The following is a 57,671-nucleotide window of genomic DNA, read 5'->3' as shown; positions in this document are numbered from 1 at the left end:
TCGATCAGGATGTACTGGCCAATAGGGTCGGTATGCTCGCCGAACAGTTTCTGGCGAACTTTGTAACCAATCACTGCCACGGCGGCAGCACTTTGCTCATCCGCTTCGCTGAAATAACTGCCTTCCACTACCGGCCAGTTGAAGATCGCCGGAAAGTGCGTGTCGTTGCCGCCGACATAACTGGAATGATCGACGTTGCCGTAGCGCACGCCGGCCTGTCCGCCGTTGACCGGCATGATCATTTTTACCTCGGGCAGCTCGCCCAGCGCCGCGACCTCTTCAAGCGTGATGATGCCCTTGGGTGCACGCGGGTTGGGGGCCTTGCCGTTGAGGTAAATGATGTTGGAGCCGAACGAGGACATCTGTGCCATGACCTGGCGCTTGCTGCCTTCACCGACCGCCAGCATGACCACCACGGATGCAACGCCGATGACGATACCCAGCAGCGTCAGCGCGGTACGAAAGCGGTTGATCCACATCACCCGCCACGCGGCCTGAACCGCGTCGAGCAGTTCGCCTTTCCACGCCCCGCGACTGCCGCTGCCGTCGCTCAGACGCTTGCGCAGGTCGACGGCCTGTAGCGCAGCGGGGTTGGCTGAACGTGGCGCAGACAGATCGCATGCGGTATCGCTGACCACCAGGCCGTCGCTGATCTCGATGACCCGTTTGGCGCGGGCTGCGACTTCCCGGTCATGGGTGATCAGGATCACCACATGGCCCTGGCTGGCCAGTTCGTCCAGCAGCGCCATGACCTCGGCACCGCTGTGGCTGTCCAGCGCACCTGTGGGTTCGTCGGCGAGGATGATATGCCCGCCATTCATCAAGGCGCGGGCAATGGACACCCGTTGCTGCTGACCGCCAGACAGCTGGTGTGGCCGGTTGCCGGTGCGCGACCCCAGGCCCAGCCGGTCGAGCAGTGCGGCAGCTCGGGCGTGGCGCTCTGCGGCGGGTGTGCCAGCGTAGATGGCTGGCATTTCAACGTTTTCCTGTGCCGAGCCGGAAGGGATCAGGTGGTAGCCCTGAAACACAAAACCGAATGCCTCGCGGCGCAGCCAGGCGAGTTCGTCGCTGCCCAGATCGGCGACGTTTTCCCCGGCGAACAGGTATTCACCCGAGGTCGGGCGATCGAGGCAGCCGAGGATGTTCATCAGTGTCGACTTGCCGGAACCGGAGGCGCCGACAATCGCTACGAATTCCCCGGCATGGATCGATAAATCGATGCCACGCAGAACGTTGACCAGCGGGCTGTCGCCACCGCCGTAGGATTTGCGGATGGCGCGCAGGTCGATCAGCGGCGTTTGCATTCAGCCCCCGCTGCCGACAGAAGCCGGCACCAACAGGCGATCACCTTCATTCAAACCGTCGAGCACCTGCACGCGCAGGCGGTCGCTGATGCCGGTGCGTACCTGACGGTTTTGCACTTCGCCATTGGCGGACAGCACCTGCGCGATCTGCACATCGGCCTGAGGACCGTTCTGCAAGGCTGCGAGCGGGGCGGTCAGGGTGTTCTGCGCGCTGCCGGCGACGAAGAATATCTGTGCGGTCATTTCTGCCATCAGTGCCTGGTCGCTGTTATCAACGTCCAGCAGCACGGTGTACAGCACAACCCGACCGCCGCCGCTCTTGCGCGCACTGCTCGGACTGCCGCCGCCCTGATTGGCTTGATCCAGCGGTCTGGGCGGCACTGGCAGAATTTGCCGCACCGTGCTGCTCCAGCGCCGATTGCCACCGCTGAGAGTGGTGAAGTAGGCCGTCATGCCGGGTTTGACATGGCCAATATCAGCTTCCGAGACTTCGGCCCAGACTGTCATGGGCGACAAGCGGGCGATGCGCAGAATCAGCGGCGTCTGCTGTTGCGCGTTCAGGGTCTGACCTTCTCGCGCATCCAGTGCGACCACCGTGCCGCTCATGGGGGCGTAGATGCGCGTGTAGCCCAGCGCCGCCTCGTCACTGCGCAGCGCCGCCTGAGCTTCCAGGATCTGTGCCTTGAACATGTCGACCCGTGCCTGTGTGGCACGAAATTCCGATTCCGCAGCCTGCACGTCTTCGGCACGCGTGGCACCGCCCGCCGCAAGGCGTTTCTGACGTTGTTGCTTCTGTTCGGCCAGCTCGTGCAGCGCCCGCTGCTCCTGAAGCTGGGCCTTGAGGTTTTCGATGGCGTAACGCGCGGCGTCCAGCCTGGCTTTTTGTGTCGACGGATCGATTTCGACCAGCAAGTCGCCTTCCTTGACCTGATCGCCGACCTGCGCGTGGATTTTCATGATCTGCCCGGTGGCCTGCGAGCCAACGTCCACATAGCTGCGTGGCTGCAAAGTGCCCAGTGCGGTCACGCTGTTTTCGATGTTGCTGCGGGTCACCGTCACGGTCGCTGCATGACCTTTGCTGTCGGGCATGATCTGCCAGGCACACACGGCGATGACCGGGAACAGGCACAGCGCCACGAGAAGGGCGCGTCGAGGAGGGCGAGAGCGTTTCATGCAGGTTCCTGGGGTGGGAAAAATCAACCGATCGACGGACGCCGGCTGCAGAGCGAGCCTTTATATAGAGCTGCCCTTTAAACGAGGGATGAGGACGGGAATTTAGCGTCGGCTGCAGGTTGCATTGCGCGAGTAAATTTTGCGTCTGCGCTTCGTTTAAGGGGAGCGGCTAATTCGGGTCGTCTTGTCGAGTTGGAGTCAGCGTGATTATTTCCAGACCCCTGTGCGGTTTTGTGTTTGCAGGTCTTTCTTTCGCGGTGATATTGCCTGCCCAGGCCCTGGTTGCCGCGGATCATCAGGCCGCCCGTGCCGAAATCCGGCGTACCGGTTTTGGCGTGCCGCATATCGTCGCCGCCAATGAGCGCGGTCTGGGTTACGGCATCGGTTATGCGTATGCGCAGGACAACCTGTGCCTGCTGGCCAACGAAATCGTCACCGTAAACGGCGAGCGCTCACGCTATTTCGGGCCGGACAAGGCGACCCTTGAGCAACGCAGCAACATGGCCAGCGACCTGCTGTTCAAGTGGCTCAACACGCCTGAGGCACTGGCTGATTTCTGGAAAGCCCAGCCGCCCGAGATTCGCCAGTTGATGCAGGGCTATGTCGCCGGCTACAACCGCTCGCTGGGTGAGCAGAAGGCCAAGGGGCTGCCGCAGCCTTGCGCAGCCGATTGGGTTCGACCGATCAGTACCGATGATTTGCTGCGCCTGACTCGCCGCTTGCTGGTCGAGGGCGGCGTAGGGCAGTTCACTGAGGCCTTTGCCGGTGCCAAACCGCCTTCTGCGCAAAAGCCATTGCAGGTTGATAGCCAGCAGGTTCAGGCGCTGCAATTGGCCGCTGTGCGCAACCAGCGCTTTGCCCTGGAGCGTGGCAGCAATGCCGTTGCAGTAGGGCACGAGCTGTCCGCCAATGGGCGCGGCATGCTGTTGGCCAACCCGCATTTTCCATGGGGCGGCGGCATGCGTTTCTATCAAATGCACCTGACCATTCCTGGCAAGCTCGACGTGATGGGCGCCGCATTGCCGGGCCTGCCGCTGATCAATATCGGTTTCAACCGGCATCTGGCCTGGAGCCATACCGTCGACACGTCGAAACACTTCACCTTGCATCGCTTGCAGCTCGACCCGAAAGACTCGACCCGTTACCTGCTGGATGGAAAATCCATCGCTATGGGCCAGCAGCAAGTCAGCGTCGAGGTGAAGCAGCCGGACGGTAGCCTCAAGGCTGTGCCACGCATCATTTATTCCTCGAAGTTCGGCCCGGTGGTGCAGTGGCCGGGCAAGCTGGACTGGGATGACAAGTTCGCCTTCAGCCTGCGTGACGCCAACCTGGAAAACGACCGTGTGTTACAGCAGTGGTATTCGATGGACAAGGCTGACAGCCTCAAGGCGTTTCAGGATTCGGTGCACAAGATTCAGGGCATTCCGTGGGTCAATACCCTGGCGGTCGATGCCAAAGGGCAGGCGCTGTACATGAACCTCTCGGTAGTACCGAACGTGGACGCCGCCAAGCTCGCCAAGTGCAGTGACCCGCGTATCGGCACCGAGCTGATCGTGCTCGACGGCTCGCGCAGTGAATGTAACTGGGACATATCCGCGGAGGCGGCTCAGGCGGGTATTTATCCGTCCTCACGCCAGCCGCAACTGTTGCGTAGCGACTTTGTGCAGCATTCCAATGACTCTGCCTGGATGGTCAATCCCGCGGCACCACTGAAGGGATTTTCGCCGTTGATCAGCCAGGACGGTCAGCCACTCGGTCAGCGTGCGCGCTTCGCGCTGGATCGGCTGGGCAGCCTGCAACAGGCTGGCAAGGTCAGCGCCGAGAATCTGCAAGCGATGGTCATGGACAACGAGGTGTATCAGGCCGGGCAAGTGCTGCCGGATCTGTTGAAGTTCTGTGCTTCGGAGCTGGGTGATGATGTAACGCGTCTGACGCCGTTGTGCGCCGCCTTGAAAGCCTGGGACGGACGCGCTGATCTGAACAGTGGCATCGGGTTCGTGTACTTCCAGCGGATCATGACATCCATGCAAGGCGTTGCCTCGCGCTGGCGTGTGGTGTTCGACCCGCAGAACCCGATCCATACGCCAACCGGGCTGGCCATTGAAAACCCTCAGGTTGCCAGCGCACTGCGCGCCGCCATGCTTGCGGCGGTTGATGAGGTGGCCAAGGCCGGTCTTTCGCCCGAGAGTAAATGGGGCGACATTCAGGTCTCCAGCCTCAGCGGCAAACCCATTCCGATTCATGGTGGCCCGGCCGGGCTCGGCGTCTACAACGCCATGCAGACCATCGCTGGCAAGGACGGCAAGCGTGAGGTGGTGAGCGGCACCAGCTATCTGCAGGTGGTGACGTTTGATGAGCAGGGGCCCAAAGCGCAAGGCCTGCTGGCGTTCTCTGAATCGAGCAACCCGCAGTCGGCCCACTCGAGGGACCAGACCGAGGCGTTTTCGAAAAAACAGTGGAGTGAGTTGCCGTTCACCGAACAGCAAATCAAGGCTGATCCAGCGTATCAGGTGCAGGCGATCAGCGAGGAGGGCAGCCGCTGAACATGGCAGGAGAAGCGTTTGGGCCGGGCGGCCCAAATGCGCTTGCCTGTCGGGATTAGCCGCCGGGCGTATCGATATCGGCGTCAACACCTTGGGTAGGCTGATGATTGCGCAGATCCTCGGTTTTTTCCTCAGGCTCATGGTCAGGCACGTAAGCGCTGTCGCCGGATGACTGGCTTTGGCTTTGGCTTTGGCCTTGAGACTGAGACTGGCTGGGAGCAGGGCTTTTGCCCTGATTCTGGCATCCACCTTTTTCCGTTTCTGGTTCTACGTCCGCAACCTGTGGCTCGATGGCCGGGTCGTTGCGGTCTGCGCCCTGGTCAGCGGGCGTATGCTGGCCCGGTGGCTGTTCTTTCTGACGTTGCGGTTCGATGGACATGAGTACCTCGATATCTGTTTCAGAAAATGGTCTGACAGGGTTTCGAAAGGTAGCCATATGGATCGTTCGATTCAGTTGCCGAACGGTGCTGAAGGAGGGTGATGCAGGATTGGGTGTTGTGTGAGGCTACGGGAGGTACGATGTTCGCGAAGGGGGCCGTACAGTTGCATGAGATGCATTGAACGGAATATAGCCTTCGCGAACAGGTTCGCTACAGAAGATATAGGCAGCGCGGTTAGAGCACTTTTTTGATTGCGTCGCACACGGCATCAATATTCTTCTGGTTCAGCGCCGCCACGCAGATACGCCCGGTATCCAGCGCGTAGATGCCGAATTCGCTGCGCAGGCGTTGTGCCTGTGCGGCGGTCAGGCCGGAATAGGAGAACATGCCGCACTGACGGCCGACAAAGCTGAAGTCCTGACCGGCCGGGTTATCCGCCAGGCGCTCGACCATGGCTTTGCGCATGCCTTGAATGCGCACGCGCATCTCGCCGAGTTCTTCTTCCCACAGGGCGCGCAGTGCCGGGTCATTGAGGACGGCAGCGGAAATGATTGCGCCGTGGGTCGGCGGGTTGGAGTAGTTGGTGCGGATCACGCGCTTGACCTGCGACAGAACGCGGGCAGTTTCTTCTTTCGATTCGGTAATGATCGACAGCGCGCCCACACGTTCGCCATACAGCGACAGCGACTTGGAAAACGAGCTGGAGGCGAAGAAGGTCAGGCCCGACTCGGCGAACAGGCGCACAGCCAGTGCATCTTCCTGAATGCCTTGACCGAAGCCCTGGTACGCCATGTCCAGAAACGGTACATGGCCCTTGGCCTTGACCACTTCCAGCACTTTTTTCCAGTCATCCAGGCTCAGATCGACGCCAGTCGGGTTGTGGCAGCAGGCGTGCAGCACAACCACAGAGTTGTCTGGCAGGTTCTGCAGGTCTTCAAGCATGCCGGCGCGGTTCACGTCGTGGGTGGCTGCGTCGTAATAACGGTAGTTCTGCACCGGGAAACCTGCGGTTTCGAACAGTGCGCGGTGGTTTTCCCAGCTTGGGTCGCTGATCGCTACCACTGCGTTGGGCAGCAGTTGCTTGAGGAAGTCGGCACCGATCTTCAAGGCACCTGTGCCGCCGACCGATTGAGTGGTCAGCACACGGCCTGAAGCGATCAGCGGTGAATCAGCTCCCAGCAGCAGTTTTTGCACGGCCTGGTCATAAGCGGCAATGCCGTCGATCGGCAGGTAACCGCGCGGCGCGTGCTGGGCGACACGGATCTTTTCAGCTTCAGCCACGGCACGCAGCAGAGGAATGCGCCCCTCTTCATCACAGTAGACGCCTACGCCAAGGTTGACCTTGGTGGTGCGGGTGTCGGCGTTGAAGGCTTCGTTGATACCCAGGATCGGATCGCGGGGTGCCATTTCGACAGCGGAGAACAGGCTCATTGTGCGGCGGCTCTTGATGAAGAGTGGGTAGGGATGCACGCTGCGGCTGAATGCGCCAAAGCGGTGCACAAACAGGGCTTAGTATAGAGAGCATCCCCTCGCCGGGCGACAGGTCGGGGCGGCTTTTTTCGAGGTTATGTGCATATTTTCAGAACGTTCGTCCCGTTCGAGCCTCAATGCTTTAAGTGCGTGACTTGAAAGGCCAGCATGTGGCTCCATCTAGTAAGCATCATTTCAAGACATCGCAGCACGCCCTTTCCCGGCGGGACCTGGCGTTGGCGATGATTTCGTCATGGCCTGTCAGTCCATTCAGGTGAGGCGAGCCCTTTGCGCGATCCCGTCGCGTACGAATCAAGTCGCGTATGAACCAAGAGGTAGGATATGTCCGAGTTCCAGCTCGTTACCCGTTTTGAGCCAGCCGGCGATCAGCCCGAGGCCATTCGCCAACTGGTCGAAGGGATCGACGCAGGGCTCGCGCACCAGACCTTGCTGGGGGTGACCGGCTCGGGCAAGACGTTCAGCATCGCCAACGTGATCTCTCAGGTGAAGCGCCCGACGCTGGTCCTGGCACCGAACAAGACCCTGGCCGCGCAGTTGTATGGCGAATTCAAGGCGTTCTTCCCGAACAACGCCGTGGAATATTTCGTTTCCTATTACGACTACTACCAGCCCGAGGCCTATGTGCCGTCGTCTGACACCTTCATCGAGAAGGATGCGTCGATCAACGACCACATCGAGCAGATGCGCCTGTCTGCAACCAAGGCGCTGCTGGAGCGCAAGGACGCGATCATCGTCACCACGGTGTCGTGCATCTACGGCCTGGGCAGCCCGGAAACCTATCTGCGCATGGTCATGCACATCGACCGTGGCGACAAACTGGACCAGCGCGCCCTGTTGCGACGACTGGCCGACCTGCAATACACCCGCAACGACATGGACTTCGCCCGTGCGACGTTCAGGGTGCGTGGCGATGTCATCGACATCTACCCGGCCGAATCCGATCTGGAAGCGATCCGCGTCGAGCTGTTCGATGATGAGGTCGAAAGCCTGTCGGCGTTCGATCCGCTGACCGGTGAGGTGATCCGCAAGCTGCCGCGCTTCACGTTCTACCCCAAGAGCCATTACGTTACCCCGCGCGAGACGCTGATCGAGGCAATGGAAGGGATCAAGGTCGAGTTGCAGGAGCGTCTTGAATACCTGCGCACTCAGAACAAGCTCGTGGAAGCCCAGCGTCTGGAACAACGGACCCGCTTCGATTTGGAGATGATGCTGGAGCTGGGCTACTGCAACGGTATCGAAAACTACTCGCGCTACCTGTCGGGCCGTCCGTCCGGTGCGCCGCCTCCGACCCTGTTCGACTACCTGCCTGCCGATGCCTTGCTGGTGATCGACGAGTCTCACGTCAGCGTGCCGCAGGTCGGCGCGATGTACAAAGGCGACCGCTCACGCAAGGAAACCCTGGTTGAGTACGGGTTTCGTTTGCCATCGGCGCTGGATAACCGGCCCATGCGCTTTGACGAGTGGGAAGCGATCAGCCCGCAGACCATTTTTGTCTCGGCGACGCCGGGCAACTATGAAGCGGAACACGCGGGACGTGTCGTCGAGCAGGTAGTACGCCCGACTGGTCTGGTGGACCCACAGATCGAGATTCGCCCTGCGCTGACCCAGGTCGACGACCTGTTGTCGGAAATCCACAAACGTACGGCGCTGGAAGAGCGGGTACTGGTCACCACGCTGACCAAGCGCATGTCAGAGGATTTGACCGATTACCTCAGCGACCACGGGGTGCGAGTGCGTTACCTGCACTCGGACATCGATACAGTTGAACGTGTCGAGATCATCCGCGACCTGCGTCTGGGTACCTTCGATGTATTGGTGGGGATCAACCTGCTGCGCGAGGGCCTGGACATGCCGGAAGTGTCGCTGGTGGCGATTCTCGATGCCGACAAGGAAGGTTTCCTGCGTTCCGACCGTTCGCTGATTCAAACCATCGGTCGGGCTGCGCGTAACCTCAATGGCCGGGCGATCCTGTACGCCGACCGCATCACCGGTTCCATGGAGCGCGCCATTGGCGAAACCGAACGGCGCCGCGATAAACAGCTCGCCTTCAACCTTGAGCACGGCATTACCCCAAAAGGCGTGTTCAAGGACGTTGCCGACATCATGGAAGGTGCCACGGTGCCAGGCTCGCGCAGCAAGAAGCGCAAGGGCATGGCCAAGGCCGCCGAAGAAAACGCTCGCTACGAAAACGAACTGCGCTCGCCGAGCGAGATCAACAAGCGCATTCGCCAGCTGGAAGAAAAAATGTACCAGTTGGCCCGCGACCTGGAATTCGAAGCTGCGGCGCAGATGCGCGACGAGATTGGCAAATTGCGCGAGCGGTTGCTGGCGGTTTGAGAGAGGGGTGATGCTCTGTCTCACAAGCCTGCGTCGCGCCATGCGCTCAAGATCGGACGCAGAGCGTCCAGAGCGGCGTTACCACGCTGGAGCGTGGTAACGATAGGTAAACTATCGTGCGACGCTCCGCGTCGTCATGCCATTCTGCGCCGCACCGCACATTCAAGATCGGCGCTCGTAGTCGCTGCACATAGAAAAAGCGCTTTTTGATCACGGTGGTACTGACGACGCAGAGTGCGACCTTAGTGACGGCTGAGTCCTGGCGCTGATCCGGGGCTAGCTTGGCAGGACGCCAGGCTAGCCGCACCGGACCATGGATGGTCCGGTGCGGCGACCCCCGGATCAGTGCCAGGGCGAAGGAACCCGACGAAGTCGGGCCGGAAACAGGAGCGAAGGACTTTGCTCACTTTGGTCCCTCACAGTGAGTCGCCGAGGGGCGAAAAAGTGACCTGAGTCGAACCCTAATCTACCTGAAACCACAGAACCGCCGTGTGACGCGGAGCGTCACGAACTGCATTCCCACGCGGAGCGTGCGGAACGATAGGTGTTCCGGCGATTACCTTTCACGCTGGAGCCGCATGCCCCCAGCCTGTTAACATTCCGCGCTTGATTGACCTATTTCGGGATTTTCCATGACCACCGTTCGTACCCGCATCGCGCCATCGCCCACGGGCGACCCTCACGTCGGCACGGCCTACATTGCGCTGTTCAACTATTGCTTTGCCAAACAGCATGGCGGCGAGTTCATTCTGCGCATTGAAGACACCGATCAACTGCGCTCGACCCGCGAGTCCGAACAGCAGATCTTCGACGCACTGCGCTGGCTGGGTATCGAATGGAGCGAAGGGCCGGATGTCGGTGGTCCACACGGCCCGTATCGTCAAAGCGAGCGGGGCGATATCTACCAGAAATACGCGCAGCAACTGGTCGAGCTGGGTCACGCCTTCCCGTGTTTCTGCACCGCCGAAGAGCTGGACGAGATGCGCGCCGAGCAACAGGCCAAGGGTGAAACCCCGCGCTATGACGGTCGCGCCTTGCTGCTCTCCAAGGAAGAAGTACAACGCCGTCTGGACGCTGGCGAGCCCCACGTGATTCGCATGAAAGTGCCGACCGAAGGCGTCTGCGTCGTGCCGGACATGCTGCGCGGCGAAGTCGAAATCCCGTGGGACCGCATGGACATGCAGGTCCTGATGAAGACCGACGGTCTGCCGACCTACTTTCTCGCCAACGTGGTCGATGACCACCTGATGGGCATCACCCACGTACTGCGCGGCGAAGAATGGCTGCCATCGGCACCCAAACTGATCCTGCTTTACGAGTACTTTGGCTGGGACAAGCCACAGCTGTGCTACATGCCGCTGCTGCGTAACCCGGACAAGAGCAAGCTGTCCAAGCGCAAGAACCCGACGTCGGTGACCTTCTACGAGCGCATGGGCTTCATGCCTGAAGCCATGCTCAATTACCTGGGGCGCATGGGCTGGTCGATGCCGGACGAGCGCGAGAAGTTCTCGTTGCAGGAAATGGTCGACAACTTCGACCTGTCGCGTGTCTCGCTGGGCGGGCCGATCTTCGATATCGAAAAACTGTCCTGGCTCAATGGTCAGTGGCTGCGTGATCTGCCGGTCGAGGAGTTTGCCAGCCGATTGAAAACGTGGGCACTGAACCCAGACTACATGATGAAGATCGCACCGCACGTGCAGGGCAGAGTAGAGACCTTCAGTCAGGTCGCTCCGCTGGCCGGGTTCTTCTTCGCCGGTGGCGTTACGCCCGATGTGAAGCTGTTTGAGCACAAGAAGCTGTCCCCGGAGCAGGTCCGTCAGGTGATGCAGTTGATCCTGTGGAAACTGGAGTCGCTGCGTCAGTGGGAGAAAGACCGGATCATGGGTTGCATCCAGGCCGTCGTTGAGCACCTCGAGCTCAAACTGCGTGACGCCATGCCCCTGATGTTTGCGGCGATTACCGGCCAGGCCAATTCGGTCTCGGTGACCGATGCGATGGAGATCCTCGGTCCGGACCTGACCCGCTTCCGCCTGCGTCAGGCCCTGGATTTGCTGGGTGGCGTTTCGAAGAAAGAAAACAAGGAATGGGAAAAGCTGCTGGGCTCCATTGCCTGAGGCGTTCCCTGTTCCTGTCAGTCGCCCCCGGTTTTCCGGGGGTTTAAAGGTAAGTGGTTGTATTACCGACAAAAAAGTTTGGAAAATGTAAAAAATAAATTTGACAGCCCTGTCACTCACGCTTAATATGCGCCCCGTCCACTGATGTGGGGCTTTAGCTCAGCTGGGAGAGCGCCTGCATGGCATGCAGGAGGTCAGCGGTTCGATCCCGCTAAGCTCCACCAAATTTAGCGTTTCAGAGCGCTGCTACACTGCTCTGAAACGATGTGAAACAAGCGGATCCAGCAATCGTTTGTTTTGTAAGAAGGTTTTGTCCCCTTCGTCTAGTGGCCTAGGACACCGCCCTTTCACGGCGGTAACAGGGGTTCGAGTCCCCTAGGGGACGCCAGTTTCACCGAGTGATACTTCAACGTTGATCTCCGCCGCGAGGCGATAAATCCGGGGCTTTAGCTCAGCTGGGAGAGCGCCTGCATGGCATGCAGGAGGTCAGCGGTTCGATCCCGCTAAGCTCCACCAAATTCGCCAGGGTTCATCGTTCGATGAACCTGACTGAAGGTTTTGCGTCCCCTTCGTCTAGTGGCCTAGGACACCGCCCTTTCACGGCGGTAACAGGGGTTCGAGTCCCCTAGGGGACGCCACGATTTCCCGCTCTGCGGGACCAAGGGTCATTCGATTATTGAATGGCCCTTTTGTTTTTTCAGGGTTTGAAAAATCGCCCTTCCTGCTTCTATTTATTCCCACAGGTATGTGTTCAGCCTGCAATTGCGGTTTCAGCCCTTTTATCCGGGCTTATTCAGACTTGTGTATGACTTTGAGCGCTGGAGCGTGAGGAATGTACAGGTCCTTTCGCGAACAAGTTCGCTCCCACGGCCTTCGGCCAGAATCAAAAGCAGACGCGCCACTATCCTGACTTCGCTACACTCCCGCCAATCACATTCACTCAAGCAGGAGCACGCATGGTCTGGGATCGGGCAACGCCTTTCGTCATTGATCTGAACGTCGGCGCTGAAGACATCGACGGGCTGGGGCATGCCAATAATGCCGTGTACGTCTCCTGGCTGGAGCGCTGTGCCTGGCGGCATTCGCAGTATCTGGGCCTGGACCTGACCGAATACCGGCGTCTGGACCGGGCCATGGCGGTGGTCAGACACGAGATCGACTATCTGGCCAGTGCCTATGAGAACGATGAACTGCAACTGGCGACCTGGATCGTCGATTGGGATCGCCGCCTGAAAATGACCCGTTGCTTTCAGCTCAAGCGACCCGCCGACAACCTGACGTTGCTGCGCGCGCAAACCACCTTTGTCTGCATCGAACTGTCCAGCGGTCGGCCCAAGCGCATGCCCGCCGAGTTCATCGAGGGCTATGGCGCAGCCATCCCTGACGGCACCGTTCCCAATCCGCACGCCGGGCAGTAAACTGCCGGACTTTTTTTCGAGTGTGACCCATGCAAATTGCTCTGGCGCCCATGGAGGGGTTGGTCGACGACATCCTGCGCGATGCCCTGACGAAAGTAGGTGGTATCGACTGGTGCGTGACCGAATTCATCCGGGTGTCCGAGCGCTTGATGCCTGCGCACTACTTTTACAAATACGCTTCGGAATTCCACAAAGGCGCGAAGACCGACGCAGGTACGCCTTTGCGGCTCCAGCTGTTGGGCTCCGACCCAGTGTGTCTGGCCGAGAACGCCGCGTTCGCCTGTGAGTTGGGCGCACCGGTACTGGACCTGAACTTCGGTTGTCCGGCCAAGACTGTCAATCGCTCCCGTGGTGGCGCAATCCTGCTCAAAGAGCCGGAACTGCTGCATTCCATCGTCAGCCAGGTACGCCGTGCCGTGCCCAGGCATATTCCAGTGACCGCCAAGATGCGTCTGGGTTACGAAAACACCGATGGCACGCTGGACTGTGCCCGGGCACTGGCTGACGGCGGGGCTGAGCAAATAGTCGTTCACGCACGCACCAAGGTCGACGGTTACAAGCCGCCCGCCCACTGGGAGTGGATTGCGCGCATTCAGGAGGTGGTCAAGGTCCCAGTGGTGGCCAACGGTGAAATCTGGACCGTTGATGATTGGCGTCGTTGCCGGGAAATATGCGGCGCACGCGACATCATGATTGGTCGCGGGCTGGTGGCGCGCCCTGATCTGGCCAGGCAGATAGCTGCGGCACAGAAGGGTGAAGAGGTCGTGCCGATGACCTGGGATGAGTTGCAGCCGATGCTGCGTGCTTTCTGGCAGGCTTGTCTGATCAAGATGACGCTCATTCAGGCGCCGGGTCGTCTCAAGCAATGGTTGGTGCTACTGACCAAGAGCTACCCTGAGGCGACCCTGATGTTCAATGCGCTACGCCGCGAAACCGACTGTGATCGAATCGGCGTGATGCTGGGCTGTCTGCCTGGCTGCTCACCCGAAAGCTAACCCCGACGAACGGTCGAAAAAAACCTGAAAAAAGTCTCTTGAAAAGTGAATGGGTATCCCTATTTTGCTGATCAAGCGATGCCGAAAACGGGTCGCGTACACCACTCGCTGATAAACAGGAGAATTGTTATGGCTACTGCATTTTCTCTGGCTCCACTGTTTCGCAACTCAGTGGGTTTCGACCGCTTCAACGACCTGTTCGAGTCGGCGGCACGAAATGAGACAACCAGCGGCTACCCTCCCTACAACGTGGAGCGGCATACCGATGATCATTACCGGATCGTGATCGCTGCAGCAGGCATGCAAGAGCAGGACCTTGAGCTACAGGTCGAGAAGGGCGTATTGACCGTGATCGGCAACAAGCGCGAGCAGGAAGCCGACAACGTGACCTATCTGCATCAGGGTATTGCCCGGCGTGAATTCAAGCTGTCGTTCAGGCTGGCCGACAATATCGAGGTCAAGGGTGCCGACCTGTCTCACGGTCTGTTGAGCATCGACCTGGTGCGCAACGTGCCGGAAGAGGCAAAACCAAAGCGCATTCCGCTTAATGCCCAGAAAGTACTGGGCAACTGATGAGCCAGTCTACAGAAGAGGCGCCTTCGGGCGCCTTTTCTGTGTTCACTCCAGAGACGCAGTTTCCTGAAACTGCCGTTTTAGCAGCAGGTTCTCGAACTGCGGACCCGGAAGTGGTTCGCTGAACAGGTAGCCTTGATAGTTGTAACAGCCCACTCTTTCCAGGAACGCCAGTTGCTCCGGCGTTTCGACGCCTTCAGCGATGACGTTAAGGTTCAGGCTCTGAGCCATGGCCACGATGGCGCGGATGATTTCTGCGTCGTTGGGGTCGCTGGTGGCGTCCTGAACGAAGGACTGGTCAATCTTCAGCGTATCCACCGGCAAGCGCTTGAGGTAAGTCAGTGAGGAATAGCCGGTGCCGAAGTCATCCATCGCAAAACTCACGCCCAATTCCTTCAGGCTGAGCATTTTGAGGATGGTGTCGTCAAGGTTCTGGATGACGATGCCTTCAGTGATTTCCAGCTTGAGCATGGAGGCAGGTAATTGATGCTGCTTGAGGCTGTGTTGCACGCGCTCGATAAAGTCGTTCTGGCGGAACTGACGCGGACTTATATTGACGCCCATCAGGAATTTGTTTTTCGAGATCAGCCCCTGCTTTAAAAGCAGGCCTCCGGTTTTGCAGGCCTCGTCCAGAATATGGCTGCCGACCTCCAGAATCATCCCGCTTTCTTCAAGTATCTGGACAAACTGATCAGGTGACAGCAACCCGTATTCAGGGTGCTCCCAGCGCAGCAGTGCCTCTGCACCGGTAATGTACTGGTCCCGGCAATCGATCTGGGCCTGGAAGTGCAGCTGGAATTCGTTGCGGGTCAGCGCCAGTCGCAAGTCGTTTTCAAGACGCAGGCGCTGGCTGACGGCCTGCTGCATGGATACATGGAAAAACTGTGACGCATTGCGTCCGGAATCCTTGGCGCGATACAGCGCAATATCGGCCCGTTTGAGCAAATCGGCAGGGGCCAGGCCATCGTCCGGAATCAGAACGATGCCGATGCTCGGCGTAACCTGCAGGCGATGACCGTCGAGGAACATCGGTTCGGCCAGCAGCTCGCGAAGGTTGTCGGCCAGCACGCGGACCTGCTGAGTGACTTCATCACGGGTGCCGTCCAGCCCGCAGATCAGCACCACGAACTCGTCACCGCCCAGGCGGGCCACGGTGTCCTCCTGACGTACGCTGGCCTCCAGGCGCGCGGCGATGATGCTCAGCACGCTGTCGCCCACCGGGTGGCCAAGTGAGTCATTGATGTGCTTGAAATGGTCCAGGTCGAGAAACAGCAGGGCACCGCGCAGGTTCTGGTGCTGGAGCAGCGAGACTTGCTGGCTGAGGCGGTCCATCAGGAGCGCGCGGTTGGGCAGCCCGGTGAGCGGGTCGTGATAAGCCAGATGCTGAACCTGTGCCTGGGCGGTTTTCAGCTGGCCGATGTCTCGGGCGTTCATCAGCAGGCAGGCGGTGTTGTTCAGGGTGATGAACTCGACCGATATGTCCAGCACCAGGGGCGCGCCGTGCTTGTCCTGACCATTCATTTCCCGATGATGCACGCGGCCTTTCTGGCGTAGTTCGTCAATCATGTATTCGCGCTGCACAGTGTCGGACCAGATACCGATTTCGTGGGCTGTGCGGCCCAGGACTTCCTGAGCGCTGAAGCCAGTCAGGCGACAGAAGCCGTCATTAACCTCTACATAGCGGCCGGACTCGATTTCAGTGATGGTGATCGAGTCCGGGCTTGAGTGAAATGCTTTGGCAAACTTCTCCTCGCTGGCCTCCAGCGCTGACTGGACGCACTGTTGGGTGATGTCCAGCACGGTTCCCGACAGCTTCACGGCCTGGCCATGTTCATTGCGATAGATTCGTGCACGGCTTTCAAGCAAGCGCGATGTGCCGTTTTGCAACTGAAAACGGTAGGTCACCTGCAGGCAATCCTGCTGGTTTTCCAGCGCCGCAGCATAAACTGCGCGCATGCGTCGTCGCTCTTCAGCGGGCAGGCTGCCGAAGAACTGCCGGGCATCCTCGTCGAAGGGCAGTGCCGCCATGCCGTGCAGCGCAGACGCACGCGCCGAGGCTTGCAGCCGGTTGCCGGTAATGTCCAGATCCCAGGTGCCCATATGCGCCAGTTCCAGCGCCAGTTCCAGACGGTCCCGGGTTTGCTGGAGGACGTGCTCCGCGCCTGTCGGCGGCAGGCTCGGGGTGGCTGCCTGTGCAGGGACTTTCAGCACGGAGTTATCCGGTGGGTTGGACATGTGATCACGAGCCTTTAATCGAAAGAACCGATAGGGCGATCAGTCTGCAGTTTGCAGCATGGTCTACCTACTATGTCTGCGCATCGAGCAGTTTCATGAATGCTCTTGCTGCATTCGATAGCGTGCGTTCGGTATGCAGGATGTAGCCTAGCTGGCGATTGAGTTGCACGCCCGGCAATGGAATGCGCGCCACTTGTTCGTCGAGCATGGTGCGTGGCAGAACGCTCCAGGCAAGGCCAATGGAGACCATCATCTTGATGGTCTCCATATAGTTGGTACTCATCGCGATGTTGGGCTTGAGGCCCTGGGCTTCGCACAAGCCGCTGACAATGTGATGGGTAAACGTGTTACCGCCCGGAAATACTGCCGGATAGCGCACGACATCCTCCAGTTTCATGGGGCCGCTGTTGGCCAGCGGATGTTCCGGTGCCGCGACGAAGTCCAGCGGGTCGTCCCACACGGGCACGGCGCGGATCAGCGTATGCGGTTCGGGTGCGAGTGTAATGACTGCCAGTTCGGCGCGCCCGTGAAGAATTTCCTCATAGGCAATTTCCGAGTCCAGGAACTGAATGTCCAGTGCGACCTTTGGATAGGTCCGGGTAAATGCCCGTAATACCGGTGGCAGGCGATGCAGGCCAATGTGGTGACTGGTCGCCAGAGTCAGCCGCCCGGTGACTTCGCCTGTCAGGTTGGTCAGCGCGCGGCGAGTGTCATCCAGAACGTTCAGAATCTGATAGGCACGTGGCAGCAGGGCGCGTCCGGCCTCGGTGAGGCTGACTTCCCGACCCAGGCGGTCGAACAGGCGCACATTCAATTGTTGCTCCAGACCGGCAATGCGCTTGCTGATGGCTGGTTGAGTCAGGTACAGGCGTTCGCCTGCCCCGGAAAAGCTGCCGGTCTCGGCGATGGCAATAAAAGCATTAAGGTTGGCGAGATCCATGGTCGGATTCCATTTGGTTATCCAAAGTATGAAAATTATGAATTTGAGTTATTTAAGCATATTCCATACGATGACCGCACAAGCCAAGGGGTCATCGTCACGATTGCCCAAGGCATAGAAACAAGCTGATGAGGAAGTACGTCCGATGGCCGGGAAAACGCTCTACGACAAGCTCTGGGATTCGCATTTGGTCAAGCAGCGCGACGACGGTTCGGCGCTGATCTACATTGACCGCCATATCATCCACGAAGTGACCTCGCCGCAAGCGTTCGAAGGCCTGCGGCTGGCGAAGCGCAAGCCATGGCGGATCGACTCGATCATCGCCACGCCTGACCATAACGTGCCGACCACGTCGGAACGCAAGGGGGGTATCGACGCCATTGAAGATCAGGTGTCGCGCCTGCAGGTGCAAACCCTCGACGACAACTGCGACGAGTACGGTATTACCGAATTCAAGATGAACGATCCGCGTCAGGGCATCGTTCACGTGATCGGCCCGGAGCAGGGCGCAACCCTGCCAGGCATGAGCGTGGTCTGCGGCGACTCGCACACCTCGACCCACGGCGCATTTGGTGCGCTGGCGCACGGTATCGGCACTTCCGAGGTCGAGCACGTGCTTGCGACTCAGTGCCTGGTTGCCAAGAAAATGAAGAACATGCTGGTCTCGGTCGAAGGGCAACTGCCGTTCGGCGTGACGGCTAAAGACATCGTGCTGGCCGTGATTGGCAAGATCGGTACGGCAGGCGGTAACGGTTACGCCATCGAGTTCGCCGGCAGCGCAATTCGCGACCTGTCGATCGAAGGCCGCATGACCATCTGCAACATGTCCATCGAAGCCGGTGCCCGGGTCGGCATGGTTGCCACCGACGAAAAGACCGTCGAGTACGTCAAGGGTCGTCCGTTTGCCCCTAAAGGTGCGGAATGGGACCTGGCAGTCGAGGCCTGGAAGGATCTGGTTTCCGACGCTGACGCTGTATTCGACACCGTGGTCAGGCTGGACGCCGCGCAGATCAAGCCACAGGTCAGCTGGGGCACTTCGCCGGAAATGGTGCTTGCCGTCGATCAGAACGTGCCGGACCCTGCGCAAGAGCCGGATCTGGTCAAGCGTGGCTCCATCGAGCGCGCCTTGAAGTACATGGGCCTGAAGGCCAATCAGCCGATCACCGATATCCAGCTGGACCGGGTGTTCATCGGTTCCTGCACCAACTCGCGGATCGAAGACCTGCGCGCGGCTGCCGACGTCGCCAAGGGCCGCAAGGTGGCTGCGACCATCAAGCAGGCCATCGTGGTGCCGGGTTCGGGCCTGATCAAGGAACAAGCCGAGAAGGAAGGGCTGGACAAAGTGTTCATCGAAGCCGGTTTTGAATGGCGTGAGCCGGGCTGCTCGATGTGCCTGGCGATGAACCCGGACCGCCTGGGTTCCGGCGAGCATTGTGCATCCACGTCCAACCGCAACTTCGAAGGCCGTCAGGGCGCTGGCGGCCGCACGCATCTGGTAAGCCCTGCGATGGCTGCCGCGGCGGCGGTCAATGGCCGTTTCATTGACGTTCGCGACTTGATCCAGCTCTGAGGAATCCAGCATGAAAGCCTTTACCCAGCACAATGGCCTGGTCGCTCCTCTGGATCGTGCCAATGTCGACACCGACCAGATCATCCCCAAGCAGTTTCTCAAGTCGATCAAGCGCACGGGTTTTGGCCCGAACCTGTTCGATGAGTGGCGTTATCTGGATGTGGGGCAGCCGTATCAGGACAACTCCAAGCGTCCGCTGAACCATGACTTCGTGCTCAACCACGAGCGTTATCAGGGTGCAAGCGTGCTGCTGGCCCGGGAAAACTTCGGTTGTGGCTCCAGCCGCGAGCATGCGCCGTGGGCACTGGAAGAGTATGGTTTCTGCGCGATTATTGCGCCGAGCTACGCGGACATTTTCTTCAACAACAGCTTCAAGAACGGCCTGTTGCCGATCATTCTGTCTGAAGCCGAGGTCGACGAGCTGTTCAAGCAGGTCGAGGCCAGCCCCGGCTACCAGTTGAGCATTGATCTGCAGGCACAGACCGTGACCCGTCCCGACGGCAAGGTGCTGAGCTTTGAAATCGATGCGTTCCGCAAACACTGTCTGCTCAATGGCCTGGACGACATCGGCCTGACGCTGATGGACGCTGACGCCATTGCCAGTTTCGAAAGCAGGCATCGCGCCGGTCAGCCGTGGCTGTTCCGCGACTGATTCATTCATTGCAACCTGTCTGTTTGCCAGCAAGGGGCCCTGCGCCTTGCTGGCAAAAGTGTTTAAGACAGGTGATAAATTTTTCGCCGCTGCGAGCGTTATAAACAGGCGTTGTTCACGACGCCGATGCACAAAATCGAGGATGTTATGAGCAAGCAGATTCTGATTCTCCCAGGTGATGGTATTGGTCCGGAAATCATGACCGAAGCGGTCAAGGTGCTGGAACTGGCCAACGAAAAGTATCAGCTGGGCTTTGAATTGACCCACGACGTGATCGGCGGCGCAGCCATCGACAAACACGGCGTGCCGCTGGCAGACGAGACCCTGGATCGCGCCCGTGCGGCCGATGCCGTACTGCTGGGCGCAGTCGGCGGCCCGAAATGGGACACCATCGAGCGCGACATTCGTCCTGAACGCGGTCTGCTGAAAATTCGTTCGCAACTGGGCCTGTTTGGCAATCTGCGTCCGGCGATCCTTTACCCGCAACTGGCGGATGCGTCGAGCCTCAAGCCGGAAATCGTTGCCGGTCTGGACATCCTGATCGTCCGTGAACTGACCGGTGGCATCTACTTCGGCGCGCCACGCGGCACTCGCGTGCTGGATAATGGCGAACGTCAGGCCTACGACACGCTGCCGTACAGCGAAAGCGAGATCCGCCGCATCGCCAAGGTCGGTTTCGACATGGCCATGGTGCGTGGCAAAAAGCTCTGCTCGGTAGACAAGGCCAACGTGCTGGCGTCCAGCCAGCTGTGGCGCGAAATCGTCGAGCAGGTGGCCAAGGATTACCCTGAAGTCGAACTCAGCCACATGTATGTCGATAACGCCGCCATGCAGCTGGTTCGTGCGCCCAAGCAGTTCGATGTAATCGTGACCGACAACCTGTTCGGCGACATTCTGTCCGATCAGGCGTCGATGCTCACCGGTTCCATCGGCATGCTGCCGTCGGCTTCGCTGGACACCGCCAACAAGGGCATGTACGAGCCTTGTCATGGTTCGGCGCCGGACATCGCCGGCAAAGGCATTGCCAACCCGCTGGCGACCATTCTGTCGGTATCGATGATGCTGCGTTACAGCTTCAACCTGACCGATGCGGCTGACGCCATCGAGAAGGCGGTCAGCGTGGTACTGGATCAGGGCATTCGCACCGGCGACATCTGGTCGGAAGGCAAAGTCAAAGTTGGTACGCAGGAAATGGGCGATGCAGTAGTCGCCGCGCTGCGGAATCTGTAATCTCTCTGGCCCGCCGCCTGCTGTGCATGCGCAGAGCGGTGGTCCCACTTTTATTCAAGGTGTAGTTGCGATGAAACGTGTAGGTCTGATCGGTTGGCGCGGCATGGTCGGTTCCGTGCTCATGCAGCGGATGCGGGAAGAGCAGGACTTCGATCTCATTGAGCCGGTGTTCTTCACTACTTCCAATGTCGGTGGCCAGGCGCCTTCGGTGGGCAAGGATGTTGCGCCACTGAAAGACGCCTACAGCATCGACGAGCTGAAAACCCTGGACGTAGTGCTGACCTGTCAGGGTGGCGACTACACCAATGAGGTGTTCCCCAAGCTGCGCGAAGCCGGCTGGCAGGGTTACTGGATCGATGCCGCCTCCAGTCTGCGCATGCAGGATGACGCCGTTATCGTGCTTGACCCTGTGAACCGCAAGGTTATCGATCAGCAGCTGGATGCGGGCACCAAAAACTATATCGGCGGCAACTGCACGGTCAGCCTGATGCTGATGGGCCTGGGCGGTCTGTTCGACGCCGGGCTGGTCGAGTGGATGAACGTCATGACCTATCAGGCGGCCTCCGGAGCCGGCGCGCAGAACATGCGTGAGCTGATCAGGCAGATGGGTGCCGTGCATGCCTCGGTGGCCGATGATCTGGCCAACCCGGCCAGCGCCATTCTGGATATCGACCGCAAGGTGGCTGAAGCCATGCGCAGCGAGTCGTTCCCTACCGAGAACTTCGGTGTGCCACTGGCGGGCAGTCTGATCCCGTGGATCGACAAGGCGTTGCCGAACGGCCAGAGCCGCGAAGAGTGGAAAGGCCAGGCCGAGACCAACAAGATTCTCGGTCGCTTCAAGAGCCCGATCCCGGTCGACGGCATTTGCGTACGCATCGGTGCCATGCGTTGCCACAGTCAGGCGCTGACCATCAAGCTGAACAAGGATGTGCCAATTGCGGACATCGAAGGCTTGATCAGCCAGCACAACCCGTGGGTCAAGCTGGTGCCGAACAACCGTGAAGCCAGCATGCACGAGCTGAGCCCGACTGCCGTAACCGGCACCATGAGTATTCCGGTGGGCCGTTTGCGTAAACTGAACATGGGTTCGCAGTACCTGGGTGCCTTTACCGTGGGTGACCAGCTGTTGTGGGGCGCGGCAGAGCCGCTGCGCCGCATGCTGAGAATCCTGCTGGAGCGTTGAGGCTTCGGTTTTACAGCAAACCCGCTTTCCGAAAGGAAGGCGGGTTTTTTAGTGCCTGATACTTTTGATTGACTGTCTTTTTTCCCTATATATGGGATTGAAATTTACATATTGAGATAAGTGTAACAACGGGTTTATAGTCGTCCTGCACTCACTTCCAAAAAAACAACAGGTGACGCAATGCAGGCGCAATTGATCGCGCTCGATTGGGGGACAACCTCACTTCGTGCTTATCGACTTGGCGAACATGGCCAGGTACTGGAACAGCGCGCATTGAGCGCGGGCATCATGCAGTTGCCGACCACGCCGCGGCTGATCGCGGGGCAGTTCTGCAGTGACGGTTTCGAGTTGGCCTTTGACCAGGCGTGCGGCGACTGGCTCGATGCCCAACCGGACCTGCCGGTGATTGCCTGTGGCATGGTCGGCAGCGCACAGGGCTGGCGCGAGGCGGCCTACCGGGAAACGCCGGCCAGCGTCAATGAGCTGAGCGCAGCGCTGCAGACGGTGCGCAGCGTGCGCGGCGTGACGGTGCACATCATCCCCGGCGTCCTGCAACGCTCGACCCTGCCCAACGTCATGCGTGGCGAAGAAACCCAGGTGCTGGGTGTGCTGGCCGGCCTGGACGCCGGGCAGAGCAGCCAGCAGCTGCTGATCGGTCTGCCCGGCAGCCACTCCAAATGGGTGCAGGTAGAACGGGGTCGCATTGTTCACTTCGACACCTTCATGACCGGCGAGGTCTACGCCGCGCTCTGCGCGCACACTATTCTGGGACGCACCATGCAGCCTTCGGAGGCGTTCGACGAGCAGGCGTTTGACCGCGGCTTGTCGATTGCCCTGTCCGACGCGGGCTCTGCAGGGCCGCTGTCGACGATTTTCAGCGCACGAACGCTCGGCCTTACCGGGCAATTGGCTGCCAGTGCGCAACCTGACTATCTTTCCGGCCTGTTGATTGGCCATGAACTGGGCGCCATCGCCAGGCTGCATCTGCACAACCACGAACAATTGCCTGCGGTGATCCTCATCGGCAGCGATTCGCTGTGCACGCGCTATGCACGCGGGCTGGCCGTTTGTGGCTTTCCCGGCGTGACATTGGCCGAGCAGGCGACCGAGCGCGGCCTCTGGCAGGTCGCCGTTCAAGCCGGCCTGATCGCGCGCCGCTCGTCCCAACACATTCGAGAGGTTTGACATGCTCAAACAAGCATTGAAGGAAAACGGTCTGGTCGCAATCCTGCGCGGCCTGCGTCCCGAGGAAGCGCCTGCGATTGGCGATGTGTTGTACGGGGCCGGGTTTCGAGTCATCGAGGTGCCGCTCAACTCTCCACAGCCGTTCGACAGCATCCGCTTGTTGCGCCAGCAACTGCCAGCCGATTGCCTGATCGGTGCGGGAACGGTGCTGACCCCGGAGCAGGTGACTCAGGTCAAGGATGCCGGAGGGCAGGTGATTGTCATGCCGCACAGCGACGCCAAGGTGTTGCGTGCCGCCAAGGCTGCCGGGCTGTTCCTCTCACCGGGCGTGGCGACGCCGACCGAAGCCTTTGCCGCGCTGGCCGAAGGAGCTGATGTACTGAAGCTGTTTCCTGCCGAGCAGATGTCGCCCGCGGTGGTCAAGGCGTGGCTGGCGGTCCTGCCCAAGGGCACGATTCTGCTGCCGGTCGGGGGTATTTCGCCGGACAACATGAAGGTGTTCCTTGATGCCGGCGTTAAAGGCTTTGGCCTGGGCTCCGGGCTATTCAAGCCAGGCATGAGCGTCGCCGACGTTACTGAGCGCGCCCAGGCCTATGTGGCTGCCTGGAAGCAGCACAGCGCAACGCTTGCAGACTGACCGGCACCGGTAGTCGCTATCCAATAAGAGAATCAACAAGAGAAACCGCACCCATGAAAATCACCAAACTCACCACGTTCATCGTTCCGCCACGCTGGTGCTTCCTCAAGGTCGAGACCGACGAGGGCGTTGTCGGCTGGGGCGAGCCAGTGGTCGAAGGCCGCGCGCACACCGTGGCCGCTGCAGTGGAAGAGCTCTCCGATTACCTGATCGGCAAGGACCCACGCAATATCGAAGACATCTGGACGGTGCTGTACCGCGGCGGCTTCTATCGGGGTGGGGCTATCCACATGAGCGCTCTGGCAGGCATCGATCAGGCGTTGTGGGACATCAAGGGCAAGGCCCTGGGCGTTTCCGTCAGTGACCTGCTGGGCGGTCAGGTGCGTGACAAGATTCGCGTCTATTCGTGGATCGGTGGTGACCGCCCTGCAGACACGGCGCGGGCTGCGAAAGAAGCGGTCGGACGTGGTTTTACTGCGGTGAAAATGAATGGCACCGAAGAGCTGCAATTTCTCGATACCTTCGACAAGGTCGACCTGGCGCTGGCCAACGTGGCTGCCGTGCGCGATGCGGTCGGGCCGAATGTCGGCATCGGTGTGGACTTCCATGGCCGGGTGCACAAGCCCATGGCCAAGGTGCTGATGAAGGAGCTGGACGCCTACAAGCTGATGTTCATCGAAGAGCCGGTGCTCAGCGAGAATTATGAAGCACTGAAGGAACTGGCACCGTTGACCAGCACGCCGATTGCCCTGGGTGAACGGCTGTTCTCACGCTGGGACTTCAAGCGCGTGTTGAGCGAAGGTTATGTCGACATTATCCAGCCTGATGCGTCCCACGCCGGTGGCATCACTGAAACCCGCAAGATCGCCAATATGGCCGAAGCGTATGACGTCGCGCTGGCGCTGCATTGTCCGCTCGGGCCTATCGCGCTGGCGGCATGCCTGCAACTGGACGCGGTTTGTTACAACGCCTTCATTCAGGAACAGAGCCTGGGCATTCACTACAACGAAAGCAACGATCTGCTCGATTACGTGAAGCACCCGGAAGTCTTCGACTACGACAAAGGCATGGTCAAAATTCCCAACGGGCCGGGCCTGGGCATTGAGATCAACGAAGAATATGTCATCGAACGCGCGGCCATCGGCCACCGCTGGCGCAACCCGATCTGGCGCCATGCCGATGGCAGTTTTGCCGAGTGGTAGAGCACAGTAAATCCCCATAACCATCGTTCCCACGCTCTGCACTCAGCGTTATACATAAGTCCTGAGAAGCCCGTAGATCGGGCTTCTGCCCGGAGGGCGTGGGAGCGAACCTGTTCGCGAAGAAGGTAGTTCAGCCGATGCGTTTTTGGGGAATGCACTGGCCCTTTCGCGAACAAGTTCGCTCCCACGGCCTTCAGCCAGAATCAAAAGCGGATTTGTATAGCACTGAGCGCGGGAGCGTGGGAACGAGAGCTCGCCAATCGAAACACAGACCTCAATAAATCCAACAAGAGGCTACATTCCATGCGCACTCGAACTCTTGAGGGTGCGGCATCCCTGGTGACGCCGTCCCGCAAACGTTTCTTCATCATGGTGCTGCTGTTCATTACGGTGGTGATCAACTACCTGGACCGCAGCAACCTGTCGATTGCCGCTCCGGCGCTGACCGCCGAGCTGGGCCTTGATACGGTTCACATCGGGCTGATCTTCTCCGCGTTCGGCTGGACCTATGCCGCCATGCAATTGCCAGGTGGCTGGCTGGTGGACCGTGTGCCGCCGCGTATCCTTTACACCGCGGCGCTGCTGCTGTGGTCCATTGCGACCATCATGCTTGGTTTTGCGGCCAGCTTTATTGCGCTGTTCGTACTGCGCATGGCGGTCGGTGCGCTGGAAGCACCTGCCTATCCGATCAACAGCCGTGTCGTGACCACCTGGTTTCCCGAGCGCGAGCGGGCTACCGCCATTGGCGTCTATACCTCGGGGCAGTTCGTCGGTCTGGCGTTTCTGACGCCGGTGCTGGCCTGGTTACAGGCGCACTATGGCTGGCACATGGTGTTTGTCGCTACAGGTGGTGTCGGTGTGCTGTGGGCGTTGATCTGGTATACGGTCTATCGCGAGCCGCGTGACTTCAAAGGTGTCAATCAGCAGGAAATCGACCTGATCAAAGAGGGCGGCGGTCTGGTAGACATCCAGAAGGATGTCGAAAAACAGAAGCAGGGTTTCAGCTGGCTGGACCTGGGCATTGTGTTGAGCAAGCGCAAGCTGTGGGGGATCTATCTGGGCCAGTTCTGCCTGAACTCCACGCTGTGGTTCTTCCTGACCTGGTTCCCGACCTATCTGGTGAAATACCGCGGCATGGATTTCATCAAGTCCGGGCTACTGGCGTCGTTGCCGTTTCTCGCGGCGTTTGTCGGCGTGCTGTGTTCGGGGTTCTTCTCCGACTGGCTGATCCGTCGCGGGCATAGCGTGGGCTTTGCGCGCAAGTTGCCAATCATTGCCGGGCTGCTGATCTCGACCTCGATCATCGGTGCCAACTTCGTTGACTCCACACCGTTGGTCATCACCTTTCTGGCGCTGGCATTCTTCGGCAACGGTCTGGCGTCGATCACCTGGTCGCTGGTGTCGACCCTGGCCCCGGCGCGCTTGCTGGGCCTGACTGGTGGCACGTTCAACTTCATCGGCAACCTCGCCGCCATCGCCACGCCGATCGTGATCGGCTTTCTGGCAACCGGTGACTCGTTTGCGCCGGCCATCACTTACATTTCGGTACTGGCATTGCTGGGCGCGCTGTCGTACATCCTGCTGGTAGGCAAAGTAGAGCGTATCGAGCTCTGATGTCGACGTATCTGGACGCTGGCGGCGATAATGCCGTCAGCTTTTCGATCCGCCCCCTTTATGAAAATGGCCTGTCATGCACAACGATTCGATCATCCCTGAAAAAATTACCGGCAAAGAACCGGCGCCGACAGGGACCCAGACTCTGTTGCGCGGGCTTGGCGTTGTGCAGGCGGTGGCCGGTGGCGCACGCGACCTGAAGGAAATCGCCCGGCTGATCGGCACCACACGTAGTACCACGCACCGGCTGGCCAGTTGCCTGGTCGAGGAGCGCTATCTTCGGGTGGTGCCTCAAGTGGGTTATCTGCTTGGGCCGAAACTGATTGAGCTGGGGTTTCAGGCGCGCGAAGAAGTGCCACTGGCAATTCTCGCCCGGCCGTATCTGGATCGGCTGTCGGAGCTGACGGGCGATACGGTGCATCTGGCGGTGCGGGAAGGGGACGACGTGCTTTATCTGCACAAGAACCCTGGTCGCAATGGCCCGGAAATGCGCTCACGGGTCGGGCATCGCATGCCGCTGGTGCGAACCGGTATCGGCAAGGCGTTGCTGCTGGACAGCGGGTTGCCGGAGTGGCAGCGGTTGTATGACGCCAGCATGCCGAGCAGTGGCAGGAATGCGCTGTGGCCTGCTCATGAGCAGCAAACCTGGGAGCAGTTGCAGGCGCGAAGGGAAGAATACATGCAGGGAGGGTATGCGTTCGATCTGGAGGACAACGAACCGTCGATCCGTTGCGTTGCAGCGCCGGTACGTGATGCCAGCAAACAGATCGTTGCCGGCATCAGTGTCGCCAGTACCGTGCCCTACATGCCGCTGGAGAAGATGGCCGAGCTGGTCCCGCTGATCAAGCAGATAGCAGCGGAACTCTCGGCCGATCTCGGCGGCTGATTCGTAGTGAATCAGGCCTGCAGCGTGGCCATGTCGATCACGAAGCGGTATTTCACGTCACCGGCCAGCATGCGCTCGTAGGCTTCGTTGATATTGCGGATATCGAGCATTTCGATGTCGCAGGTGATGTCGTTCTCGGCGCAGAAATCCAGTACTTCCTGGGTTTCAGCGATGCCGCCGATCAGCGATCCGGCCAATACGCGACGGCTCATCACCAGGTGGGCTGCATGGAGTGGCGGCTCGACCGGTTCGATCAGACCGACCAGAATGTGCACGCCGTCAAAGCGCAGTGTTTCCAGGTAGGGGTTCAGGTCATGCTGGACCGGAATGGTGTCGAGCAGGAAGTCGAAATGACCGGCAGCGGCTTTCATCTGTTCAGCGTCGGTGGACACGATCACATGATCTGCACCCTGACGACGTGCTTCCTGAGCCTTGGCTGCGGAGCGAGTGAACAGGGTCACTTCAGCGCCCATTGCCTTGGCGAACTTGATGCCCATGTGGCCCAGACCACCCATGCCCAGAATACCGACCTTGTCGCCAGCCTTCACACCGTAGTGCTTGAGTGGCGAATAAGTGGTGATGCCTGCGCAAAGGATTGGCGCAGCAGCAGCCGGGTCGAGTTTCTCTGGAATGCGCACAACGAAATGCTCGGCGACCACGATGCTGTTGGAGTAGCCACCCATGGTGTTGCTGCCGTCCACGCGGTCAGGCGTGGCGTAGGTCATGGTCGGACCCTCCAGGCAATACTGTTCGAGATCCGATTTACAGGCCGAGCATTCGCGGCACGAATCGACCATGCAGCCAACACCGACCAGATCGCCAACCTTGTATTTGCTGGCGTTGGTGCCAGTGGCGGTGACGCGACCGACAATTTCATGGCCAGGCATCAGCGGGTAGACGGCGATGCCCCATTCGTTGCGCGCCTGGTGAATGTCAGAGTGGCAGACGCCGCAGTAGAGGATTTCGATGGCAACGTCGTCGGCACGCGGAGCGCGACGTTCGAATGTCATCGGGGCGAGGGGGGCGGTAGCGGACTGTGCGGCATAACCGATAGCTGTGTACATGTTTGACCTCGCAAGGTGTTACGGAATATAGGTGGTCAATTGTCCTGATATGCGCCCCTCACGGCTATGGTGAATCCTACGTGTTTCATGCCTATTCCTCCGACCTGGCGTTTCAGGGTCGGCTATGAAGCGCAAATCTGCGATGATACAGCTGTCTGTTTCTCTGTCAGGCTGCTCCCATGACGTTACCTGTTGTTATTGATGGCAATGCCACGCTTGTCTCCTTGATCCAGCCGCTGGCAGTGCGTCCAGGCTTTGTGGCGACGCATTTGCCCGAGGTTCGCGTGCTTTCGGCGTTTGGCTATGTCGCCAGCAGCCCGCAGATTTACGAGCCGAGCCTGATGATCGTCGTGCAAGGCAGCAAGGTCGCCTGCCTGGGGCCACGTACGTTTGAGTACGGCACCGGGCATTACCTGATTCAGGCGCTTTCTGTGCCGTTCAAATGTGAGACCTTCGCCACCCCGGACAAGCCGCTGTATGGCGTGTCGGTAGCCATCGACCGCGTGCTGCTTGGCGAGTTGGTGCAAGCGATGGGCCCGGCCAGCGGCCAGGAAAGCCAGATGCAGACCCCGGAGTCGATGACCTCGGTACGCATCGACTCTGCGATGCGTGACAGCGTCGAACGCCTGCTGCGTTGTCTGCACGATCCGCTGGAGTGTCAGGCGATGGGGCAATCAAGGATTCGCGAGGTGCTGTACAGCGCGCTGCGTGGACCGCAATCAGGGGTATTGCGTGCGCTGGTCGAACAGCAGGGGCAATTCGCACGGATTGCTTCGGCGGTAACCTATCTGCATGAGCACTATGACCACGCGCTGAACGTCGACACGCTGGCCAGTTGCGCAAACATGAGTACCTCGACCTTTCACGAGCACTTCAAACGCAGCACCCTGTTGTCACCGGTGCAGTACCTCAAACGTCTGCGCCTGCTCAAGGCTCAGCAACTGCTGGTGGCCGACGGGCTGAATGTGTCGCAGGTCGCGCTCAGGGTCGGCTATCAAAGTGCGTCGCAGTTCAGCCGTGAATACAAGCGCTACTTTGAACGCAGTCCGGGAGAAGAGGGCTGTAGGGTTTAGCGGCAAGCTACAAGCGGCAAGATCAAAGCCTGTAGCTTGCCGCCGCCTTACATGTTCGGGTACGTCGGCCCGCCAGCGCCTTCCGGTGCAACCCAGGTAATGTTCTGCGAAGGGTCCTTGATGTCGCAGGTCTTGCAGTGCACGCAGTTCTGCGCGTTGATCTGAAAGCGCTTTTCGCCATCTTCTTTAGTGATGACTTCATACACGCCAGCCGGGCAATAGCGCTGTGCCGGTTCGTCGTACAGCGGCAGGTTCTTGCTGATCGGGATGCTCGGGTCGGTCAGCTTCAGGTGGCAGGGTTGCTCCTCTTCATGGTTGGTGCTGGAGAGGAATACCGAGCTGAGCTTGTCGAAGCTGAGCTTGCCGTCGGGTTTCGGGTAATCGATTTTCTTTGAGTCCGCTGCCAGCTTGAGGCAGGCGTAGTCCGGCGTGGTGTCGTGCAGCGTGAACGGCAGCTTGCCACCGAAAATGTTCTGATCGATGAAGTTGAAGGCGCCACCCTTGATCGCGCCGTATTTGTGGATCGCCACGCCAAAGTTGCGGCTGGCGAACAGCTCTGCATGCAGCCAGCTGGCCTTGAAGGCATCGACGTAGGAGGTCAGCACGTCGCCGCCTTCCTTGCCGGCGAACAGGGCATCTGCCACCGAATCGGCTGCGAGCATGCCGGACTTCATTGCCGTGTGGCTGCCCTTGATCTTGGCGAAGTTCAGGGTGCCCAGGTCGCAACCGATCAACGCGCCGCCAGGGAATACCATCTTCGGCAGCGAGTTCAGGCCGCCCTTGGCAATGGCGCGTGCGCCGTAGCTGATGCGTTTGCCGCCTTCAAGGTACTGCTTGATGACCGGGTGGTGCTTGTAGCGCTGGAATTCGTCGAACGGCGACAGGTACGGGTTGCTGTATGACAGGTCGACGATCAGGCCGACTACCACCTGATTGTTCTCCAGGTGGTACAGGAACGAGCCGCCCGGATTGGCATCGTCCAGCGGCCAGCCTGCGGTGTGCACCACCAGGCCCTGTTCATGTTTGGCCGGGTCGACTTCCCAGATTTCCTTCAGGCCGATGGCGTAATGCTGTACATCGGCTTCGTCATCGAGATTGAAGCGCTTGAGCAATTGCTTGCCGATGTGACCGCGGCAGCCTTCGGCGAACAGCGTGTACTTGGCGCGCAGTTCCATGCCGGGGGTGTACAGGCCTTCCTTGGGGTTGCCTTCGCGGTCGACACCCAGATCGCCGGTGACGATACCGCGTACCACGCCGTTTTCGTCGAACAGTGCTTCCTGAGCGGCAAAGCCCGGGTAGATTTCCACACCAAGGTTTTCAGCCTGCTGGGCTAGCCAGCGGCACAGATTGCCCAGGGATATGATGTAGTTGCCCTGGTTGTGCATGGTCTTGGGGACGAAAAAGTCCGGAATTTTCTGCGCCTTTTCGGCGTCGCGCAGGACGTAGATGTCATCACGCTTGACCGGTGTATTGAGCGGAGCGCCCAATTCCTGCCAGTTTGGAAACAGCTCGTTCAGTGCGCGCGGTTCAAACACGGCACCGGACAGAATGTGTGCGCCGACTTCGGAGCCTTTTTCCACCACGCAGACGCTGATTTCCTGCCCGGCTTCAGCGGCCTTCTGTTTAAGGCGGCAAGCGGCAGAAAGCCCGGAAGGGCCGGCTCCGACGATGACGACGTCGAATTCCATGTATTCGCGTTCCACAGGCTATCTCCTACTTTCAAGGCTCACGGTATTTTTATGGGCGCTGCTTTATGAGTCGCTGCAGGCCGACACAGGAGGTGTTGGGCACCACCCGTCTTTTAATGGCACGCATTATATCTACACCACTGCATGGGTCCAATACAAACGTTTGTTTGAATTGCCCGCAGCCCAGATAAATCAAAGACACCAGACTCGGAACTGGCCGATTTGGCGTATTGACCGGAAAAGGCGTTGCGGTCAATATACGGGCGGTTTTGCGTTTGCCGTAGGCTGAAACGAGGCACCTGCGTTGCAGGAAGTCTCTCAAAAGGCATCAGGCGGACGCGGTGCAGGCAACAGGTCAACGTCGCACGGCGCATTTTACACACCCTGCCGCTGCTTGACGGGTGACTCCCGGCTTTTATATGGCTTTTTGAAGTCGCCCGGACGGCCTGCACGCATTGCGATTGCTTGTTGAGGACACATATCGATCGCCTGGTATCGCCAGGCGACTTCTTTTCACCGGAGAGTGAGGAATCCATGAAGGTTCTTGTAGCTGTCAAACGAGTGGTCGACTACAACGTCAAGGTTCGCGTCAAGGCGGACAACTCCGGCGTCGATCTTGCCAACGTCAAAATGTCCATGAACCCGTTCTGCGAAATCGCTGTTGAAGAAGCGGTGCGCTTGAAAGAGAAGGGCGTGGCAACGGAAATCGTGGTCGTCACCATTGGTCCTACCACTGCTCAGGAGCAACTGCGTACTGCGCTGGCGCTGGGTGCAGACCGTGCCGTGCTGGTCGAGTCTACCGAAGAACTGACCTCTCTGGCCGTGGCCAAGCTGCTCAAGGCAGTGGTCGACAAGGAGCAGCCACAACTGGTTATCCTTGGTAAACAGGCTATCGACAGTGACAACAACCAGACCGGCCAGATGCTGGCCGCACTGAGCGGCTACCCGCAAGGTACGTTCGCCTCGAAGGTTGAAGTCTCCGGTGACAAGGTTGCCGTGACCCGTGAGATCGACGGCGGTCTGCAGACTGTTTCCCTGAGCCTGCCAGCCATCGTGACCACGGACCTGCGTCTGAACGAGCCACGCTACGCTTCGCTGCCCAACATCATGAAAGCCAAGAAGAAGCCGCTTGAAGTGCTGACCCCGGATGCACTGGGCGTTTCCACGGCCTCGACCAACAAGACCCTCAAGGTTGAAGCACCGGCTGCACGCAGCGCGGGCATCAAGGTCAAATCGGTGGCTGAACTGGTCGAGAAACTGAAAAACGAAGCGAAGGTAATCTAAATGACGATCCTGGTTATCGCTGAACACGACAATGCGACCGTAGCCCCTGCTACGCTCAATACCCTGGCTGCCGCGCAGAAGATCGGCGGTGACATCCACTTGCTGGTTGCCGGTTCAGGCGTAAGTGCCGTTGCCGACGCCGCCGCCAAAATTGCTGGCGTGGCGAAAGTGCTGGTGGCCGACAACGCTGCCTATGCACATCAATTGCCTGAAAACGTTGCGCCACTGGTCGTAGAGCTGGCTGCGGGCCATAGTCACGTTCTGGCCGCTGCAACCTCCAACGGCAAGAACATCCTGCCTCGCGTTGCTGCGCAGCTGGATGTCGACCAGATATCCGAGATCGTTTCGGTGGTCTCGGCCGACACCTTCACGCGCCCGATCTACGCCGGTAACGCCATTGCCACCGTGCAGTCCACTGCCGCGATCAAGGTCATCACCGTGCGTGCCACCGGTTTCGATCCGGTCGCTGCCGAGGGTGGTTCGGCTTCTATCGAAGCGGTTTCGGCTGCTCACGATGCGGGCAAGTCCAGCTTCGTTGGCGAAGAACTGGCCAAATCCGATCGTCCAGAACTGACAGCGGCCAAGATCGTCGTATCCGGCGGTCGTGGCATGCAGAACGGCGACAACTTCAAGCACCTGTACACGCTGGCCGACAAACTCGGTGCTGCAGTGGGTGCTTCCCGTGCTGCGGTCGATGCCGGTTTTGTGCCCAATGACATGCAGGTCGGCCAGACCGGCAAGATCGTTGCGCCTCAGCTGTATATTGCTGTCGGTATTTCCGGTGCCATTCAGCATCTGGCCGGCATGAAAGACTCCAAGGTGATCGTTGCGATCAACAAGGATGAGGAAGCTCCGATCTTCCAGGTGGCCGATTACGGGCTGGTGGCTGATTTGTTCGAAGCCATTCCCGAGCTGGAGAAGCTGGTTTAAGCCACGCGCTTCCACTATAAAGAGAACCCGTTCCGTTCGGGGGTTGTGTGCCGGCAGATTGCTTGCGGTACATAGTCCCGGATCGAGCGGGTTTTTTATCGGGTATCAAAGGACTTTTCATGGTGCATCCCCGGCTGCTGTCTTCGCTTTTTCTCGGGCTGGTCATGCTGCCGACGCTTTCATTCGCGGCAGGCAAGTGCGAGCGTCTGATTGTGACCGGCAGTCCGGACGCGCCGCCTTATTTATGGCGTGACCCTCAGGATCCACGCCATCTGATGGGTGCCAATGCCGATCTGCTCACACAGGCAGCAGGTGAGCTGGGTATCAAGGTCGAGTTCCTGTACGGCGGCAAACGCAGTCAGGCACTTGAAGAGGTGCGCACCGGACGCATGGATCTGTTGGCGGACGCGCCGTTCAATGCAGCGCAACTTGAGTCGCTTGATTACATTCACCCGCCGATCGTGCAGAACGACATCATGGTCTGGACGCGCCACGATCACAGCGTACCGTTCAATACCCTGGATGAGCTGCACGACCATCCTGGCGCCATGTCGGAAAAGACCCGATTGACGCCTTCATTCGAGGCTGCGGCCAAGCAGCATTTGAGCCTGACACGCCTGCCAGGCCTGACCCCGGCTTTTCAGAAGCTGGCGCTGGGTGAGGTGGATTACGTGCTTGCCGGTCGTTACGCCGGGATGGTCATGGTGCAGACGCTGGGTCTTTCTGCAGACCTGGCTGCGCAACCCTTGCCGGTCGATACACCCGGGTTTTATCTGGCGTTGTCGTTCAATTCGGCCTGCAACGAACCATGGTTGCGCGGACAACTGGCGAAAAAGATGACAGAATCGGCCGCCTCCGGCCTTGCGGGTGATGTCATCAGGCACAACCTGGAGTTGTGGAAAGCCCAGCTGTTGCAACCTGCCAGCGCCAGCGCACCAGACAAGTAGGAATGTTTTTGTGAGTATTCGTTTTTCAATCGCCGTCATGGCCATCGCCACGCTGGCTGGCTGTGCCAGCGACCCGCTACCGACCGAGCAGTTCAAGCTGACCGAGCAGGCGCTGGAGCAGGCCAAAGCTGTTGGCGCGGGTGATGACCAGCCCGAGATGGAAGTCGCTCTGGCCCGCTTTGCCGAAGCTCGCGCCTCCATGGCGACCCACGCCTACAAGGACGCGCGCATGAAAGCCGAGCAGGCCGAGCTGGATGCCCGGCTGGCAGAGGCCCGAGTGCTCACCCTCAAGAGTCAGGAGCAGGTCAATCAGTTGAATACCCGCCTCAATCGGTTACGCAAGCAACTGGGAGAGGCGCAATGAACCGTCTTCCGCGTGTACTGAGTGTGTGCCTGTTGCTGGGTTCGGCTGGCCTTTACGGGTGTGCCGGTCATCAGGACAGCGGGCAGGCCTTGCAACAGGCCAGTGCCGATTTCCAGAAGGTCAAGGAAGATACCGATGTGCTGCGCAGCGCGCCCAAGGATGTCATTCGCGCTGGCGAATCTCTGGCTCGCGCCGAGCGTCTGTCCAGTTACTTGGGGAGCGGTGCCGATGTCGCTCACTACGCGTACCTCAGCAGCCGCTACAGCGAGATCGCGCGTGAGCACAGCAATCTGATGCTGAGCCAGGAGCGCCTGGCGAAAATGGACATGGAGCGCCAGCGTCTGCAATTGGCGCTGCGTGAGGCCAAGCTGGCCAGTGCCCAGCAGCAGGGGCGCTGGCTGGAAGATCAGATCCTCAGTCTGGCCACCACCGAGACCGATCGCGGGCTTGTCATGACGTTGGGAGATGTGCTGTTCGACGCCGGCCACGCCGAGCTGAAAAGCTCGGCCAGTCGCACCATTCTCAAGGTTGTGCAGTTCTTGCAGATCAATCCGCGTCGAGTGGTCCGGATCGAGGGCTACACCGACAGCACAGGTGACCGTCAGGAGAATCTGAAGCTGTCGAAGGATCGTGCACAAGCGGTCGCAGACGTTCTGATGGACCTGGGTGTCGACGAAAAACGTATCCATGTCGAGGGCTATGGTCAGCAGTTCCCGGTGAACGCCAACGCCTCCGAGCGAGGGCGCGCGCAAAATCGCCGTGTGGAAATTGTTTTTTCTGATGAAAAAGGTCAGTTAGGCGCAGCGCGCTGATAAAAACTTTTCAAAAAGCCCGACGCCGGAAACGGTCTCGGGCTTTTTTGGCTTTAAAGGCTTTGCATATGGCGTTTTCAGCCGCGTTTATTTTCGTGCAGCGGTCGTGACCGCTGGCTTGAACGTAAACTGTTCCCGTACACTTCTGGACTGTGCCGGTCATTCCGTATCTGTATTTTTAAAAACAATAAATCACCGGTCTTTTCGAGGCTGTGTCATGACCAATCTTTTGCTCTATCAGCGTATCGCCCAGCAGCTTGCCGAAGATATTCGTCGTGGGGTGTATCAACCCGGTGAGCGTGTGCCTTCGGTTCGCAAGATGAGTTCGCAGCTCAATGTCAGCCATGCGACGGTATTGCAGGCTTATGCGAACCTTGAAGATCAAGGGTTGATCCGGGCGCGTCCTCAGTCCGGCTACTATGTTCATCAAACCCCGGCACTTACGGCTTCGACCCCGGATATCGCGCGGGTCGAGCGGCCTGGTCTGGTCACGCGCAGCAGTATCATCCAGCAAGTGCTCGAGGAATCCCGACGCGAGGGCGTGTTTGCTCTGGGCGCCGCTGTGCCTCATGTGGACTACCTGCCGGTACGCGCGCTGCATCAGCAATTAGCGAAAGTGACGCGTTTTCACAGCCCGCGGGCCTTCAGCTATATGTTCAGCCCGGGTTTCGAGCCGCTGCGCAGGCAGGTCGCCATCCGTATGCGCGACGCCGGCGTGGTGGTCGATCCGTCCGAGGTGGTGATCACCCACGGGTGCGTGGATGCACTGCAGATGACTCTACGCGTGCTGACCCGGCCGGGTGACCTGATCGCTGCCGAGTCGCCTGCTTATTACGGGTTGTTGCAACTTGCCGACCTATTGGGCTTGAAAGTCATCGAAATCCCCAGCGACCCGGCCACCGGCATCAGTCTGGAGGCCCTGCAACTGGCGGCCAATCAATGGTCAATCAAGGCACTGGTACTGACTTCACGCCTGAGCAACCCACTGGGCGGCACCATGCCGGAGGAGCGGCAGAAGAACCTGCTGCGTCTGGCCTCGGACTTCGATATTCAAGTGGTTGAAGACGATGTCTACGGTGAGTTGATGTTCGAAGTCGGGAGGACCAAGGCGCTCAAGGCGTTCGATCGGCTGGGGAGGGTGATTTACTGTTCCAGCTTTTCCAAGACGCTGTCGCCCGGTGTGCGCATCGGCTGGATCATTGCTGGCAAATACCAGGCAGAAATTCAACGTCTGCAGACTTTCAGCACGCATTCTGCATGCAGTGTTACGCAGATGGCGGTCGCCGCATACCTCGAAAACGGCGGCTACGATCGGCACTTACGTTTCATTCGCCTGGAATACCGCAAGAATCTCAGCGCCTTCCAATTGGCGGTGCAGCAGTTCTTCCCTGAGGGCACGCAGATGAGTCGCCCTGCGGGTGGGTTCATTCTGTGGGTTAGCCTGCCGGGCCGGGTCAATACTCAGGAGCTGCATGTTCGTGCGCTGGAGCAGGGTATCAGTATCGCGCCGGGGTTGATCTTCAGTAATACCGAGCAGTTCAATCACTGCATCCGCCTCAACTGCGGGATGCCTTGGAACAAAGAGGCTGAGCGGGCACTGATGACGCTGGGTATTCTGGCCAAGCAGTTGTGTCAGGAAGCGGTACATGTGTACTGAGTTGTAAAGATTTTTTGTCAATTGTTTTGAACTCTTGGCTTGTCAGGTTGGCCTCAAAAGGACAGCATGTGTTTCTTTTCCGGCTATTTGCCACTGTCTTGCCTGACTTTTTGCCTATGAATGTTTTTCGCTGTCTGGGATTGCTTGTCGTTGTGCTTCTGAGTGGTTGTGATGCTCAGGACTCGTCTGTGCCCAAGCCCAAAACCGATACGGTTATTACGGCTCCGGTCTCGCCTGAAGTGCACTTGAAGACCGAGGCCCCTGTGGAGGCGGTGGCGACGGATGCAAAACAGATACAGGCGCCCGATACCATGCATCAGTTGATGCCGGGGGTTCCGGTGGTTCCGGTAGTGGTGGGCAAGGAAAAATCACAACCTTCAGCGCCTCCGGTGACCAAAGCGGTAGCCTCTGAAAAGTCGCCTTCAAAAGTAGTGGCCGCCAAGGCGCCTGTCAGCAAACGTAAGAACGCCAAAGATGTCAAAACGGCCAGTGCCAAGGATGTGCGAATCAAGTCGCCAAAGCTGGACCTGAGTTTGCCGCCCGAGCTTGTCAAGGAACTGGACCCGCCTGCCAATGTGATCACCAGCAAGCGCAAGCCGATATTGCCGCAGATGTTCAGCGACAAGGGGGCTTCGGCCAACCCCGGCCCCTTTGAGCTTGAAGGTCGATTGCTGACCAACGAAATGCAATTGCAGATGCGCAACGAAAACCGTCGCGATGTCGAAGGTGCTGCGCTGGATTTCAAATTCAAGCAGTAAGCCCTGCCTATCGTCCGATACGGCGTTTTCAAACAGACGTTTTGACGGTTAATATTCTTCCTCTTTTTCTATTTTTCAGTAAGGGTGTCTGGTCATGGACTGCCGTTCCGATTGTGGTGCGTGCTGCATAGCGCCTTCCATCACGTCTCCCATACCCGGCATGCCCGATGGAAAACCGGCAGGTGAGCGATGCCTGCACTTGTCGGTCGAGCTTCTGTGCGCCTTGTTCGGCAGGCCCGAGCGCCCTGCGGTATGCAGTCAGTTCAAGGCGGCGGAAGATGTCTGCGGAGTCGATCAGGCGGATGCCATTCGCCTTATTGGCTGGTGGGAAAAAGCTACAGCAGTTGCATGAAAGGGCGGTTTTTGGGCGCTAGTGCTTTGTCGGAACTTCAAAACAAGGAATAAAACAATGAGTCCGCTGTATCGCATCGCTGTTGCTTGTGGTTTGACTGTAATGCTTGCCGGAACGGCGCAGGCTGACGACTGGAAAGTGGTCAAGAACGAGGATGGCATCAAGGTTTCGTTGAGTGATGTGCCTGGGTCCGATTACAAGGCCTATCAGGGCGTCGCGCTGATCAATGCCAGCGTGAGCAAGCTGCGTGCGCTTCAAGAGGATGTTGCGGGGGCCTGCGCCTGGATTCATGAGTGCAAGTTACAGAAGATACTCAAGCATGAAGGTAACAAGACCTGGACCTACAGCCAGTTCAACACGCCCTGGCCGGTGACGCCTCGTGACTCGGTGCTGTTGATCACTACTCAGGAGGGGGCTGACGGCAGTATTACCCGGAATCTTGAAGAGCAGCCCACGTACATTCCCGAGGAAAAGGGTTTCGTGCGTGTGACCGAGGTCAAGGGGTTCTGGAAGATGGTGCCCAAGGGGCCGAACCAGACTGAGGTGACTTATCAGGTTCACACCGAGCCGGGTGGTAGTGTGCCATCGATGCTGGCCAACAAGTTTGTTGTCGACGCGCCGTTCAATACGCTGAAAGCGCTCAGAGAGCGGGCTGCGCAGACGCAATAATCTGCAGTATGCAGTACGCACAAAAAAGGGCTGCCAGTGGCAGCCCTTTGTTTTTGCGTGTAACGCTTACTTGCGGTCTTGCAGGGCGACGATATCGCGTTGCACGTTGCCGGTGTAGAGCTGGCGAGGGCGACCGATCTTGTAAGGGCTGGAGAGCATTTCTTTCCAGTGCGAAATCCAGCCGACGGTCCGCGCCAGAGCGAAGATTACGGTGAACATGCTGGTCGGAATGCCGATGGCCTTGAGGATGATGCCCGAGTAGAAGTCGACGTTCGGGTACAGCGAGCGCTCGATGAAGTACGGGTCGGTCAGGGCGATCTCTTCGAGGCGCATGGCCAGTTCGAGCTGAGGATCGTTGGTGATACCCAGTTCCTTGAGCACTTCGTCGCAGGTCTGCTTCATCACGGTGGCGCGCGGGTCACGGTTCTTGTAGACGCGGTGGCCGAAGCCCATGAGCTTGAACGGGTCGTTCTTGTCCTTGGCCTTGGCGATGAACTTGTCGATGTTCGACACGTCACCGATTTCATCCAGCATGGTCAGTACCGCTTCGTTGGCGCCGCCGTGGGCCGGGCCCCAGAGCGCGGCGATGCCGGCAGCGATACAGGCAAACGGGTTGGCGCCCGAAGAGCCTGCCATGCGGACGGTGGATGTCGAGGCGTTCTGCTCGTGATCGGCGTGAAGGATGAAGATCTTGTCCATCGCCTTGGCCAGCACCGGGCTGATCGGTTTGATCTCGCACGGGGTGTTGAACATCATGTGCAGGAAGTTTTCGGCGTAGCTGAGGTCGTTGCGCGGGTACATCATGGGCTGGCCCATGGAGTACTTGTAGACCATCGCTGCCAGGGTCGGCATCTTGGCCACCAGGCGTACAGCGGAAATCTCGCGGTGCTGCGGGTTATTGATGTCCAGCGAGTCGTGGTAGAACGCTGACAGGGCACCGACTACGCCGCACATGACGGCCATCGGGTGGGCGTCGCGACGAAAGCCGTTGAAGAAGGTCTTGAGTTGCTCGTGAACCATCGTGTGGTTCTTGACCACGGCCACGAACTGGGCTTTCTGTTCGGCGGTCGGCAGTTCGCCGTTGAGCAGCAGGTAGCAGGTTTCGAGGTAATCGGACTGCTCGGCCAGTTGTTCGATCGGGTAGCCGCGGTGCAGCAGAATGCCATTGTCACCATCAATGTAGGTGATCTTCGAATCGCAAGAGGCCGTGGACATGAAGCCAGGGTCAAATGTGAAGCGGCCGGTGGCGGTCAGGCCGCGTACGTCGATCACGTCCGGACCCACTGTACCGGTCAGAATTGGCAGCTCGACGGGGGCTGCGCCCTCGATGATCAACTGCGCTTTTTTGTCAGCCATGTGGCCTCCTATTTATGCTTCAAATCATCAGACAGGCCCCCCACGCAGGGCCCGCATCACTATAGTGAGATAAATTCTAAAGTCAATTTGCCTAAAGTCGTGTTCCGCAAGGGCCCGCCGTGGATTTTTTCAGACCGTTTCCTGCCGTTTACGCCTTTTGTCCCGGCAACGCAATGCGCCATTGGCGGTAAGTCTGCGCGTTGTCATTAGTAACCTAACTGTCTATACTCGGCGTCCGACCGCCAAAGGCTTTTTGGCCTGTTTCAAGGGGGTCGTCACTTCCTGGGTGGTGGGTACCTGACCAGTGCACTTCCCAACAACTTGCCCTGATTGTTAGGGGCTCTTCAGTGTGAAAAAAAGCCGTGAATAGCCAACGACCTGTAAATCTAGACCTAAGGACCATCAAGCTCCCAGTCACCGCTTACACGTCCATCCTTCACCGCATCTCCGGTGTCATCCTCTTTGTCGGTATTGCAATCATGCTGTATGCAATGGACAAGTCGCTGGCGTCCGAAGAAGGGTTCGGTGAAGTCAAGGCGTGTCTGACCAGCCCGCTGGCCAAGCTGATCATCTGGGGGCTTCTGTCTGCCCTGCTGTATCACATGGTGGCCGGTATCCGTCACCTCATCATGGACTCCGGGGTAGGCGAGACGCTCGAAGGCGGCAAGCTGGGCTCCAAAATCGTTGTCGCGGTTTCCGTGGTACTGATTCTTCTGGCGGGAGTATGGATATGGTAACCAACGTCACCAACCTTTCGCGTTCGGGCCTCTATGACTGGATGGCTCAGCGTGTTTCTGCGGTCGTGCTCGCGGCTTATTTCATATTCCTGATCGGATACATGGTCTTTCATCCGGGTCTGAGTTACGCCCAATGGCATGATCTGTTCGCACACAACGGAATGCGTATCTTCAGTCTGCTGGCCCTCGTTGCCCTTGGCGCTCACGCCTGGGTCGGCATGTGGACCATCGCGACCGACTACCTGACGCCGATGGCGCTGGGCAAGTCTGCCACTGCAGTACGTTTTCTGTTTCAGGCGGTATGCGGCGTTCTGATGTTCGCCTACTTCGTCTGGGGCGTGCAGATTCTTTGGGGTATCTGATTCATGGCTAACATAAATTCGCTTTCCTTCGACGCCATCATCATTGGTGGTGGCGGTGCCGGTATGCGCGCTGCCCTGCAGCTCGCTCAGGGCGGTCACAAGACTGCCGTGGTCACCAAGGTGTTCCCGACACGCTCGCACACCGTTTCTGCCCAGGGTGGCATCACCTGCGCAATTGCCTCTGCCGATCCGAACGATGACTGGCGCTGGCACATGTACGATACCGTCAAGGGTTCCGACTACATCGGTGACCAGGACGCTATCGAATACATGTGTTCCGTAGGCCCTGAAGCTGTTTTCGAACTCGAGCACATGGGTCTGCCGTTCTCCCGTACCGAACAGGGTCGCATCTACCAGCGTCCGTTTGGCGGTCAGTCCAAGGACTTCGGCAAGGGCGGTCAGGCTGCACGTACCTGTGCTGCTGCCGACCGTACCGGTCACGCACTGCTGCACACCCTGTATCAGGCCAACCTCAAGGCTGGCACCGTATTCCTCAACGAATACTACGGCGTGGATCTGGTCAAGAATCAGGACGGTGCCTTTGTCGGCATCATCGCCATCTGCATTGAAACCGGCGAAACCTCCTACATCCGTGCCAACGCTACCGTGCTGGCAACCGGCGGTGCAGGCCGTATCTACTCTTCGACCACCAATGCCCTGATCAATACCGGTGACGGTATCGGTATGGCGCTGCGCGCCGGTGTCCCGGTTCAGGACATCGAAATGTGGCAGTTCCACCCGACCGGCATTGCCGGTGCAGGTGTACTGGTCACCGAAGGCTGCCGCGGTGAAGGCGGTTACCTGATCAACAAGCACGGCGAGCGTTTCATGGAGCGTTATGCTCCTAACGCCAAGGACCTTGCAGGTCGTGACGTGGTTGCGCGCTCCATGGTCAAGGAAATCATTGCCGGTAACGGCTGCGGTCCGGATGGCGACCATGTAATGCTCAAGCTCGATCACCTGGGCGAAGAAGTGTTGCACAGCCGTTTGCCAGGCATTATGGAGTTGTCCAAGACCTTCGCTCACGTCGACCCTGCAACAGCACCGATTCCGGTAGTTCCTACCTGCCATTACATGATGGGCGGCGTTGCCACCAACATTCATGGTCAGGCGATCACTCAGGACGCCGCCGGTGTCGATCAGATCATTCCGGGTCTGTTTGCGGTAGGTGAAGTGGCTTGCGTATCGGTTCACGGTGCAAACCGTCTGGGCGGCAACTCGTTGCTCGATCTGGTTGTGTTCGGTCGCGCTGCGGGTATTCACCTGGAGAAAGCGCTGAGCGAAGGTATCGACTACGCCCGTGCTTCCGAGTCCGACATCGATGCTGCGCTGGCACGCGTTGCCGGCCTGAACGAGCGCACTACCGGCGAAGACGTCGCCACGCTGCGTAAAGAGCTGCAAAGCTGCATGCAGAACTACTTCGGTGTGTTCCGCACCGGCGAATACATGCAGAAGGGTATTGCTCAGCTGGCTGACCTGCGCGTGCGTATCGCCAACGTCAAGATCAATGACAAGAGCCAGGCATTCAATACCGCCCGTATCGAAGCGCTTGAACTGCAAAACCTGCTGGAAGTTGCCGAAGCCACGGCGATCGCCGCAGAGCATCGTAAAGAGTCCCGCGGCGCTCACGCCCGTGAAGACTTTGAAGATCGCGATGACGAGAACTGGTTGTGCCACACCCTGTATTTCCCGGGTGACAAGCGCGTGACCAAGCGTGCCGTGAACTTCTCGCCGAAGACTGTTCCGACTTTTGAGCCTAAGATTCGGACTTATTAAGGGGTGACCGATATGTTGCAAGTCAGTGTTTATCGTTACAACCCTGAGCAGGACGCTGCGCCGTTCATGCAGGAGTTTCAGGTCGATACCGGTGGCAAGGACCTGATGGTGCTGGACGTGCTCGCCCTGGTCAAAGAACAGGATCAAGGCTTCTCTTACCGTCGTTCGTGCCGCGAAGGCGTGTGCGGTTCCGATGGCATGAACATCAATGGCAAGAACGGTCTGGCCTGCATCACGCCGCTGTCTGCCGTTGTCGCCAAGAACAAGCTGATCGTACGTCCGCTGCCTGGTTTGCCGGTCATTCGTGACCTGGTCGTCGATATGAGCATCTTCTACAAGCAGTACGAGAAGGTGAAGCCGTTCCTGCAGAATGACACGCCGGCTCCGGCCATCGAACGTCTGCAAACTCCGGAAGAGCGCGAAAAGCTCGATGGTCTGTACGAGTGCATTCTGTGCGCTTGCTGCTCGACTTCCTGCCCGTCCTTCTGGTGGAACCCCGACAAGTTCCTGGGTCCTGCTGCGCTGCTGCAAGCCTACCGTTTCCTGGCTGACAGCCGTGACACCCGCACCAATGAACGTCTGGCTTCGCTTGATGACCCGTTCAGCGTGTTCCGCTGCCGCGGCATCATGAACTGCGTCAACGTGTGCCCGAAAGGCCTTAACCCAACCAAGGCTATCGGTCACGTGCGCAACATGTTGTTGCAAAGCGGCGTCTGATTGATCGTTTTATCTGTTACACCGTTGCACTGAAGTGGCTGCGGCGCAGGCTTCAACCGGCGCCGTAGTTTTAACCTGAGCAGTAGCTCGCAAAGCTGCCGCTCTTATTTTGAAGAAATGAGACCAGCAGGGGCATCCGGGCTGGTACCCGGACTATCTGCGTGATCCCTGGTGACTTGATACAGTCGCTGCACACGACTATTTCAGGATTGCTCTGGTGTCTTCGCCGGTGGTGTCCCCTTACCGAGGGTGACCAAGCATGCAAGAAAGCGTGATGCAGCGCATGTGGAACAGTGCCCACCTATCCGGTGGTAACGCTGCCTATGTGGAAGAGCTCTATGAGCTTTACCTGCACGACCCTAACGCTGTGCCAGAAGAATGGCGCACCTACTTTCAGAAGTTGCCAGCAGACGGCAGCTCTGCCACTGATGTATCGCACTCGACTATTCGCGATCATTTCGTGTTGCTGGCCAAAAACCAGCGCCGCGCTCAACCGGTGTCCGCCGGCAGTGTGAGCAGCGAGCACGAAAAGAAACAGGTTGAAGTGCTGCGACTGATCCAGGCGTATCGGATGCGTGGCCACCAGGCTGCTCAGCTCGATCCGTTGGGCCTTTGGCAGCGCCCTGCGCCTGCGGATCTGTCGATCAATCATTACGGCTTGACCAATGCCGATCTTGATACGACCTTCCGTGCCGGCGACCTGTTCATCGGCAAAGAGGAAGCGAGCCTACGCGAAATTCATGAAGCGTTGCAGCAGACATATTGTCGCACCATCGGCTCCGAGTTCACTCACATCGTGGATTCCGAGCAGCGCAACTGGTTCATGCAGCGTCTTGAGAGTGTTCGCGGCCGTCCAGCGTTCTCGGCTGATATCCAGAGCCACCTGCTCGAGCGTGTCACCGCAGCCGAAGGTCTCGAGAAGTATCTGGGTACCAAATATCCGGGTACCAAGCGCTTCGGTCTGGAAGGTGGCGAAAGCCTGATCCCGATGCTCGACGAGCTGATTCAGCGTTCCGGGTCCTATGGCACCAAGGAAGTCGTGATCGGTATGGCCCACCGCGGCCGCCTGAACGTACTGGTCAACACCTTTGGCAAGAACCCGCGCGACCTGTTCGACGAGTTCGAAGGCAAGAAAAAAGTGGAACTGGGTTCCGGTGACGTCAAATATCACCAGGGTTTCTCTTCCAACGTCATGACCGCAGGCGGTGAGGTTCACCTTGCCATGGCATTCAACCCGTCTCACCTGGAGATCGTTTCTCCGGTGGTCGAGGGGTCGGTGCGTGCGCGTCAGGATCGTCGCAACGATCCTAACGGTGACAAGGTTCTGCCGATTTCCCTCCACGGCGACGCGGCCTTTGCCGGTCAGGGCGTGGTCATGGAAACCTTCCAGATGTCGCAGACCCGCGGCTTCAAGACGGGCGGCACGATCCACATCGTCATCAACAACCAGGTGGGCTTCACCATCAGCAACCCGCTGGACTCGCGTTCGACCGAGTACGCCACCGACGTTGCCAAGATGATCCAGGCGCCGATCCTCCATGTAAATGGTGATGATCCGGAAGCCGTGATGTTCGTGACCCAGCTGGCGATCGATTACCGCATGCAGTTCAAGCGCGATATCGTGATCGATCTGGTCTGCTACCGTCGTCGTGGTCACAACGAAGCTGACGAGCCGAGTGGCACTCAGCCTCTGATGTATCAGCAGATCACCAAGCAGCGCACCACCCGTGAGCTGTATGCCGAGCATCTGATCAAGACCGGCATTCTCGATGAAGCCCGTGTTCAGGCCAAGGTCGATGATTACCGCAGCGCGCTGGACAATGGTCTGCACGTAGTGAAAAGCCTTGTCAAGGAGCCGAACAAGGAGTTGTTCGTCGACTGGCGTCCTTATCTGGGCCACGCCTGGACTGCGCGTCACGACACTCGCTTCGACCTCAAGACCCTGCAGGAACTGTCCGCCAAGCTGATGGAACTGCCTGAAGGCTTCGTCGTGCAGCGTCAGGTTCAGAAGATCTACGAAGACCGTCAGAAGATGCAGGCCGGTGGCTTGCCGATCAACTGGGGTTACGCCGAAACCATGGCATACGCCACGCTGGCGTTCGAAGGTCACCCGATCCGTATGACAGGGCAGGACATCGGTCGCGGTACGTTCTCGCACCGCCACGCCGTACTGCACAACCAGAAAGACGCCGGGACCTATATCCCGCTGCAGAATCTGTACTCCGGTCAGCCGCGTTTCGACCTGTACGACTCGTTCCTTTCGGAAGAGGCCGTGCTGGCATTCGAATACGGTTACTCGACCACCCAGCCGGATGCACTGGTTATCTGGGAAGCGCAGTTCGGCGACTTCGCCAACGGTGCCCAGGTGGTTGTCGACCAGTTCATCACCAGCGGTGAACACAAGTGGGGCCGTCTGTGCGGTCTGACCATGCTGTTGCCTCACGGCTACGAAGGGCAGGGGCCAGAGCACTCGTCGGCACGTCTTGAGCGTTATCTGCAATTGTGTGCCGAGCACAACATTCAGGTGTGCGTGCCAACGACTCCGGCGCAGATCTACCATTTGCTGCGTCGTCAGGTCATTCGTCCGCTGCGCAAGCCGCTGATCGTGCTGACTCCCAAGTCGTTGCTGCGTCACAAACTGGCTGTTTCGACCCTGGAAGATCTGGCCGAAGGCTCGTTCCAGACCGTCATTCCGGAAATCGATGCCCTCGATCCGGCCAAGGTCACGCGTCTGGTGCTGTGCAGCGGCAAGGTTTACTACGACCTGCTGGAAAAGCGCCGTGCCGAAGGGCGTGAAGACATTGCCATCGTTCGTATCGAGCAGCTGTACCCGTTCCCTGAAGACGACCTGATGGAAACCATCGCGCCGTACACCAACCTGCAGCATGTGGTCTGGTGTCAGGAAGAACCGATGAACCAGGGTGCCTGGTACAGCAGTCAGCACCACCTGCGCCGCAGCATGGGCAACCACAAACGTGAACTCGTTCTCGAGTACGCCGGTCGTGACGCCTCTGCCGCTCCAGCCTGTGGTTACGCTTCGATGCACGCCGAGCAGCAGGAAAAACTGTTGCAAGATGCCTTCACTGTTTAACGCCTTCGAGCATTAGAAACCGAATTAAGGAATTACAGATAATGGCTATCGAGATCAAAGCCCCCTCTTTCCCGGAATCCGTTGCCGATGGCACCATTTCCAAGTGGTACAAAAAAGAGGGTGATGCGGTAAAACGGGACGAGATGCTGGTCGATATCGAGACTGACAAGGTTGTTCTGGAAGTATTGGCCGAAGCTGACGGCGTGATGGGCTCGATCACCAAGGAAGAGGGCGCTATCGTCCTCTCCAACGAAGTGCTTGGCACTTTGAATGATGGTGCCACGGCATCTGCTGCTCCAGCACCTGCTGCTGCGCCTGCCTCTGCTGCGCCTGCCTCGGCACCCGCCGCTGCACCGGCTGCCGCTGGCGAAGAAGACCCGATTGCTGCGCCTGCTGCGCGTCAACTCGCTGAAGAAAACGGTATCAACCTGGCCAGCGTCAAAGGCACTGGTAAAGACGGCCGTATCACCAAGGAAGACGTGGTCGCTGCCGTTGAAGCGAAGAAATCCGCTCCAGCCGCTGCTCCTGCTGCCAAACCTGCTGCCGCTGCCGCTCCGGTTGTCGCTGCTGGCGACCGCACCGAGAAGCGCGTGCCGATGACTCGTGTACGTGCAACCGTTGCCAAGCGTCTGGTCGAAGCCCAGTCGAACATGGCCATGCTGACCACGTTCAACGAAGTCGACATGACCGAAGTCATGGCACTGCGTTCGAAGTACAAGGACCTGTTCGAGAAGTCGCACAACGGCGTGCGTCTGGGCTTTATGTCGTTCTTCGTCAAGGCTGCTACCGAGGCGCTGAAACGCTTCCCGGCTGTCAACGCGTCGATCGACGGCTCCGACATCGTCTACCACGGCTACGCCGACGTCGGTGTTGCAGTGTCCAGCGACCGTGGTCTGGTTGTACCGGTTCTGCGTAACGCCGAGCACATGAGCCTGGCTGAAATTGAAGGCGGCATCGCCACCTTCGGCAAGAAGGCCCGTGATGGCAAACTGTCCATCGACGAGATGACCGGTGGCACCTTCACGATCACTAATGGTGGTACTTTCGGTTCGATGATGTCGACGCCGATCGTCAACCCGCCACAGGCTGCAATTCTGGGCATGCACAACATTCTTCAGCGCCCGATGGCAGTCAACGGTCAGGTAGTGATTCGTCCGATGATGTATCTGGCACTGTCGTACGATCACCGTTTGATTGACGGCAAGGAAGCGGTAACCTTCCTCGTGACCATCAAGAACCTGCTGGAAGATCCGGCTCGTCTGTTGCTGGATATCTGATGAGGCAGCCCGTGGTTGCAAGCTTCAAGCTTCAAGTCAGAAGCGAAAGGGCGTGCAGCCGGGGCTGGTGTGTTTCACCTGATTAATAGGTCGCAAGTCGTTTTTGCCTGATCGCGGATCGACTTGCAGCTTGCAGCTAAAAGCTCGCAGCTAAAGAGGAACTCTTTGTTATGTCCCAGAAATTCGACGTGGTAGTGATTGGCGCAGGCCCTGGCGGTTATGTTGCCGCCATCAAGGCTGCGCAACTTGGTCTCAAGACTGCCTGCATCGAGAAGTACCAGGACAAGGAGGGCAAACTGGCCCTCGGTGGTACCTGCCTCAACGTTGGTTGCATTCCTTCCAAGGCGCTGCTCGACAGCTCCTGGAAGTTCTATGAAGCCAAGAACGGCTTCAGCGTGCACGGCATCTCGACATCTGAAGTGAATATCGATGTGCCGGCCATGATCGGTCGCAAGTCGACTATCGTCAAAGGCCTGACCGGCGGCGTTGCCAGCCTGTTCAAAGCCAATGGCGTGACCACTCTGCAAGGCCACGGCAAACTGCTGGCTGGCAAGAAGGTCGAGCTGACAGCTGCCGACGGCACCGTTGAAATCATCGAAGCTGACCATGTGATTCTGGCTTCGGGCTCGCGTCCTATCGACATCCCGCCAGCTCCGGTTGACCAGAAAGTCATCGTCGATTCGACCGGCGCTCTGGAATTCCAACAGGTTCCACAGCGTCTGGGCGTCATCGGCGCTGGCGTGATCGGTCTGGAGCTGGGCTCTGTATGGGCTCGCCTTGGCGCTCAGGTCACTGTTCTGGAAGCACTGGACAAGTTCATTCCGGCGGCTGACGAAGCAGTTTCCAAGGAAGCGCTGAAAACCTTCACCAAGCAAGGTCTGGACATCAAGCTGGGCGCTCGCGTGACCGGTTCCAAGGTCGAAGGCGAAGAAGTGGTGGTCAGCTACACCGACGCCGCTGGCGAGCAGTCGATTACCTTTGATCGTCTGATCGTTGCCGTTGGCCGTCGTCCCGTGACCACTGACCTGCTGGCATCGGACAGCGGCGTTGATCTGGACGAGCGCGGTTTCATCTACGTTGACGACTACTGCACCACCAGCGTTCCTGGCGTATACGCCATCGGTGACGTGGTGCGTGGCCTGATGCTGGCACACAAGGCGTCGGAAGAAGGCATCATGGTTGTCGAGCGCATCAAGGGCCACAAGGCTCAGATGAACTACAACCTGATCCCGTCGGTTATCTACACCCACCCGGAAATCGCCTGGGTCGGCAAGACCGAGCAGACGCTCAAGGCCGAAGGCGTTGAAGTCAATGTCGGTACGTTCCCGTTCGCAGCCAGTGGCCGTGCCATGGCAGCCAACGACACCGGCGGCTTCGTCAAGATCATTGCCGACGCCAAGACTGACCGCGTACTGGGTGTTCACGTTATTGGTCCAAGCGCTGCCGAACTGGTACAGCAGGGCGCAATCGCGATGGAATTCGGCAGCAGCGCAGAAGACATCGGCATGATGGTCTTCTCGCACCCGACCCTGTCCGAAGCGCTGCATGAAGCTGCACTGGCTGTGAATGGCGGCGCCATCCATATCCAGAATCGCAAGAAACGCTAAGACAACAAGAGAAACCACGGCGCAGTGCCCGTCGTTGGCCTTGCAAGCAGGGCTTACCGCGGAATCTGCGCCGGACTCGACCTCTCAGGCGGCTCCATGAGTGTCCCACGGCACTTGCGGAGTCCACCCGGAGTAGCGGTCACAGGTGGTGCGGCACGCTGACGTGCAGCACCGAATGCGCAGTACCTAAACGAAGACGGTAATAAGCATGAATCTTCACGAGTATCAGGGTAAGCAGCTGTTCGCTGAGTACGGCCTGCCAGTATCCAAGGGTTACGCGGTAGACACCCCGGAAGCAGCAGCAGAAGCCTGCGACAAGATCGGCGGAACCGAGTGGGTCGTCAAAGCCCAGGTTCACGCAGGTGGTCGCGGTAAAGCGGGCGGCGTAAAGCTGGTTCGCAGCAAGGAAGACGCTGCAGCGTTCGCTCAACAGTGGTTGGGCAAGCGCCTGGTGACTTACCAGACTGACGCCAACGGTCAGCCAGTGACCAAGATCCTGGTCGAATCGTGCACCGACATCGCCAAAGAGCTGTATCTGGGCGCTGTGGTCGATCGTTCTAGCCGTCGTATCGTGTTCATGGCTTCCACCGAAGGTGGCGTGGATATCGAGAAGATCGCTCACGACACTCCTGAAAAGATTCTCAAGGCCACGATCGACCCACTGGTCGGCGCTCAGCCGTTCCAGGGCCGCGATCTGGCATTCCAGCTGGGTCTGGAAGGCAAGCAGGTCACTCAGTTCGCCAAGATCTTCACCGGTCTGGCCAAGCTGTTCCAGGACCATGACCTGGCCCTGCTGGAAGTGAACCCGCTGGTGATCAAGGCTGACGGCGATCTGCACTGTCTGGACGCGAAGATCAACATCGACGCCAACGCCATGTACCGTCAGCCCAAGCTGAAGGGCTTCCACGATCCTTCGCAGGACGATCCTCGCGAAGCTCACGCTGCCAAGTTCGAACTGAACTACGTAGCGCTGGAAGGCAACATCGGCTGCATGGTCAACGGTGCTGGCCTGGCCATGGGTACCATGGACATCGTCAACCTGCATGGCGGCAAGCCTGCAAACTTCCTTGACGTTGGCGGTGGTGCCACCAAGGAACGCGTTACCGAAGCGTTCAAGATCATCCTGTCCGACACCAACGTCGCCGCAGTACTGGTCAACATCTTCGGCGGCATCGTTCGTTGCGACATGATTGCCGAAGGCATCATCGGTGCAGTGAAAGAAGTCGGCGTGAAAATCCCGGTTGTTGTTCGCCTTGAAGGTAACAACGCTGAACTGGGCGCTAAAGTACTGGCAGAAAGCGGTTTGAACATCATCGCTGCGACCAGCCTGACCGACGCTGCTCAACAAGTTGTCAAAGCCGCGGAGGGCAAGTAATGAGCGTCCTGATCAATAAAGACACCAAGGTTATCTGCCAGGGTTTCACTGGTTCGCAAGGTACCTTCCACTCCGAGCAAGCCATTGCCTACGGCACCAAAATGGTTGGCGGCGTGACTCCAGGCAAGGGCGGCACCACGCACCTGAACCTGCCAGTGTTCAACACTGTGAAAGAAGCCGTAGACACCACTGGCGCTACTGCCAGCGTCATCTATGTTCCGGCTCCTTTCTGCAAGGATTCCATCCTTGAAGCAGCGTTCGGCGGCATCAAGCTGATCGTCTGCATCACCGAAGGCATCCCGACCATCGACATGCTGGAAGCCAAGGTCAAGTGCGACGAGCTGGGTGTGATCCTGATCGGTCCTAACTGCCCAGGCGTCATCACTCCGGGCGAGTGCAAGATCGGCATCATGCCAGGTCACATTCACTTGCCAGGCAAGGTAGGCATCGTGTCGCGTTCCGGCACCCTGACCTACGAAGCTGTGAAGCAGACCACTGACGCCGGTTTCGGTCAGTCCACCTGTGTAGGTATCGGTGGTGACCCGATCCCTGGTTCGAACTTCATCGACATCCTGAAGCTGTTCCAGGAAGACCCGAAGACCGAAGCGATCGTCATGATCGGCGAGATCGGCGGTTCGGCTGAAGAAGAAGCGGCTGCCTACATCAAGGCACACGTGACCAAGCCGGTTGTTTCCTACATCGCTGGTGTGACTGCTCCTCCGGGCAAGCGCATGGGCCATGCCGGTGCAATCATCTCGGGTGGTAAAGGTACTGCAGACGAGAAATTCGCTGCACTGCAGGACGCTGGTGTAAAAACCGTGCGCTCCCTGGCAGACATCGGCAAGGCCCTGGCCGAGCTGACTGGCTGGCCAACCAAGTAAGCTTCACTGTTTGCTGATCAGGTAAGCTCGCTTGCCTGATTCGAGCAATCGACAAAAGCCACCTTCGGGTGGCTTTTGTTTGGGCGCCTGAAAAGGTTCGCCTTACCCGGTCTGGTTCACCTGGACCTCTCATTGCTGGCATTTTCAACTGTCTGGGGCTTTACATCCGCCAACAAACGGTGCGTCGTCGGCTGGCGCGCCCTGAGACAGTGCATTTTCGGTCGAAGTTGGCTACCCTGTCCGCCGTTTTTGCGTTGCCCTCACGAGGGGCGTTTCGCAAGGTACTGCCACGTCTTACGCCGACGGGCTGCGTCTGCCCCATTCATGGGTGACGTCCCATCCCTTATTTCGATTCCGTGTGGTCCCTCGTAATGAAAGTGTTGAAAGGCCAGGACATCCTGGCACTCGGTTTTATGACATTTGCCCTGTTTGTCGGGGCTGGCAACATTATCTTCCCTCCTATTGTCGGCCTGCAGGCCGGACCACATGTCTGGATGGCGGCGCTGGGCTTTCTGGTCACGGCGGTCGGGCTGCCGGTCGTTACGGTGATTGCTCTGGCCAGGGTAGGGGGAGCAATGGATGCCCTGAGCAGCCCGATCGGCAAGATTGCCGGCGGGGCGCTCGCAGCCGTCTGCTATCTGGCGGTCGGCCCGCTGTTCGCGACCCCGCGTACTGCGACCGTCTCGTTTGAAGTCGGCCTGGCACCTCTGACCGGTGACACTCCAGTCGCGTTGTTCCTCTACAGCCTGGTGTATTTTCTGGTGGTGTTCTGGGTTTCGTTGTATCCGGGGCGCTTGCTCGACACGGTCGGGCGCTTTTTGGCACCGCTCAAGATTGTCGCCCTGGCAGTATTGGGGATCGCAGCATTCGCATTACCCGCAGGCGGAATAGGCGAGGCTGAGCCCGCCTATGCCGCTGCGCCGTTTTCCCAAGGTTTCATCAATGGTTATCTGACCATGGACACCCTCGGGGCGCTGGTCTTCGGGATTGTCATCGTCAATGCCATTCGCTCTCGTGGTGTCGAGTCACCACGTCTGATCACGCGCTACGCGATCATTGCCGGGCTCATTGCCGGTGTCGGGCTGGCGCTGGTGTATGTCAGCCTGTTTCGCCTGGGTTCCGGCAGCCATGCGGTCGCGGCAGGCGCAAGCAACGGCGCGGCGGTTCTGCATGCCTACGTGCAGCACACCTTCGGTTCATTGGGCAGCGGTTTTCTCGCCGTGCTGATTTCATTGGCGTGTCTGGTGACTGCGGTAGGCCTGACCTGTGCCTGTGCTGAATACTTTGCCAAGGTGCTGCCGCTGTCCTACCGGACGCTAGTGATCATCCTGGCGGTGTTCTCGCTGCTGGTATCCAATCTGGGGCTGACCAAGCTGATCCAGTTTTCGATTCCGGTACTCACCGCTATCTATCCACCGTGCATCGTGCTGGTGGCGCTGAGCTTCTGCAAAGGCCTCTGGCAGAGCCAGGGACGGGTTGTTGCACCGGTGATGCTGGTATCGCTCATCTTTGGCCTGATCGACGCGCTGAAGGGTGCCGGTTTTACTGACTATCTGCCGGGTGTGCTGACCAGTCTGCCGCTGAGTGATCAAGGCCTGGCATGGCTGGTGCCCTCGGTGATCACGCTGGCGGGCGCTGTAGCCGTTGACAGGCTCATGGGCAAGCGCAGCGAGGCGCTGGCTTGAAGTCGGTACACGATGCAATGTCGAACTGACGTTACGTGCCAAGTGAAACGAGTTAAATGAAAAAGCCCGCTTTAAGCGGGCTTTTTTAGTTCTGTAAGCGTTTCAGCCTTACTTGGTGGCTGGCGCTGCTTCTGGCGCTTTGTTGGCGTTCTCATTGGTACGCTGCTGAGCGGCTTCAGCGTTCTTCTGAGCGGCTTCCTGGCTTTCCTTGGCCGCGTCATTCACTTTTTCCTGAGCCTTTTCCATCGACTCCTGGGACTGCTGAGCTGCCTTGTTGGCATCTTGCTGAGTGTTTTCGGACTTTTTGTCACAGGCGGCAAGGCCCAGGGTGGCAGAAAGCATCAAGGCATAGGCTAAAGATTTACGCATGGGGTGTTTCTCCTTATTGAGTGTTCACGAGGCTAAGAGCCTGCCGTCATGAGTTAAGTTCCACCCGTGATGACAATATCGGAGGCCGTTGTTTCGCGGTCGTTACAGGCCGATAGCGCTGTGCCGATTGCAGACAGTTCTGGCGAGCACCCACCAACGCAATGCGTGCGGTATCCGGCGCATGAAACACGCTCCGCGTATCATTGGCTCTTGAAATCCCCGACCCAGCCCCCACCTTGATGACTACCCGCTGTCACACGGGCTTATGCCTGATCGTGACGGCTTATACCATCCAGATCGGAGTTTGATGATTATGAGTGTGGAAACTCAAAAGGAAACCCTGGGCTTCCAGACCGAGGTAAAGCAACTGCTGCACCTCATGATCCATTCGCTGTATTCCAACAAGGAAATTTTCCTTCGCGAATTGATCTCGAACGCGTCTGACGCGGTCGACAAATTGCGTTTTGAAGCGTTGTCCAAGCCGGAGTTGCTGGAAGGCGGCGCCGAGCTGAAAATTCGTGTGAGCTTCGACAAGGACGCGAAGACCGTTACGCTTGAAGACAACGGCATCGGTATGAGCCGTGAAGACGTGATCACCCACCTGGGCACGATCGCCAAGTCCGGCACCGCTGATTTCATGAAAAACCTGTCGGGCGACCAGAAGAAGGACTCGCACCTGATCGGTCAGTTCGGCGTGGGTTTCTATTCGGCATTCATCGTTGCCGATCAGGTCGAAGTGTTCAGCCGTCGTGCCGGCACGCCAGCGAATGAAGGCGTGCACTGGTCCTCCAAGGGCGAAGGCGAGTTCGAAGTCGCCACCGTCGACAAGGCTGATCGTGGCACCCGTATTGTTCTGCACCTGAAAAACGGTGAAGAGGAATTCGCTGACGGCTACCGCCTGCGTAACATCATCAAGAAATACTCCGACCATATCGCCTTGCCGATCGAGCTGCCCAAAGAGCAGGCTCCGGCAGCCGAAGGCGAGGAGGCACCGGCGCTGGAGTGGGAAACCGTCAACCGCGCCAGCGCCCTCTGGACCCGTCCGCGCACCGAGGTGAAGGATGAGGAGTATCAGGAGTTCTACAAGCATGTCGCGCACGACTACGAGAACCCGCTGAGCTGGAGCCATAACAAGGTCGAAGGCAAGCTGGAATACACGTCGCTGCTGTACGTGCCTGCGCGTGCTCCGTTTGATCTGTATCAGCGTGAAGCACCGCGCGGCCTCAAGCTCTACGTGCAGCGCGTCTTCGTCATGGATCAGGCCGAGTCGTTCCTGCCGCTGTACATGCGCTTCGTCAAGGGCGTGGTCGACTCCAATGACCTGTCGCTGAACGTTTCCCGCGAAATCCTGCAGAAAGACCCGATCATCGACTCGATGAAGTCGGCGTTGACCAAGCGCGTGCTGGACATGCTGGAGAAGCTGGCGAAAAACGAACCCGAGCAGTACAAGGGTTTCTGGAAAAACTTCGGCCAGGTCCTCAAGGAAGGTCCGGCAGAAGACTTCGCCAACAAGGAAAAAATCGCCGGTCTGCTGCGTTTCGCATCGACGTCCGACGACAGCGGTGAACAGAGCGTTTCTCTGGCCGAGTACCTGGCGCGTGCCAAGGAAGGTCAGGACAAGATTTACTACCTCACTGGCGAATCCTACGCACAGGTCAAGAACAGCCCGCACCTTGAGGTCTTCCGCAAGAAAGGCATCGAAGTGCTGCTGCTGACCGACCGTATCGACGAGTGGCTGATGAGCTACCTGAGCGATTTCGATGGCAAGGGCTTTGTGGATGTGGCGCGTGGCGACCTTGATCTGGGCAATCTTGACTCCGAAGAGGACAAGAAGGCACAGGAAGAGATCGCCAAGGACAAAGAGGGCCTGATCGAGCGCCTGAAAGCTGCGCTGGGTGAGTCTGTAAGTGAGGTGCGTGTTTCCCATCGTCTGACCGATTCGCCTGCGATTCTGGCCATTGGCGAGCAGGACATGGGGCTGCAGATGCGTCAGATTCTGGAAGCCAGCGGGCAGAAGGTTCCGGACTCCAAGCCAATCTTCGAATTCAACCCGGCTCACCCGCTGATCGGCAAACTGGATGCCGAGCAGAGCGAAGAGCGCTTCGGCGATCTGTCGCACATCCTGTTCGATCAGGCGGCGCTGGCCGCCGGTGACAGCCTCAAGGATCCAGCTGCGTATGTGCGTCGTCTGAACAAGCTGTTGGTAGAACTGTCGGTTTGATAGCCGGTTGACAAGAAACCCGCCTCGGCGGGTTTTTTGTTTCAGTTCCCGCGACACGTTTTTCATCTCCCTAACGATCAGGAGTCAGTAATGAGCAGCAACATTGAAATTCGTTCTGTGGTCTATCAGATCGATGGCCAGACTTATGAAAGCCGTCTTGCGTACGACCCGAAAGCTAGCGCTGCACAGCCAGGGTTGCTGATGGCGCCTAACTGGATGGGTGTCAGTCAGGGCGCTGAAGATATCGCCAAAGCGGTCGCTGCGAAGGGCTATGTGGTGCTGCTGGCTGACCTTTACGGTCAGCAGATTCGCCCGAGTAACAATGACGAGGCGGGCGCTGCCATGATGCCGCTCAAGGACGATCGCGCGTTGTTGCGCAAGCGTATGCAAGCAGGCCTCGACCAGTTGTTGAGCCAGGCGGATGTGTCTCTGGACTCAAGCAAGATCGCAACATTCGGTTTCTGCTTTGGTGGCTGCTGCTCGCTGGAGCTTGCGCGTACCGGGGCAGAGCTGAAGGCCGCCATTTCGTTCCACGGCACGCTGGATACGCCCAACCCGGCTGATGCGAAGAGCATCAAGGGCTCGGTGCTGGTTCTCCACGGCGCGTCGGACCCGCTGGTGCCAAAAGAGCAGTTACCTGCTTTTGAAGAGGAAATGAACGCCGCTGGTGTGGACTGGCAGTTGCACAGTTACGGTGGGGCATTCCATTCCTTCACCGACCCGCACGCCAATGTTCCCGGCATGATGATGTACGACGCCAAAGTGTCGAGCCGTGCGTTCAAGTCGATGCATGATTTGTTGAGCGAAGTGTTCGGCTGAAGGAACACCTATCGTCTCCTAGGGCGTGCAGGGGAACACTATCGTGCCCATGCTCCGCGTGGGCATGCCGGTCTGGACGCTCTGCGTCCTCTTGCGACGCAGAGCGTCGTGAACTGCATTCCCACGCTGGAGCGTGAG

The 57,671-nt window shown here is 58.7% G+C and carries 47 protein-coding genes and 4 tRNA genes (1 of these 51 running past the window's edge); 41 read left to right on the top strand and 10 right to left on the bottom strand.

The window, feature by feature from the left end; translation table 11 throughout:
- Positions 1-1,304 carry the 5' portion of a MacB family efflux pump subunit gene (locus RYA97_RS13515; RefSeq protein ID WP_016982550.1) on the bottom strand. 667 nt of this gene lie to the left of the window's left edge, so the window shows 1,304 of its 1,971 coding nt (coding positions 1-1,304); the start codon lies at positions 1,302-1,304; the stop codon falls past the left edge of the window.
- Complete coding sequence (locus RYA97_RS13510; protein WP_004664641.1) at positions 1,305-2,477, bottom strand: efflux RND transporter periplasmic adaptor subunit; 1,173 nt, start codon at positions 2,475-2,477, stop codon at positions 1,305-1,307.
- A gap of 209 nt (positions 2,478-2,686) precedes the next feature.
- Between RYA97_RS13510 and RYA97_RS13505 the strand changes: the two genes are divergently transcribed.
- A complete protein-coding gene (locus tag RYA97_RS13505; protein ID WP_316892488.1) occupies positions 2,687-5,020 on the top strand; it encodes an acylase in 2,334 nt (777 codons plus the stop codon).
- Between the two features lie 55 nt (positions 5,021-5,075).
- On the opposite strand, the gene RYA97_RS13500 is transcribed toward RYA97_RS13505, so the two are convergent.
- Positions 5,076-5,399: a hypothetical protein gene (locus RYA97_RS13500; RefSeq protein ID WP_016982552.1), complete on the bottom strand. Its 324-nt coding sequence runs from the start codon at positions 5,397-5,399 to the stop codon at positions 5,076-5,078.
- A 235-nt stretch (positions 5,400-5,634) separates the two neighbouring features.
- Positions 5,635-6,831, bottom strand: coding sequence for an amino acid aminotransferase (locus tag RYA97_RS13495; protein ID WP_016982553.1), 1,197 nt, complete (start codon positions 6,829-6,831; stop codon positions 5,635-5,637).
- Between the two features lie 381 nt (positions 6,832-7,212).
- Between RYA97_RS13495 and uvrB the strand changes: the two genes are divergently transcribed.
- The 9 genes from uvrB (at position 7,213) to RYA97_RS13450 (ending at position 14,328) form a co-directional block, all read left to right on the top strand.
- Positions 7,213-9,228 carry an excinuclease ABC subunit UvrB gene (gene uvrB / locus RYA97_RS13490; RefSeq protein ID WP_002552947.1) on the top strand — a complete coding sequence of 672 codons (2,016 nt, stop codon included), beginning with the start codon at positions 7,213-7,215 and terminating at the stop codon, positions 9,226-9,228.
- Positions 9,229-9,860: 632 nt separating this feature from the next.
- Complete coding sequence (gltX, locus tag RYA97_RS13485; RefSeq protein ID WP_005734390.1) at positions 9,861-11,342, top strand: glutamate--tRNA ligase; 1,482 nt, start codon at positions 9,861-9,863, stop codon at positions 11,340-11,342.
- Positions 11,343-11,490: 148 nt separating this feature from the next.
- Positions 11,491-11,566, top strand: a tRNA-Ala gene (locus RYA97_RS13480).
- Between the two features lie 88 nt (positions 11,567-11,654).
- A tRNA-Glu gene (locus RYA97_RS13475) sits at positions 11,655-11,730 on the top strand.
- 52 nt (positions 11,731-11,782) lie between these two features.
- Positions 11,783-11,858: transfer RNA gene (locus RYA97_RS13470), tRNA-Ala, on the top strand.
- A gap of 46 nt (positions 11,859-11,904) precedes the next feature.
- Positions 11,905-11,980: transfer RNA gene (locus RYA97_RS13465), tRNA-Glu, on the top strand.
- Between the two features lie 318 nt (positions 11,981-12,298).
- On the top strand, positions 12,299-12,760 hold the full coding sequence (locus RYA97_RS13460; protein ID WP_004658990.1) for an acyl-CoA thioesterase: 462 nt from the start codon (positions 12,299-12,301) through the stop codon (positions 12,758-12,760).
- 29 nt (positions 12,761-12,789) lie between these two features.
- A complete protein-coding gene (locus tag RYA97_RS13455; protein WP_005745236.1) occupies positions 12,790-13,755 on the top strand; it encodes a tRNA dihydrouridine synthase in 966 nt (321 codons plus the stop codon).
- Between the two features lie 129 nt (positions 13,756-13,884).
- Positions 13,885-14,328 carry an Hsp20 family protein gene (locus RYA97_RS13450; RefSeq protein WP_005745237.1) on the top strand — a complete coding sequence of 148 codons (444 nt, stop codon included), beginning with the start codon at positions 13,885-13,887 and terminating at the stop codon, positions 14,326-14,328.
- A gap of 45 nt (positions 14,329-14,373) precedes the next feature.
- Here RYA97_RS13450 and RYA97_RS13445 read toward each other — a convergent pair whose 3' ends face one another.
- A complete protein-coding gene (locus RYA97_RS13445) occupies positions 14,374-16,563 on the bottom strand; it encodes a putative bifunctional diguanylate cyclase/phosphodiesterase (RefSeq protein ID WP_117139871.1) in 2,190 nt (729 codons plus the stop codon).
- 70 nt (positions 16,564-16,633) lie between these two features.
- The gene (locus RYA97_RS13440; protein WP_002552953.1) at positions 16,634-17,503 is read right to left on the bottom strand and encodes a LysR family transcriptional regulator; all 870 of its coding nucleotides are present in this window, start codon (positions 17,501-17,503) and stop codon (positions 16,634-16,636) included.
- 145 nt (positions 17,504-17,648) lie between these two features.
- Between RYA97_RS13440 and leuC the strand changes: the two genes are divergently transcribed.
- The 9 genes from leuC (at position 17,649) to RYA97_RS13395 (ending at position 27,662) form a co-directional block, all read left to right on the top strand.
- A complete protein-coding gene (gene leuC, locus RYA97_RS13435) occupies positions 17,649-19,073 on the top strand; it encodes a 3-isopropylmalate dehydratase large subunit (protein WP_002552954.1) in 1,425 nt (474 codons plus the stop codon).
- Between the two features lie 10 nt (positions 19,074-19,083).
- Entirely contained in the window at positions 19,084-19,725 is a 642-nt protein-coding gene (leuD, locus tag RYA97_RS13430; RefSeq protein ID WP_005753311.1) for a 3-isopropylmalate dehydratase small subunit, read from the top strand.
- Positions 19,726-19,872: 147 nt separating this feature from the next.
- Complete coding sequence (gene leuB / locus RYA97_RS13425; RefSeq protein WP_004658980.1) at positions 19,873-20,955, top strand: 3-isopropylmalate dehydrogenase; 1,083 nt, start codon at positions 19,873-19,875, stop codon at positions 20,953-20,955.
- 70 nt (positions 20,956-21,025) lie between these two features.
- Positions 21,026-22,138 carry an aspartate-semialdehyde dehydrogenase gene (gene asd / locus RYA97_RS13420; RefSeq protein WP_002552957.1) on the top strand — a complete coding sequence of 371 codons (1,113 nt, stop codon included), beginning with the start codon at positions 21,026-21,028 and terminating at the stop codon, positions 22,136-22,138.
- A 180-nt stretch (positions 22,139-22,318) separates the two neighbouring features.
- A complete protein-coding gene (locus tag RYA97_RS13415) occupies positions 22,319-23,323 on the top strand; it encodes a 2-dehydro-3-deoxygalactonokinase (protein ID WP_117139870.1) in 1,005 nt (334 codons plus the stop codon).
- Between the two features lies 1 nt (position 23,324).
- Positions 23,325-23,960: a 2-dehydro-3-deoxy-6-phosphogalactonate aldolase gene (locus RYA97_RS13410; protein ID WP_057404341.1), complete on the top strand. Its 636-nt coding sequence runs from the start codon at positions 23,325-23,327 to the stop codon at positions 23,958-23,960.
- 23 nt (positions 23,961-23,983) lie between these two features.
- The gene (gene dgoD, locus RYA97_RS13405) at positions 23,984-25,162 is read left to right on the top strand and encodes a galactonate dehydratase (protein ID WP_255872618.1); all 1,179 of its coding nucleotides are present in this window, start codon (positions 23,984-23,986) and stop codon (positions 25,160-25,162) included.
- A gap of 303 nt (positions 25,163-25,465) precedes the next feature.
- Positions 25,466-26,776: an MFS transporter gene (locus tag RYA97_RS13400; protein WP_002552961.1), complete on the top strand. Its 1,311-nt coding sequence runs from the start codon at positions 25,466-25,468 to the stop codon at positions 26,774-26,776.
- 76 nt (positions 26,777-26,852) lie between these two features.
- The gene (locus RYA97_RS13395) at positions 26,853-27,662 is read left to right on the top strand and encodes an IclR family transcriptional regulator (protein WP_005779951.1); all 810 of its coding nucleotides are present in this window, start codon (positions 26,853-26,855) and stop codon (positions 27,660-27,662) included.
- Positions 27,663-27,673: 11 nt separating this feature from the next.
- Here the strand turns inward: RYA97_RS13395 and RYA97_RS13390 are convergent, their stop codons facing one another.
- Entirely contained in the window at positions 27,674-28,726 is a 1,053-nt protein-coding gene (locus tag RYA97_RS13390) for an NAD(P)-dependent alcohol dehydrogenase (protein ID WP_005745245.1), read from the bottom strand.
- Positions 28,727-28,905: 179 nt separating this feature from the next.
- Between RYA97_RS13390 and RYA97_RS13385 the strand changes: the two genes are divergently transcribed.
- The gene (locus RYA97_RS13385; RefSeq protein WP_058400453.1) at positions 28,906-29,799 is read left to right on the top strand and encodes an AraC family transcriptional regulator; all 894 of its coding nucleotides are present in this window, start codon (positions 28,906-28,908) and stop codon (positions 29,797-29,799) included.
- Positions 29,800-29,846: 47 nt separating this feature from the next.
- Here the strand turns inward: RYA97_RS13385 and RYA97_RS13380 are convergent, their stop codons facing one another.
- Positions 29,847-31,502, bottom strand: coding sequence for an electron transfer flavoprotein-ubiquinone oxidoreductase (locus tag RYA97_RS13380; RefSeq protein WP_005745246.1), 1,656 nt, complete (start codon positions 31,500-31,502; stop codon positions 29,847-29,849).
- Between the two features lie 519 nt (positions 31,503-32,021).
- Between RYA97_RS13380 and RYA97_RS13375 the strand changes: the two genes are divergently transcribed.
- From RYA97_RS13375 to RYA97_RS13335, 9 genes are all read left to right on the top strand, one after another.
- Positions 32,022-32,771: an electron transfer flavoprotein subunit beta/FixA family protein gene (locus RYA97_RS13375; protein ID WP_002552966.1), complete on the top strand. Its 750-nt coding sequence runs from the start codon at positions 32,022-32,024 to the stop codon at positions 32,769-32,771.
- On the top strand, positions 32,772-33,701 hold the full coding sequence (locus RYA97_RS13370; protein WP_005779946.1) for an electron transfer flavoprotein subunit alpha/FixB family protein: 930 nt from the start codon (positions 32,772-32,774) through the stop codon (positions 33,699-33,701).
- A gap of 119 nt (positions 33,702-33,820) precedes the next feature.
- Positions 33,821-34,648 carry a substrate-binding periplasmic protein gene (locus tag RYA97_RS13365; RefSeq protein WP_031594912.1) on the top strand — a complete coding sequence of 276 codons (828 nt, stop codon included), beginning with the start codon at positions 33,821-33,823 and terminating at the stop codon, positions 34,646-34,648.
- Between the two features lie 10 nt (positions 34,649-34,658).
- Entirely contained in the window at positions 34,659-35,012 is a 354-nt protein-coding gene (locus RYA97_RS13360) for a DUF4398 domain-containing protein (protein WP_004658957.1), read from the top strand.
- Positions 35,009-35,824: an OmpA family protein gene (locus RYA97_RS13355; RefSeq protein ID WP_011168312.1), complete on the top strand. Its 816-nt coding sequence runs from the start codon at positions 35,009-35,011 to the stop codon at positions 35,822-35,824. Before RYA97_RS13360 ends, RYA97_RS13355 begins: the two co-directional genes overlap by 4 nt.
- Positions 35,825-36,041: 217 nt before the next feature.
- Positions 36,042-37,481, top strand: coding sequence for a PLP-dependent aminotransferase family protein (locus tag RYA97_RS13350; protein WP_002552970.1), 1,440 nt, complete (start codon positions 36,042-36,044; stop codon positions 37,479-37,481).
- A 116-nt stretch (positions 37,482-37,597) separates the two neighbouring features.
- Positions 37,598-38,239, top strand: a complete 642-nt coding sequence (locus RYA97_RS13345; protein ID WP_080900596.1) for a translation initiation factor 2 — start codon at positions 37,598-37,600, stop codon at positions 38,237-38,239.
- Between the two features lie 94 nt (positions 38,240-38,333).
- Positions 38,334-38,591 (top strand): YkgJ family cysteine cluster protein, encoded by a 258-nt coding sequence (locus RYA97_RS13340; protein ID WP_004664678.1) that lies wholly within the window; start codon positions 38,334-38,336, stop codon positions 38,589-38,591.
- A 57-nt stretch (positions 38,592-38,648) separates the two neighbouring features.
- Positions 38,649-39,260, top strand: coding sequence for an START domain-containing protein (locus tag RYA97_RS13335; protein WP_117139869.1), 612 nt, complete (start codon positions 38,649-38,651; stop codon positions 39,258-39,260).
- A gap of 66 nt (positions 39,261-39,326) precedes the next feature.
- Here the strand turns inward: RYA97_RS13335 and gltA are convergent, their stop codons facing one another.
- Positions 39,327-40,616 carry a citrate synthase gene (gltA, locus tag RYA97_RS13330; protein ID WP_002552974.1) on the bottom strand — a complete coding sequence of 430 codons (1,290 nt, stop codon included), beginning with the start codon at positions 40,614-40,616 and terminating at the stop codon, positions 39,327-39,329.
- 362 nt (positions 40,617-40,978) lie between these two features.
- Here gltA and sdhC point away from each other — a divergent pair, with 362 nt between their 5' ends.
- The 10 genes from sdhC (at position 40,979) to brnQ (ending at position 54,124) form a co-directional block, all read left to right on the top strand.
- On the top strand, positions 40,979-41,353 hold the full coding sequence (gene sdhC, locus RYA97_RS13325) for a succinate dehydrogenase, cytochrome b556 subunit (protein WP_316892477.1): 375 nt from the start codon (positions 40,979-40,981) through the stop codon (positions 41,351-41,353).
- Complete coding sequence (gene sdhD / locus RYA97_RS13320; protein ID WP_003382006.1) at positions 41,347-41,715, top strand: succinate dehydrogenase, hydrophobic membrane anchor protein; 369 nt, start codon at positions 41,347-41,349, stop codon at positions 41,713-41,715. Before sdhC ends, sdhD begins: the two co-directional genes overlap by 7 nt.
- A gap of 3 nt (positions 41,716-41,718) precedes the next feature.
- Entirely contained in the window at positions 41,719-43,491 is a 1,773-nt protein-coding gene (sdhA, locus tag RYA97_RS13315; RefSeq protein WP_002552976.1) for a succinate dehydrogenase flavoprotein subunit, read from the top strand.
- 12 nt (positions 43,492-43,503) lie between these two features.
- Positions 43,504-44,208 carry a succinate dehydrogenase iron-sulfur subunit gene (locus tag RYA97_RS13310; RefSeq protein WP_004658943.1) on the top strand — a complete coding sequence of 235 codons (705 nt, stop codon included), beginning with the start codon at positions 43,504-43,506 and terminating at the stop codon, positions 44,206-44,208.
- A 259-nt stretch (positions 44,209-44,467) separates the two neighbouring features.
- Positions 44,468-47,299, top strand: coding sequence for a 2-oxoglutarate dehydrogenase E1 component (locus RYA97_RS13305; RefSeq protein ID WP_004658941.1), 2,832 nt, complete (start codon positions 44,468-44,470; stop codon positions 47,297-47,299).
- A gap of 41 nt (positions 47,300-47,340) precedes the next feature.
- A complete protein-coding gene (gene odhB, locus RYA97_RS13300) occupies positions 47,341-48,576 on the top strand; it encodes a 2-oxoglutarate dehydrogenase complex dihydrolipoyllysine-residue succinyltransferase (protein ID WP_002552979.1) in 1,236 nt (411 codons plus the stop codon).
- A gap of 170 nt (positions 48,577-48,746) precedes the next feature.
- Positions 48,747-50,183 (top strand): dihydrolipoyl dehydrogenase, encoded by a 1,437-nt coding sequence (gene lpdA, locus RYA97_RS13295; protein WP_004664698.1) that lies wholly within the window; start codon positions 48,747-48,749, stop codon positions 50,181-50,183.
- A 208-nt stretch (positions 50,184-50,391) separates the two neighbouring features.
- Positions 50,392-51,558 (top strand): ADP-forming succinate--CoA ligase subunit beta, encoded by a 1,167-nt coding sequence (sucC, locus tag RYA97_RS13290; protein WP_002552981.1) that lies wholly within the window; start codon positions 50,392-50,394, stop codon positions 51,556-51,558.
- The gene (sucD, locus tag RYA97_RS13285) at positions 51,558-52,439 is read left to right on the top strand and encodes a succinate--CoA ligase subunit alpha (protein WP_004664700.1); all 882 of its coding nucleotides are present in this window, start codon (positions 51,558-51,560) and stop codon (positions 52,437-52,439) included. Before sucC ends, sucD begins: the two co-directional genes overlap by 1 nt.
- Before the next feature lie 371 nt (positions 52,440-52,810).
- Entirely contained in the window at positions 52,811-54,124 is a 1,314-nt protein-coding gene (gene brnQ / locus RYA97_RS13280) for a branched-chain amino acid transport system II carrier protein (protein WP_029241059.1), read from the top strand.
- 108 nt (positions 54,125-54,232) lie between these two features.
- Here brnQ and RYA97_RS13275 read toward each other — a convergent pair whose 3' ends face one another.
- Positions 54,233-54,493, bottom strand: coding sequence for a lipoprotein (locus RYA97_RS13275; RefSeq protein ID WP_002552985.1), 261 nt, complete (start codon positions 54,491-54,493; stop codon positions 54,233-54,235).
- Positions 54,494-54,806: 313 nt separating this feature from the next.
- Here RYA97_RS13275 and htpG point away from each other — a divergent pair, with 313 nt between their 5' ends.
- Both htpG and RYA97_RS13265 read left to right on the top strand, forming a co-directional pair.
- Entirely contained in the window at positions 54,807-56,714 is a 1,908-nt protein-coding gene (gene htpG / locus RYA97_RS13270) for a molecular chaperone HtpG (RefSeq protein WP_005745258.1), read from the top strand.
- Positions 56,715-56,804: 90 nt separating this feature from the next.
- Positions 56,805-57,533 carry a dienelactone hydrolase family protein gene (locus RYA97_RS13265; RefSeq protein ID WP_016982436.1) on the top strand — a complete coding sequence of 243 codons (729 nt, stop codon included), beginning with the start codon at positions 56,805-56,807 and terminating at the stop codon, positions 57,531-57,533.
- Positions 57,534-57,671: the final 138 nt, after the last annotated feature.

The organism is Pseudomonas syringae group sp. 26L6 (assembly GCF_032587815.1).
Classification (GTDB): Bacteria; Pseudomonadota; Gammaproteobacteria; order Pseudomonadales; family Pseudomonadaceae; genus Aquipseudomonas; species Aquipseudomonas amygdali.
Note: the sequence above shows the minus strand (reverse complement) of the source record. Positions and strands in the feature narration are given on the sequence as shown.

Excerpts from the sequence above, each read along its gene's own strand:
- RYA97_RS13510 (WP_004664641.1), bottom strand. The coding sequence starts at position 2,477 with ATGAAACGCTCTCGCCCTCCTCGACGCGCCCTTCTCGTGGCGCTGTGC.
- RYA97_RS13500 (WP_016982552.1), bottom strand. The coding sequence starts at position 5,399 with ATGTCCATCGAACCGCAACGTCAGAAAGAACAGCCACCGGGCCAGCAT.
- RYA97_RS13495 (WP_016982553.1), bottom strand. The coding sequence starts at position 6,831 with ATGAGCCTGTTCTCCGCTGTCGAAATGGCACCCCGCGATCCGATCCTG.
- uvrB (WP_002552947.1), top strand. The coding sequence starts at position 7,213 with ATGTCCGAGTTCCAGCTCGTTACCCGTTTTGAGCCAGCCGGCGATCAG.
- gltX (WP_005734390.1), top strand. The coding sequence starts at position 9,861 with ATGACCACCGTTCGTACCCGCATCGCGCCATCGCCCACGGGCGACCCT.
- RYA97_RS13460 (WP_004658990.1), top strand. The coding sequence starts at position 12,299 with ATGGTCTGGGATCGGGCAACGCCTTTCGTCATTGATCTGAACGTCGGC.
- RYA97_RS13455 (WP_005745236.1), top strand. The coding sequence starts at position 12,790 with ATGCAAATTGCTCTGGCGCCCATGGAGGGGTTGGTCGACGACATCCTG.
- RYA97_RS13450 (WP_005745237.1), top strand. The coding sequence starts at position 13,885 with ATGGCTACTGCATTTTCTCTGGCTCCACTGTTTCGCAACTCAGTGGGT.
- RYA97_RS13445 (WP_117139871.1), bottom strand. The coding sequence starts at position 16,563 with ATGTCCAACCCACCGGATAACTCCGTGCTGAAAGTCCCTGCACAGGCA.
- RYA97_RS13440 (WP_002552953.1), bottom strand. The coding sequence starts at position 17,503 with ATGGATCTCGCCAACCTTAATGCTTTTATTGCCATCGCCGAGACCGGC.
- leuC (WP_002552954.1), top strand. The coding sequence starts at position 17,649 with ATGGCCGGGAAAACGCTCTACGACAAGCTCTGGGATTCGCATTTGGTC.
- leuD (WP_005753311.1), top strand. The coding sequence starts at position 19,084 with ATGAAAGCCTTTACCCAGCACAATGGCCTGGTCGCTCCTCTGGATCGT.
- leuB (WP_004658980.1), top strand. The coding sequence starts at position 19,873 with ATGAGCAAGCAGATTCTGATTCTCCCAGGTGATGGTATTGGTCCGGAA.
- asd (WP_002552957.1), top strand. The coding sequence starts at position 21,026 with ATGAAACGTGTAGGTCTGATCGGTTGGCGCGGCATGGTCGGTTCCGTG.
- RYA97_RS13415 (WP_117139870.1), top strand. The coding sequence starts at position 22,319 with ATGCAGGCGCAATTGATCGCGCTCGATTGGGGGACAACCTCACTTCGT.
- RYA97_RS13410 (WP_057404341.1), top strand. The coding sequence starts at position 23,325 with ATGCTCAAACAAGCATTGAAGGAAAACGGTCTGGTCGCAATCCTGCGC.
- RYA97_RS13400 (WP_002552961.1), top strand. The coding sequence starts at position 25,466 with ATGCGCACTCGAACTCTTGAGGGTGCGGCATCCCTGGTGACGCCGTCC.
- RYA97_RS13395 (WP_005779951.1), top strand. The coding sequence starts at position 26,853 with ATGCACAACGATTCGATCATCCCTGAAAAAATTACCGGCAAAGAACCG.
- RYA97_RS13390 (WP_005745245.1), bottom strand. The coding sequence starts at position 28,726 with ATGTACACAGCTATCGGTTATGCCGCACAGTCCGCTACCGCCCCCCTC.
- RYA97_RS13385 (WP_058400453.1), top strand. The coding sequence starts at position 28,906 with ATGACGTTACCTGTTGTTATTGATGGCAATGCCACGCTTGTCTCCTTG.
- RYA97_RS13375 (WP_002552966.1), top strand. The coding sequence starts at position 32,022 with ATGAAGGTTCTTGTAGCTGTCAAACGAGTGGTCGACTACAACGTCAAG.
- RYA97_RS13370 (WP_005779946.1), top strand. The coding sequence starts at position 32,772 with ATGACGATCCTGGTTATCGCTGAACACGACAATGCGACCGTAGCCCCT.
- RYA97_RS13365 (WP_031594912.1), top strand. The coding sequence starts at position 33,821 with ATGGTGCATCCCCGGCTGCTGTCTTCGCTTTTTCTCGGGCTGGTCATG.
- RYA97_RS13355 (WP_011168312.1), top strand. The coding sequence starts at position 35,009 with ATGAACCGTCTTCCGCGTGTACTGAGTGTGTGCCTGTTGCTGGGTTCG.
- RYA97_RS13350 (WP_002552970.1), top strand. The coding sequence starts at position 36,042 with ATGACCAATCTTTTGCTCTATCAGCGTATCGCCCAGCAGCTTGCCGAA.
- RYA97_RS13345 (WP_080900596.1), top strand. The coding sequence starts at position 37,598 with ATGAATGTTTTTCGCTGTCTGGGATTGCTTGTCGTTGTGCTTCTGAGT.
- RYA97_RS13340 (WP_004664678.1), top strand. The coding sequence starts at position 38,334 with ATGGACTGCCGTTCCGATTGTGGTGCGTGCTGCATAGCGCCTTCCATC.
- RYA97_RS13335 (WP_117139869.1), top strand. The coding sequence starts at position 38,649 with ATGAGTCCGCTGTATCGCATCGCTGTTGCTTGTGGTTTGACTGTAATG.
- gltA (WP_002552974.1), bottom strand. The coding sequence starts at position 40,616 with ATGGCTGACAAAAAAGCGCAGTTGATCATCGAGGGCGCAGCCCCCGTC.
- sdhD (WP_003382006.1), top strand. The coding sequence starts at position 41,347 with ATGGTAACCAACGTCACCAACCTTTCGCGTTCGGGCCTCTATGACTGG.
- sdhA (WP_002552976.1), top strand. The coding sequence starts at position 41,719 with ATGGCTAACATAAATTCGCTTTCCTTCGACGCCATCATCATTGGTGGT.
- RYA97_RS13310 (WP_004658943.1), top strand. The coding sequence starts at position 43,504 with ATGTTGCAAGTCAGTGTTTATCGTTACAACCCTGAGCAGGACGCTGCG.
- RYA97_RS13305 (WP_004658941.1), top strand. The coding sequence starts at position 44,468 with ATGCAAGAAAGCGTGATGCAGCGCATGTGGAACAGTGCCCACCTATCC.
- odhB (WP_002552979.1), top strand. The coding sequence starts at position 47,341 with ATGGCTATCGAGATCAAAGCCCCCTCTTTCCCGGAATCCGTTGCCGAT.
- lpdA (WP_004664698.1), top strand. The coding sequence starts at position 48,747 with ATGTCCCAGAAATTCGACGTGGTAGTGATTGGCGCAGGCCCTGGCGGT.
- sucC (WP_002552981.1), top strand. The coding sequence starts at position 50,392 with ATGAATCTTCACGAGTATCAGGGTAAGCAGCTGTTCGCTGAGTACGGC.
- sucD (WP_004664700.1), top strand. The coding sequence starts at position 51,558 with ATGAGCGTCCTGATCAATAAAGACACCAAGGTTATCTGCCAGGGTTTC.
- brnQ (WP_029241059.1), top strand. The coding sequence starts at position 52,811 with ATGAAAGTGTTGAAAGGCCAGGACATCCTGGCACTCGGTTTTATGACA.
- RYA97_RS13275 (WP_002552985.1), bottom strand. The coding sequence starts at position 54,493 with ATGCGTAAATCTTTAGCCTATGCCTTGATGCTTTCTGCCACCCTGGGC.
- htpG (WP_005745258.1), top strand. The coding sequence starts at position 54,807 with ATGAGTGTGGAAACTCAAAAGGAAACCCTGGGCTTCCAGACCGAGGTA.
- RYA97_RS13265 (WP_016982436.1), top strand. The coding sequence starts at position 56,805 with ATGAGCAGCAACATTGAAATTCGTTCTGTGGTCTATCAGATCGATGGC.